The 52,342-nt window shown below is 58.3% G+C and carries 47 protein-coding genes, 1 tRNA gene and 2 rRNA genes (1 of these 50 running past the window's edge); 28 read left to right on the forward strand and 22 right to left on the reverse strand.

Annotated features, from left to right (window positions below):
• The 3 genes from SSARUM2_RS24115 to SSARUM2_RS24125 form a co-directional block, all read right to left on the reverse strand.
• Positions 1-1,514 (reverse strand): 23S ribosomal RNA (locus SSARUM2_RS24115) (it extends 1,394 nt beyond the left edge of the window).
• A 239-nt stretch (positions 1,515-1,753) separates the two neighbouring features.
• Positions 1,754-1,829, reverse strand: a tRNA-Glu gene (locus SSARUM2_RS24120).
• Positions 1,830-1,917: 88 nt separating this feature from the next.
• Positions 1,918-3,459, reverse strand: a 16S ribosomal RNA gene (locus SSARUM2_RS24125).
• Together the 16S and 23S rRNA genes with 1 tRNA gene alongside form the textbook arrangement of a ribosomal RNA operon.
• 475 nt (positions 3,460-3,934) lie before the next feature.
• Here SSARUM2_RS24125 and SSARUM2_RS24130 point away from each other — a divergent pair.
• Together SSARUM2_RS24130 and mdtD are read left to right on the forward strand one after the other, a co-directional pair.
• Complete coding sequence (locus SSARUM2_RS24130; protein WP_033653941.1) at positions 3,935-4,624, forward strand: FadR/GntR family transcriptional regulator; 690 nt, start codon at positions 3,935-3,937, stop codon at positions 4,622-4,624.
• Positions 4,625-4,691: 67 nt separating this feature from the next.
• Entirely contained in the window at positions 4,692-6,107 is a 1,416-nt protein-coding gene (gene mdtD, locus SSARUM2_RS24135) for a multidrug transporter subunit MdtD (RefSeq protein WP_025160302.1), read from the forward strand.
• On the opposite strand, the gene rbsR is transcribed toward mdtD, so the two are convergent.
• The 7 genes from rbsR to kup all read right to left on the reverse strand — a co-directional run bounded on the left by rbsR (position 6,104) and on the right by kup (position 13,956).
• Complete coding sequence (gene rbsR, locus SSARUM2_RS24140) at positions 6,104-7,105, reverse strand: ribose operon transcriptional repressor RbsR (RefSeq protein WP_025160301.1); 1,002 nt, start codon at positions 7,103-7,105, stop codon at positions 6,104-6,106. The genes mdtD and rbsR overlap by 4 nt on opposite strands.
• Positions 7,106-7,109: 4 nt before the next feature.
• Complete coding sequence (gene rbsK / locus SSARUM2_RS24145) at positions 7,110-8,036, reverse strand: ribokinase (protein ID WP_060452983.1); 927 nt, start codon at positions 8,034-8,036, stop codon at positions 7,110-7,112.
• Positions 8,037-8,097: 61 nt separating this feature from the next.
• Positions 8,098-8,985, reverse strand: coding sequence for a ribose ABC transporter substrate-binding protein RbsB (gene rbsB / locus SSARUM2_RS24150; RefSeq protein WP_060453010.1), 888 nt, complete (start codon positions 8,983-8,985; stop codon positions 8,098-8,100).
• A 24-nt stretch (positions 8,986-9,009) separates the two neighbouring features.
• Entirely contained in the window at positions 9,010-9,978 is a 969-nt protein-coding gene (rbsC, locus tag SSARUM2_RS24155) for a ribose ABC transporter permease (RefSeq protein WP_019455467.1), read from the reverse strand.
• Positions 9,979-9,984: 6 nt separating this feature from the next.
• Complete coding sequence (gene rbsA, locus SSARUM2_RS24160) at positions 9,985-11,490, reverse strand: ribose ABC transporter ATP-binding protein RbsA (RefSeq protein WP_060452984.1); 1,506 nt, start codon at positions 11,488-11,490, stop codon at positions 9,985-9,987.
• A gap of 7 nt (positions 11,491-11,497) precedes the next feature.
• Positions 11,498-11,917 carry a D-ribose pyranase gene (gene rbsD, locus SSARUM2_RS24165; protein WP_060431115.1) on the reverse strand — a complete coding sequence of 140 codons (420 nt, stop codon included), beginning with the start codon at positions 11,915-11,917 and terminating at the stop codon, positions 11,498-11,500.
• 170 nt (positions 11,918-12,087) lie between these two features.
• A complete protein-coding gene (gene kup / locus SSARUM2_RS24170; RefSeq protein ID WP_033636508.1) occupies positions 12,088-13,956 on the reverse strand; it encodes a low affinity potassium transporter Kup in 1,869 nt (622 codons plus the stop codon).
• Between the two features lie 283 nt (positions 13,957-14,239).
• Between kup and ravA the strand changes: the two genes are divergently transcribed.
• Together ravA and viaA are read left to right on the forward strand one after the other, a co-directional pair.
• Complete coding sequence (gene ravA / locus SSARUM2_RS24175) at positions 14,240-15,748, forward strand: ATPase RavA (protein WP_120150901.1); 1,509 nt, start codon at positions 14,240-14,242, stop codon at positions 15,746-15,748.
• Positions 15,749-15,750: 2 nt separating this feature from the next.
• Positions 15,751-17,214 (forward strand): ATPase RavA stimulator ViaA, encoded by a 1,464-nt coding sequence (gene viaA / locus SSARUM2_RS24180; RefSeq protein ID WP_033649569.1) that lies wholly within the window; start codon positions 15,751-15,753, stop codon positions 17,212-17,214.
• Positions 17,215-17,220: 6 nt separating this feature from the next.
• Here viaA and asnA read toward each other — a convergent pair whose 3' ends face one another.
• The gene (asnA, locus tag SSARUM2_RS24185; RefSeq protein WP_033636511.1) at positions 17,221-18,213 is read right to left on the reverse strand and encodes an aspartate--ammonia ligase; all 993 of its coding nucleotides are present in this window, start codon (positions 18,211-18,213) and stop codon (positions 17,221-17,223) included.
• Positions 18,214-18,368: 155 nt separating this feature from the next.
• Between asnA and asnC the strand changes: the two genes are divergently transcribed.
• The 23 genes from asnC (at position 18,369) to SSARUM2_RS24300 (ending at position 40,997) form a co-directional block, all read left to right on the forward strand.
• Positions 18,369-18,830: a transcriptional regulator AsnC gene (gene asnC, locus SSARUM2_RS24190; protein ID WP_004933786.1), complete on the forward strand. Its 462-nt coding sequence runs from the start codon at positions 18,369-18,371 to the stop codon at positions 18,828-18,830.
• A gap of 100 nt (positions 18,831-18,930) precedes the next feature.
• A complete protein-coding gene (mioC, locus tag SSARUM2_RS24195) occupies positions 18,931-19,371 on the forward strand; it encodes an FMN-binding protein MioC (RefSeq protein WP_033649568.1) in 441 nt (146 codons plus the stop codon).
• 380 nt (positions 19,372-19,751) lie between these two features.
• Entirely contained in the window at positions 19,752-21,641 is a 1,890-nt protein-coding gene (gene mnmG / locus SSARUM2_RS24200) for a tRNA uridine-5-carboxymethylaminomethyl(34) synthesis enzyme MnmG (RefSeq protein ID WP_282488514.1), read from the forward strand.
• 138 nt (positions 21,642-21,779) lie between these two features.
• Positions 21,780-22,400, forward strand: coding sequence for a 16S rRNA (guanine(527)-N(7))-methyltransferase RsmG (gene rsmG, locus SSARUM2_RS24205; RefSeq protein ID WP_033649566.1), 621 nt, complete (start codon positions 21,780-21,782; stop codon positions 22,398-22,400).
• Positions 22,401-23,039: 639 nt separating this feature from the next.
• Complete coding sequence (atpI, locus tag SSARUM2_RS24210) at positions 23,040-23,423, forward strand: F0F1 ATP synthase subunit I (protein ID WP_004933796.1); 384 nt, start codon at positions 23,040-23,042, stop codon at positions 23,421-23,423.
• Positions 23,424-23,445: 22 nt separating this feature from the next.
• Entirely contained in the window at positions 23,446-24,225 is a 780-nt protein-coding gene (gene atpB, locus SSARUM2_RS24215) for a F0F1 ATP synthase subunit A (RefSeq protein WP_025160299.1), read from the forward strand.
• Positions 24,226-24,274: 49 nt separating this feature from the next.
• On the forward strand, positions 24,275-24,514 hold the full coding sequence (atpE, locus tag SSARUM2_RS24220) for a F0F1 ATP synthase subunit C (RefSeq protein ID WP_004093904.1): 240 nt from the start codon (positions 24,275-24,277) through the stop codon (positions 24,512-24,514).
• 57 nt (positions 24,515-24,571) lie between these two features.
• Positions 24,572-25,042, forward strand: a complete 471-nt coding sequence (gene atpF, locus SSARUM2_RS24225) for a F0F1 ATP synthase subunit B (RefSeq protein ID WP_004933804.1) — start codon at positions 24,572-24,574, stop codon at positions 25,040-25,042.
• 14 nt (positions 25,043-25,056) lie between these two features.
• The gene (gene atpH, locus SSARUM2_RS24230; RefSeq protein WP_025160298.1) at positions 25,057-25,590 is read left to right on the forward strand and encodes a F0F1 ATP synthase subunit delta; all 534 of its coding nucleotides are present in this window, start codon (positions 25,057-25,059) and stop codon (positions 25,588-25,590) included.
• Positions 25,591-25,602: 12 nt separating this feature from the next.
• The gene (gene atpA, locus SSARUM2_RS24235; protein WP_033636516.1) at positions 25,603-27,144 is read left to right on the forward strand and encodes a F0F1 ATP synthase subunit alpha; all 1,542 of its coding nucleotides are present in this window, start codon (positions 25,603-25,605) and stop codon (positions 27,142-27,144) included.
• 59 nt (positions 27,145-27,203) lie between these two features.
• Positions 27,204-28,067, forward strand: coding sequence for a F0F1 ATP synthase subunit gamma (gene atpG, locus SSARUM2_RS24240; RefSeq protein WP_004933811.1), 864 nt, complete (start codon positions 27,204-27,206; stop codon positions 28,065-28,067).
• A gap of 32 nt (positions 28,068-28,099) precedes the next feature.
• Positions 28,100-29,482, forward strand: a complete 1,383-nt coding sequence (gene atpD / locus SSARUM2_RS24245) for a F0F1 ATP synthase subunit beta (RefSeq protein WP_004933813.1) — start codon at positions 28,100-28,102, stop codon at positions 29,480-29,482.
• A 20-nt stretch (positions 29,483-29,502) separates the two neighbouring features.
• On the forward strand, positions 29,503-29,922 hold the full coding sequence (locus tag SSARUM2_RS24250; RefSeq protein ID WP_004933814.1) for a F0F1 ATP synthase subunit epsilon: 420 nt from the start codon (positions 29,503-29,505) through the stop codon (positions 29,920-29,922).
• Positions 29,923-30,212: 290 nt separating this feature from the next.
• Positions 30,213-31,586, forward strand: coding sequence for a bifunctional UDP-N-acetylglucosamine diphosphorylase/glucosamine-1-phosphate N-acetyltransferase GlmU (glmU, locus tag SSARUM2_RS24255; protein WP_060452986.1), 1,374 nt, complete (start codon positions 30,213-30,215; stop codon positions 31,584-31,586).
• 149 nt (positions 31,587-31,735) lie between these two features.
• On the forward strand, positions 31,736-33,565 hold the full coding sequence (gene glmS, locus SSARUM2_RS24260) for a glutamine--fructose-6-phosphate transaminase (isomerizing) (RefSeq protein WP_060439337.1): 1,830 nt from the start codon (positions 31,736-31,738) through the stop codon (positions 33,563-33,565).
• A 335-nt stretch (positions 33,566-33,900) separates the two neighbouring features.
• On the forward strand, positions 33,901-34,941 hold the full coding sequence (pstS, locus tag SSARUM2_RS24265) for a phosphate ABC transporter substrate-binding protein PstS (protein ID WP_060439336.1): 1,041 nt from the start codon (positions 33,901-33,903) through the stop codon (positions 34,939-34,941).
• 91 nt (positions 34,942-35,032) lie between these two features.
• Positions 35,033-35,989, forward strand: coding sequence for a phosphate ABC transporter permease PstC (gene pstC / locus SSARUM2_RS24270; RefSeq protein ID WP_004933822.1), 957 nt, complete (start codon positions 35,033-35,035; stop codon positions 35,987-35,989).
• 1 nt (position 35,990) lies between these two features.
• Complete coding sequence (gene pstA / locus SSARUM2_RS24275) at positions 35,991-36,881, forward strand: phosphate ABC transporter permease PstA (RefSeq protein ID WP_033636520.1); 891 nt, start codon at positions 35,991-35,993, stop codon at positions 36,879-36,881.
• A gap of 48 nt (positions 36,882-36,929) precedes the next feature.
• Complete coding sequence (pstB, locus tag SSARUM2_RS24280) at positions 36,930-37,706, forward strand: phosphate ABC transporter ATP-binding protein PstB (RefSeq protein ID WP_004933831.1); 777 nt, start codon at positions 36,930-36,932, stop codon at positions 37,704-37,706.
• 11 nt (positions 37,707-37,717) lie between these two features.
• Positions 37,718-38,452, forward strand: a complete 735-nt coding sequence (gene phoU, locus SSARUM2_RS24285; RefSeq protein ID WP_033636521.1) for a phosphate signaling complex protein PhoU — start codon at positions 37,718-37,720, stop codon at positions 38,450-38,452.
• 168 nt (positions 38,453-38,620) lie between these two features.
• Positions 38,621-39,460, forward strand: coding sequence for an ABC transporter substrate-binding protein (locus SSARUM2_RS24290; RefSeq protein ID WP_019455482.1), 840 nt, complete (start codon positions 38,621-38,623; stop codon positions 39,458-39,460).
• Between the two features lie 81 nt (positions 39,461-39,541).
• On the forward strand, positions 39,542-40,255 hold the full coding sequence (locus SSARUM2_RS24295) for an amino acid ABC transporter permease (RefSeq protein WP_060439334.1): 714 nt from the start codon (positions 39,542-39,544) through the stop codon (positions 40,253-40,255).
• Position 40,256: 1 nt separating this feature from the next.
• A complete protein-coding gene (locus SSARUM2_RS24300) occupies positions 40,257-40,997 on the forward strand; it encodes an amino acid ABC transporter permease (protein ID WP_041037335.1) in 741 nt (246 codons plus the stop codon).
• Here SSARUM2_RS24300 and yieH read toward each other — a convergent pair.
• Entirely contained in the window at positions 40,994-41,662 is a 669-nt protein-coding gene (gene yieH / locus SSARUM2_RS24305) for a 6-phosphogluconate phosphatase (protein ID WP_060439332.1), read from the reverse strand. The two genes, SSARUM2_RS24300 and yieH, sit on opposite strands and share 4 nt — an antisense overlap.
• A 46-nt stretch (positions 41,663-41,708) precedes the next feature.
• Positions 41,709-42,113 (reverse strand): NUDIX domain-containing protein, encoded by a 405-nt coding sequence (locus SSARUM2_RS24310; RefSeq protein WP_033653947.1) that lies wholly within the window; start codon positions 42,111-42,113, stop codon positions 41,709-41,711.
• 234 nt (positions 42,114-42,347) lie between these two features.
• On the opposite strand from SSARUM2_RS24310, the gene SSARUM2_RS24315 reads away from it, so the two are divergent.
• Positions 42,348-43,685: an NCS2 family permease gene (locus SSARUM2_RS24315; protein ID WP_033636524.1), complete on the forward strand. Its 1,338-nt coding sequence runs from the start codon at positions 42,348-42,350 to the stop codon at positions 43,683-43,685.
• Positions 43,686-43,720: 35 nt separating this feature from the next.
• On the opposite strand, the gene SSARUM2_RS24320 is transcribed toward SSARUM2_RS24315, so the two are convergent.
• The 9 genes from SSARUM2_RS24320 to rpmH form a co-directional block, all read right to left on the reverse strand.
• On the reverse strand, positions 43,721-44,773 hold the full coding sequence (locus tag SSARUM2_RS24320) for a hypothetical protein (protein ID WP_060431121.1): 1,053 nt from the start codon (positions 44,771-44,773) through the stop codon (positions 43,721-43,723).
• Positions 44,774-44,850: 77 nt separating this feature from the next.
• Positions 44,851-45,417, reverse strand: coding sequence for an NADPH-dependent FMN reductase (locus SSARUM2_RS24325; RefSeq protein WP_025304752.1), 567 nt, complete (start codon positions 45,415-45,417; stop codon positions 44,851-44,853).
• 161 nt (positions 45,418-45,578) lie between these two features.
• Positions 45,579-46,304: a 4'-phosphopantetheinyl transferase superfamily protein gene (locus SSARUM2_RS24330; protein WP_039568288.1), complete on the reverse strand. Its 726-nt coding sequence runs from the start codon at positions 46,302-46,304 to the stop codon at positions 45,579-45,581.
• A 95-nt stretch (positions 46,305-46,399) separates the two neighbouring features.
• Complete coding sequence (locus SSARUM2_RS24335; RefSeq protein ID WP_049197095.1) at positions 46,400-47,713, reverse strand: SidA/IucD/PvdA family monooxygenase; 1,314 nt, start codon at positions 47,711-47,713, stop codon at positions 46,400-46,402.
• Positions 47,714-47,820: 107 nt separating this feature from the next.
• Positions 47,821-49,185: a tRNA uridine-5-carboxymethylaminomethyl(34) synthesis GTPase MnmE gene (gene mnmE / locus SSARUM2_RS24340; protein ID WP_016929602.1), complete on the reverse strand. Its 1,365-nt coding sequence runs from the start codon at positions 49,183-49,185 to the stop codon at positions 47,821-47,823.
• Between the two features lie 96 nt (positions 49,186-49,281).
• Complete coding sequence (gene yidC / locus SSARUM2_RS24345; protein WP_016929601.1) at positions 49,282-50,919, reverse strand: membrane protein insertase YidC; 1,638 nt, start codon at positions 50,917-50,919, stop codon at positions 49,282-49,284.
• A gap of 2 nt (positions 50,920-50,921) precedes the next feature.
• Entirely contained in the window at positions 50,922-51,179 is a 258-nt protein-coding gene (yidD, locus tag SSARUM2_RS24350; RefSeq protein WP_004933881.1) for a membrane protein insertion efficiency factor YidD, read from the reverse strand.
• Complete coding sequence (rnpA, locus tag SSARUM2_RS24355; RefSeq protein WP_004933883.1) at positions 51,143-51,502, reverse strand: ribonuclease P protein component; 360 nt, start codon at positions 51,500-51,502, stop codon at positions 51,143-51,145. The genes yidD and rnpA overlap by 37 nt, the downstream gene beginning before the upstream one ends.
• 17 nt (positions 51,503-51,519) lie before the next feature.
• Positions 51,520-51,660, reverse strand: coding sequence for a 50S ribosomal protein L34 (gene rpmH / locus SSARUM2_RS24360; protein ID WP_000831330.1), 141 nt, complete (start codon positions 51,658-51,660; stop codon positions 51,520-51,522).
• Positions 51,661-52,342 lie beyond the last annotated feature (682 nt).

Here is a 52,342-nt window from a genome sequence, read left to right on the forward strand (position 1 = left end):
GGGTTAGTATGCAACCGGATTTACCAGGTCACACCCCCTACACGCTTAAACCGGGACAACCGTCGCCCGGCCAGCCTAGCCTTCTCCGTCCCCCCTTCGCAGTAACACCAAGTACAGGAATATTAACCTGTTTCCCATCGACTACGCTTTTCAGCCTCGCCTTAGGGGTCGACTCACCCTGCCCCGATTAACGTTGGACAGGAACCCTTGGTCTTCCGGCGAGCGGGCTTTTCACCCGCTTTATCGTTACTTATGTCAGCATTCGCACTTCTGATACCTCCAGCAACCCTCACAGGCCACCTTCAACGGCTTACAGAACGCTCCCCTACCCAACAACGCCTAAGCGTCGCTGCCGCAGCTTCGGTGCATGGTTTAGCCCCGTTACATCTTCCGCGCAGGCCGACTCGACCAGTGAGCTATTACGCTTTCTTTAAATGATGGCTGCTTCTAAGCCAACATCCTGGCTGTCTGTGCCTTCCCACATCGTTTCCCACTTAACCATGACTTTGGGACCTTAGCTGGCGGTCTGGGTTGTTTCCCTCTTCACGACGGACGTTAGCACCCGCCGTGTGTCTCCCGTGATAACATTCTTCGGTATTCGGAGTTTGCATCGGTTTGGTAAGCCGGGATGGCCCCCTAGCCGAAACAGTGCTCTACCCCCGAAGATGAGTTCACGAGGCGCTACCTAAATAGCTTTCGGGGAGAACCAGCTATCTCCCGGTTTGATTGGCCTTTCACCCCCAGCCACAAGTCATCCGCTAATTTTTCAACATTAGTCGGTTCGGTCCTCCAGTTAGTGTTACCCAACCTTCAACCTGCCCATGGCTAGATCACCGGGTTTCGGGTCTATACCTTGCAACTAATCGCCCAGTTAAGACTCGGTTTCCCTACGGCTCCCCTATACGGTTAACCTTGCTACAAAATATAAGTCGCTGACCCATTATACAAAAGGTACGCAGTCACACCACGAAGGTGCTCCCACTGCTTGTACGTACACGGTTTCAGGTTCTATTTCACTCCCCTCGCCGGGGTTCTTTTCGCCTTTCCCTCACGGTACTGGTTCACTATCGGTCAGTCAGGAGTATTTAGCCTTGGAGGATGGTCCCCCCATATTCAGACAGGATGTCACGTGTCCCGCCCTACTCATCGAACTCACGACCTGTGCATTTTAGTGTACGGGGCTATCACCCTTTGCTGCGCGACTTTCCAGACGCTTCCACTAACACACAAGCCGATTCAGGTTCTGGGCTCCTCCCCGTTCGCTCGCCGCTACTGGGGGAATCTCGGTTGATTTCTTTTCCTCGGGGTACTTAGATGTTTCAGTTCCCCCGGTTCGCCTCATGCCACTATGTATTCATGACATGATAGTGTGTCGAAACACACTGGGTTTCCCCATTCGGGTATCGCCGGTTGTAACGGTTCATATCACCTTACCGACGCTTTTCGCAGATTAGCACGCCCTTCATCGCCTCTGACTGCCTAGGCATCCACCGTGTACGCTTAGTCACTTAACCTCACAACCCGAAGATGTTTCCATCGTTCAAGTTGCAAACATTTGAGAGACTCTATGACAGGTTACTCTTTATCCCAGCACTTCTACGGAGGGATAAATTTCAGCCGTCATGTTTCAATTTTCAGCTTGTTCCAGATTGTTAAAGAGCAATATCTTAAACATGACTCGAAAGTCATCTTTAAGATATGGTGTATCGTCAGATACTGAAGACCGCCGCTTTCACCGGGTGGGTCGGAAGCTTGGCGTCCCCTAGGGGATTCGAACCCCTGTTACCGCCGTGAAAGGGCGGTGTCCTAGGCCTCTAGACGAAGGGGACACGACACCGTACTTTTATGACGCTTTTGCTCGTTACTTTTTCATCAGACAATCTGTGTGAGCACGCCACTCGAAGCAATATCTTTAGGTAAGGAGGTGATCCAACCGCAGGTTCCCCTACGGTTACCTTGTTACGACTTCACCCCAGTCATGAATCACAAAGTGGTAAGCGCCCTCCCGAAGGTTAAGCTACCTACTTCTTTTGCAACCCACTCCCATGGTGTGACGGGCGGTGTGTACAAGGCCCGGGAACGTATTCACCGTAGCATTCTGATCTACGATTACTAGCGATTCCGACTTCATGGAGTCGAGTTGCAGACTCCAATCCGGACTACGACGTACTTTATGAGGTCCGCTTGCTCTCGCGAGGTCGCTTCTCTTTGTATACGCCATTGTAGCACGTGTGTAGCCCTACTCGTAAGGGCCATGATGACTTGACGTCATCCCCACCTTCCTCCAGTTTATCACTGGCAGTCTCCTTTGAGTTCCCGGCCGAACCGCTGGCAACAAAGGATAAGGGTTGCGCTCGTTGCGGGACTTAACCCAACATTTCACAACACGAGCTGACGACAGCCATGCAGCACCTGTCTCAGAGTTCCCGAAGGCACCAATCCATCTCTGGAAAGTTCTCTGGATGTCAAGAGTAGGTAAGGTTCTTCGCGTTGCATCGAATTAAACCACATGCTCCACCGCTTGTGCGGGCCCCCGTCAATTCATTTGAGTTTTAACCTTGCGGCCGTACTCCCCAGGCGGTCGATTTAACGCGTTAGCTCCGGAAGCCACGCCTCAAGGGCACAACCTCCAAATCGACATCGTTTACAGCGTGGACTACCAGGGTATCTAATCCTGTTTGCTCCCCACGCTTTCGCACCTGAGCGTCAGTCTTCGTCCAGGGGGCCGCCTTCGCCACCGGTATTCCTCCAGATCTCTACGCATTTCACCGCTACACCTGGAATTCTACCCCCCTCTACGAGACTCTAGCTTGCCAGTTTCAAATGCAGTTCCCAGGTTGAGCCCGGGGATTTCACATCTGACTTAACAAACCGCCTGCGTGCGCTTTACGCCCAGTAATTCCGATTAACGCTTGCACCCTCCGTATTACCGCGGCTGCTGGCACGGAGTTAGCCGGTGCTTCTTCTGCGAGTAACGTCAATTGATGAACGTATTAAGTTCACCACCTTCCTCCTCGCTGAAAGTGCTTTACAACCCGAAGGCCTTCTTCACACACGCGGCATGGCTGCATCAGGCTTGCGCCCATTGTGCAATATTCCCCACTGCTGCCTCCCGTAGGAGTCTGGACCGTGTCTCAGTTCCAGTGTGGCTGGTCATCCTCTCAGACCAGCTAGGGATCGTCGCCTAGGTGAGCCATTACCCCACCTACTAGCTAATCCCATCTGGGCACATCTGATGGCAAGAGGCCCGAAGGTCCCCCTCTTTGGTCTTGCGACGTTATGCGGTATTAGCTACCGTTTCCAGTAGTTATCCCCCTCCATCAGGCAGTTTCCCAGACATTACTCACCCGTCCGCCGCTCGTCACCCGGGGAGCAAGCTCCCCTGTGCTACCGCTCGACTTGCATGTGTTAAGCCTGCCGCCAGCGTTCAATCTGAGCCATGATCAAACTCTTCAATTAAAAGCTTGATGTGCTTCCACTCGAGAAGCGATGCTCAAAGATATACTGCATGAATTTTACTTCAGTTAGTCACTCTTCAAGACTTGATATTTTTTTGCATCCGAAGATGCTGGATATCGTCTTGTGGAGTGCCCACACAGATTGTCTGATAAATTGTTAAAGAGCAGTGCCGAGAAACTCATCGGCGCGGGCTGCGTATATTACGCTTTTAGCCCGGAGAGTCAAGCGTTTATTTTGCTTTCTTCTCGCTGACCCGGCGGCTTGTCAGTCGTTGTTCCCGGTCAGTGGAGGCGCATTATAGGGAGTTCTCGGCAGGCCGCAACCCCTAAATGCAAAAAACTTTTCAAGCGCGCTTTTTTTCAACAAAAGGGCGAAAAAGCGACGAATTTATGTCACTTTTTCAGGCAAACAGCCATAAAAGCTGGCGATCACTGGAGTAAAATAGAAATAACGATGTCAGTAAGGATCCGCAGCCATGCCGTTAAATGCACAACAACAGGCCGCCCAACGCAATCTTTCTTATCTGCTTGCAGAGAAACTTGGCCAACAAATTCTGGCTGGCGATTATCAGGCCGGCAGCATCCTGCCCGGTGAAATGGAACTGGGCGAGCAATTCGGCGTCAGCCGCACCGCAGTACGCGAAGCGGTAAAGATGTTAGCCGCCAAAGGCATGTTGCTACCGCGCCCGCGCATCGGCACCCGCGTGATGCCGCAGAGCCAATGGAATTTCCTCGATCAGGATTTACTGACCTGGTGGATGACGCGGGAAAACTTCGATCAGGTGATGCAACACTTCCTTATCCTGCGTACCTCGCTGGAGCCGCAGGCCTGCGCGTTGGCGGCAAACCACGCCAGCCCGCAGCAAACCAAGCTGCTGGCGGAGCTGATGGCGGAAATGCGCGCGCTGCATACCCAGTTTGATCGCGAGCGTTGGATCCAGGTCGATACCCAATTCCACCAGCTCATCTACGAGGCCAGCGGCAACCCGTTCCTGACCTCGTTCGCCAACCTGTTCAGTTCGGTGTACCAAAGCTACTTCCGCGCCATCACCGGCAATGAAGTGATCAAGCTGCGCCATCATCAGGCTATCGTCGATGCGATACTCGCCGGAGACAGCGCCGGCGCGCTCGTCGCCTGCCAGATACTGCTGAAAGAGAAAGACTAGACACGCTCCCCGCTTATATATAGAAGAAAGAGACGAGGGACAGACGACCATTTAACCAGGACCGACCATGACCCAATCCGCGCGCAGTATGGCAGGACTTCCGTGGATCGCCGCAATGGCGTTCTTTATGCAGGCGCTGGACGCCACTATCCTCAATACCGCGCTGCCGGCGATCGCCCAAAGTCTGGGGCGTTCGCCGCTGGCGATGCAATCGGCCGTCATCAGCTACACGCTGACGGTGGCGATGCTGATCCCGGTCAGCGGCTGGCTGGCGGACCGCTTCGGCACCCGGCGCGTGTTCATCTTCGCCGTCACGTTATTCACCCTCGGCTCGCTGCTGTGCGCTCTGTCCCCTACGCTGAGCGCGCTGGTCGCCTCTCGCGTGCTGCAGGGCATCGGCGGCGCGATGATGATGCCGGTCGCGCGATTGGCGCTACTGCGAGCCTACCCGCGCAGCGAACTGCTGCCGGTGCTGAACTTCGTCACCATGCCCGGCCTGGTCGGGCCGATTCTGGGGCCGCTGCTGGGCGGCTGGCTGGTCACCTACGCCACCTGGCACTGGATTTTCCTGATCAATATCCCTATCGGCCTGCTCGGCATCTTCTATGCGCGTAAATACATGCCGGACTTCACCACGCCCAAGCGCCGCTTCGACTTCCTTGGCTTTATGCTGTTCGGCCTGAGCCTGGTGCTGATCTCTACCGGGCTGGAACTGTTTGGCGAGCGGGTACTGGCGAGCTACGTTTCGCTGGGCATTCTGCTCAGCGGCTTCGTGATGCTGTTCGGCTACATCGCGCACGCCCGCCGTCATCCTCAGCCGCTGATCGGTCTCGACCTGTTCAAAACCCGCACTTTCTCGGTCGGCATCGCCGGCAACGTCGCCTCCAGGCTGGGCACCGGCTGCGTGCCGTTTTTAATGCCGCTCATGCTGCAGGTGGGATTCGGCTACACGGCGATCGTCGCCGGCTGCATGATGGCACCGACCGCCATCGGTTCGCTGATGGCGAAATCCACCGTCACTCAGGTGCTGCGCTGGTTCGGCTACCGTAAAACGCTGGTCGGCATCACCGTCATCATCGGGGTGCTGATCGCCCAGTTCGCCCTGCAAAGCCCGGGCATGCCGCTGTGGCTGATGATCCTGCCGCTGTTCGTGCTGGGCATGGCGATGTCCACCCAGTTCACCGCCATGAACACCATCAGCCTGGCGGATTTGAACGACGCCAACGCCAGCGCCGGCAACAGCGTCCTGGCGGTCACCCAGCAGCTGTCCATCAGCTTCGGCGTGGCGATCAGCGCGGCGGTGCTGCGTTTTTACGAATCCCTGTCGTTAGGCACCATGATCGACCACTTCCATTACACCTTTATCACCATGGGGATCGTCACCGTGGCATCGGCGCTGGTGTTTATGTTGCTGAGAAGGAAGGATGGCCGCAATTTGATCAGCGGCCAGGAAAGCAAGAAAGAAGCGAAGGCGGCGAGTTAACGGCGGCCCACCGAGGCGCGTTCCACCAGCTCGGGCGTCAGCACCAGCACCTGGGGGGCGCGCTCCGGGTTTTGCAGGCGATTGATCAACGCATCGATCGCCAGTTCGCCCAGCGAATCCTTCGGCTGATGAATGGTGCTCAGCGGCGGCGCCAGATAGCGCGCCAGCTCAATGTCATCGTAGCCCATCACCGCCATATCCTGTGGCACGGAGAGCCCGGCCTGATACAGCGCCTGATAAACGCCCACCGCCACCGCGTCGTTGCCGGCGAATACCGCATGCGGCGGCTCGTCCAGCGCCAGCAGTTGGCGCATGGCGTTCACGCCGCCCTCAAACTCAAAATCGCAATGCACTTCATACCCTGGCGGAACCGGCAATCCGGCGCGCCGCATCGCGTTGCGATAGCCTTCCAGTCGGTGACGAGCGGTGGTTTTATCCTGCGGGCCGGCGATGCAGGCGATTTTGCGGTAGCCACGGGCGATCAGATGATCGGTCGCCATCTCGCCGCCCAGCAGCGAGTTATCCTGAATAATGTCGTTGGCGCCCTCGAATGGCGCCCAGTCCATCATCACGATCGGCAATGACGGGTAGCGGCTCAGGGCATCTTGCGATGGCCGGTGGTTTTCGGTGCACATCAGCAGCAAACCGTCGACGCGCTTTTGCAGCAGCGTCTCCATGCTGCGGTTCATGCGCGCGGCGTCTTCTTCGGTATTGCACAGGATTAAACTGTAGCCGCGTTCATAGCAGCTGCGCTCCACGCCGCGCACCACTTCGGCATAAAACGGGTTGTTGCTGGCGGTCACCAGCATGCCGATGGTGCGCGTCTGGTTGAGCTTCAGGCTGCGCGCCAGCGCGGAAGGCGCATAGTTCAGCTGTTCTACGGCCGCCATGACCTTGTCGCGCACGCTGTCGCTGACAAAGCGATTGTTGTTGACCACATGCGAAACGGTAGAGGTTGAAACGCCCGCCAGGCGGGCGACATCTTTCATGGTGGCCAAAGGATCACCCCTGCTGCTGCAAGAAGGCGTCGATCTCTTCACGCCACGGCACCGAAGGCTGCGCGCCAGGGCGGGTCACGGCGATCGCCGCCGCCGCATGGGCGAAACGCACCGCGTCGGCCATGGCCTTGCCTTCCAACAGGGCTGTGACCAGCGCACCGTTAAAGGTATCGCCGGCGGCGATAGTATCCACCGCTTGCACCTTGAAGCCAGGCACCCGTTTGCCGTTGCCGTTTTCGCTCAGCCACACGCCGCGGCTGCCGAGGGTGATGATCACCGTCGCGATGCCCTTGTCGTGCAGCGCCTGCGCCGCGCGCGCCGCATCGGCGTCGTTGTCCACGGTGATGCCGGTCAGGCGCTGGGCTTCGGTTTCATTCGGGGTAATCATATCGATCATGCCCAGCAGCTCCTCCGGCAGCTCACGCGCCGGGGCCGGGTTGAGGATCACCTGCGTGTGATGCTGCTTCGCCAGGCGGGCGGCGGCGATCACCGTCTCCAGCGGCGACTCCAGCTGCATCAGCAGGGCATCGGCGTCGATCACTTTTTGTTGGTAGCGTGCCAGGTAATCCGGCGTCACCGCCGCGTTGGCGCCGGCATCGATGCCAATCACGTTCTCGCCTTCGGCGTTGACGAAGATCAGCGCCACGCCGGTGGTGCTGTCGGCGATGGCTTCAATCGGTTGAGTATCAATGCGATCACTCGCCAGCTGCCGGCGGACACGTTCACCGATGTCGTCGGCGCCCACGCAGGCGATAAAGGCGATCTCCGCCCCGCTGCGCCCGGCCGCCACCGCCTGATTCGCGCCCTTGCCGCCAAACGCCACCTTATACTGTTTCCCGATCACCGTTTCGCCCGGGTGGGGGAAGTGTTCAATATTGAGGATATGGTCGGCATTGATGCTGCCAAGAACCACCAGCTTACCTGTTTCCATCGCATTGATTCCTGAATTGCGCGCCATCGTAAACGCCCCGTTCCGATGGCGCTGGTATGACTTATTTAGTGACCAGTTTCAAATCGACCGGGATGGTCGCCGGCACTTTTTCGCCTTTCAGCACTTTATCGGCGGTTTCCACACCGATCACGCCGATCTGATCGGGACGCTGCGCCACGGTCGCCGCCAGCTTGCCGCCTTCAACCGCTTTCACGCCGTCGGCGGTGCCGTCGAAGCCTACCACGATCACGTCGGTTTTACCGGCGGTTTGCAGCGCGCGCAGCGCACCCAGCGCCATTTCATCGTTCTGGGCGAACACCGCCTGCACGTCCGGGTGCGCGGTCAGCAGGTTCTGCATCACGTTCAGGCCCTTGGTGCGATCGAAATCGGCCGGCTGGCTGGCCAACAGTTTGAATTTATTCTGATCCAGCGACTGCTTGAAGCCTTCACCGCGTTCACGCGCGGCGGAAGTGCCGGCGATGCCTTCCAGCTGAATCACCTTGGCATCGGCGCCCACCTTCTTGGCGATGAAGTCGCCGGCCATTTTGCCGCCCACGCGGTTATCCGAAGCGATGTGGCTCACCACGTCACCCTTGCTCGCCACGCGGTCCAGCGTGATGACCGGGATCTTAGCCTGGTTGGCCATCTTGATCGCGTTGCCCACCGCATCGGAGTCGGTCGGGTTGATCAGCAGCAGCTTGGGTGCGCGCACCATCAGATCCTGCACGTTGGCCAGCTCTTTCGCCGGGTTGTTCTGGGAATCCAGCACCACCAGGTTGTAGCCCAGCTTGTTGGCCTCTTGCTGCGCGCCATCCTTCATCGAGACGAAGAACGGGTTGTTGAGGGTGGACACCACCAGCGCGATGGTGTCTTTGGCCATGGCATTGGCGCTCAGGGTGGCGCTCAGCGCGATGGCGGAGGCTAAGGTTGCCAGTTTTTTCATTTTCATCATCGTGATTCCTGTAGGGGGAGGTTACTTGTTGCTTTTGTTATCTACCAGAACCGCCAGCAGTATCACCACTGCCTTCACGATCATTTGGTAGTAGGAAGAAACACCCAGTAAATTCAGGCCGTTGTTCAGGAAGCCGAGGATCAGCGCCCCGATCAACGTGCCGACGATGCGGCCCTTGCCGCCGGCCAGGCTGGTGCCGCCCAGCACCACGGCGGCGATGGCGTCCAGCTCATAGCCGGTGCCGGCGGTCGGCTGCGCCGACGACAGGCGCGCCACTTCGATCACCCCGGCCAGCGCCGCCAGCAGGCCGCACAGCGAGTAGACGATAATCTTCACCTTATCGACGCTGATGCCGGACAGGCGGGTTGCCGCTTCGTTGCCGCCCAGGGCATAAATATAGCGGCCCAGGCGCGTATGGTGCAGCATATACCAGGCGGCGATGAACACGATTGCCATGATCCAGATCGGCGTAGGCACGCCCAGCGGGCGGCCGATGCCGAACCAGCCGAAGGTGTCGGCCACGTCGGTGAAACCGGTGTTGACCGGGCTGCCGTTGGTGTACACCATGGTGACGCCGCGCAGCAGCAGCATCATCACCAGCGTGGCGATAAAGGCCTGCACTTTGCCTTTGGCGACGATCACCCCGGTGCAGGCGCCAACCGCGGCGCCCAGCGCCAATGCCGCCGCCACCGCCACCAGCGCGTTGACCTCAAAACCGACGATCGACGCCGCCACCGCGCCGGTCAGCGCCAGCAGCGATCCCACCGACAGATCGATGCCGGACGTAAGGATCACCAGCGTCATCCCCACCGCCATGATGGCGTTCACCGAGGTTTGCTGCAGAATATTGAACAGATTGTTCAGGGTGAAGAAGTTCGGGCTCATGGAAGAGACCACGGCGATCAGCACCAGCAGCGCAATCAACGACTTCTGCTCTAACAGCCACTCTTTACTGAACCAGCGCTTGGCTGCGATAGTCTGGGAACTCATATCTGATTACTCCTGCTTTACGCCGTATTGCTTGCCGACGGCTGCCGCCATCAACGCTTCCTGGGTGGCCTGTTCAATCGGGAACTCGCCGCTGAGATGCCCTTCGTGCATCACCAGAATGCGATCGCTCATGCCCATCACCTCCGGCATTTCCGAAGACACCAGAATGATGCTCAGCCCTTCCTGCTTGAACTGGTTGATTAACTGATAGATCTCTTTTTTGGCGCCGACGTCGACGCCGCGCGTCGGCTCATCGAGGATCAGCACCTTCGGCCGAGTCATCAGGCCGCGGGCGATCGCCACTTTTTGCTGATTGCCGCCGGAAAGCAGACCGATCGGCTGTTCCATCGACGGCGTTTTGATATTGAACAGCCGGATGAAATCCCCCACCGCCTGCCGCTCGTCGGCCTGTTTCAGGCTGCCGTCGACGCGGCTGAAGTAGCGCAGCGCGGTCAGCGACATGTTTTCCTTCACCGACATGCCCAGCACCAGGCCGTCGCGCTTGCGGTCTTCCGAGATATAGACGATGCCGTTCGCCAACCCGTCCTGCGGCGAATGGGTGACCACCTCGCGGCCATCCAGGCTGACGGTGCCGGCCTTGCGCGGCGCGGCGCCGTACAGGATCTTCATCAGTTCGGTGCGCCCGGCGCCCATCAGCCCGGCCACGCCGAGGATCTCGCCGCGATACAGCGTAAAACTGACGTCCTCAACGCCGGGGCCGGAAAGGTGGCTGACTTCCAACCGTTTTTCCCCGCGCGGCAAATCAAGGCGCGGGTATTGCTCTTCCAGCTTGCGGCCGACCATCATCTCAATCAGCGAATCTTCCTGCAGCTCGCTCACCGGCCGCTCGGCGATAAACTGCCCGTCGCGGAACACGGTCACGTCGTCGCAGATTTCAAAAATCTCTTTCAGGCGGTGCGAGATATAAACGATGCCGCGCCCTTCGGCCTTCAGCTCGTTGATCACTTTGAACAGCGAGGCGGTTTCGGTGTCGGTCAGCGCGTCGGTCGGTTCGTCCATGATGATCACTTTCGATTCGAAGCTCAGCACCTTGGCGATCTCCACCATCTGCTGATCGCCGATCGACAGCTCGCCCACCAGCCGGTGGCTGCTGTAGCGCAGGTTGAGGCGCGCCAGCAAGCGATCGGCCTCGGCGTACATACGCTTCCAGTCAATGCGGCCGAAACGGTTGACGAACTCGCGGCCGAGGAAGATGTTTTCCGCAATCGTCAGCTGCGGGATCAGATTCAGCTCCTGATGGATAATGCCGATGCCCGCTTCCTGCGAATCTTTAGGCCCGTTGAACGCCACCTCGTTACCGAGAAAATACTGGCTGCCGGCGTCTTTCTGGTAGATGCCGGTCAGCACTTTCATCATGGTGGACTTCCCGGCGCCGTTTTCCCCCACCAGCGCCATCACCTTGCCGGGATAAACGCTGAGGGCGGCGCCGGAAAGCGCCTTCACGCCGGGAAAGGCTTTATCAATCCCTTTCAGTTGCAGTAAAGGTTGCATAAACGCCTCAGAAAGTTACGCCGGCGCACAGGATCAGGTTCGCGTAAGGCGAACACTCCCCGCTGCGGATCACCGCCCGGCTGTGCTCGGTTTGCGCTTTAAATGCCTGATGGCTGATATAACGCACGCTGATGGTATTGCCCTGGCGTTGGCCCAGGGCGGTCAGTTCAGCCAACAGTGCCTCGTGGAGCGACGGATTCTGTTTCACGATCTCTTCCGCCAGGATGGCGCTTTCTACCTGCATCTCTTGCGTGACCGCCGCGAACACCTGTATGAAGGTCGGCACGCCCTGCGTCAGCGCCAGATCGATGCGCTGCGTCGCCGCCGGTATCGGCAGGCCCGCGTCGCACAGGGTGAGCTGGTCGGTATGCCCCAGCCGGGCAATCACGGCAGACACGTCGGAATTCAGTAATACGCCTTTTTTCATCTTCTCACTCCGCTAGCGAAACGTTTCGCTCTCTGGGGGAGTTTAAAAAAACGGCAGGGGAAGGCAACCGGGACAATGCAGAAGTGTGATCGCTATCGAAACGTTTCGTTCACGCACGGACAATGCGCAAACAAAAGGGGCTCAGCCATGCTGAGCCCCTGTCAGGCGGGTTAGATCTCGACCTGCGTGCCGAGCTCGATGACCCGATTCGGCGGGATCTCAAACTGATCCGGCGCGCGCAGCGCGTTGCGGCTCAGGGCGACGAACAGCTTGCCGCGCAGGTAGAGGTACCACGGCCGCTTGGTGAGGATCAGCGATTCATGGGACATGAAGAACGAGGTCTCCGACATGCGGCACGGCAACCCTTCCAGCCCGCAGCGGTGGAATACCTCCTCGACGTTCGGCGTTTCCCGCCAGCCGTAGCTGGCCACTACCCGCCAGAAGGTCGGCGACAGCTGTTCGATGGTCACCCGACGCACGTTGTGCACGTAAGGCGCATCCTCGGTGCGCAGCGTCAGCAGCACCACGCGCTCATGCAGCACCTTGTTGTGCTTCAGGTTGTGCAGCAGCGCAAAAGGAATGACGTTGGTGGCGCGCGACAGGAACACCGCGGTACCCGGCACCCGCACCGGCGGCGATTTCTCCAGCGAGGCGATCATCGCCTCCAGCGAGTTGCCGTGTTCATGCAGGCGGCGCAGCAGGCGGAAGCGCTCGCTCTTCCAGGTGGTCATAATGATAAACATCACCAGCGCCAAGGTCAGCGGCAACCAGCCGCCGGAGAACAGCTTCAGGGCGTTGGCGGAGAACATCGGCACGTCGATGATCAGCAAGATGGCAGCGATGCCGAGCGCCAGGAAGCGATTCCAGTGCCAGTTGTTGATCGCCACCGAGGTGACCAGAATGCTGGTCAGCACCATGGTGCCGGTGACGGCGATGCCGTACGCCGCCGCCAGGTTGCTGGAGTGTTCGAAACCGACAATCACCAGCACCACCGAGATGTACAGCGTCCAGTTGATCACTGGAATGTAGATCTGGCCGGATTCCATTTCCGAGGTGTGAATAATGCGCATCGGCGACAGATAGCCCAGGCGCACCGCCTGGCGGGTCAGCGAGAAGACGCCGGAAATCACCGCCTGCGAAGCGATAACCGTCGCTAGGGTCGCCAGAATCAGCAGCGGGATCAGCGCCCAGTCGGGTGCCAGCAGGAAGAACGGGTTTTTGATCGCCTCAGGGTTTTTCAGCAGCAGCGCGCCCTGGCCGAAGTAGTTGAGCACCAGCGAAGGCAGCACCACGGTGAACCAGGCCAGGCGGATCGGGAACTTGCCGAAGTGCCCCATATCGGCATACAGCGCCTCGACGCCGGTGATCGACAGCACCACCGCCCCCAGCGCAAAGAACGACACCTTCTTATATTCCATGAAGAAGTTGAGCGCCCATTTGGGGTTCAGCGCCTGCAGCACTTCCGGGTTCGAAATGATGCTGCGCGCGCCCAGCACCGCCAACACGATGAACCACAGCAGCATCACCGGGGCGAACAGCTTGCCGACGCTGCCGGTGCCGTGCTTTTGGATAACGAACAGCAGCGTCAGCACCAGAATGGAGAGCGGCACGATATAGGCATCGAGCGCAGGCGCGGCGATTTCCAGCCCCTCTATCGCCGACATCACCGAGATAGCCGGGGTGATCACCACCTCGCCATAGAAGAAGCTGCCGCCGATCAGGCCCAGTATCACCAGCACCGCGGTGGTGCGCGCCGAAGTGTTGCGCCCGGCCAGCGACATCAGCGTCAGAATACCGCCTTCTCCGGCGTTGTCCGCGCGCATCACGTAGGTGAGATATTTGAGGGAAACGATCACGATCAGCATCCAGAAAATCAGCGACAGGAAGCCGAAAACCACGTCTGGACGAACATCGAAGCCGTAATGGCCGGAGAAACACTCTCTCAACGTATAGAGAGGGCTGGTGCCGATATCACCGTAGACCACGCCGATGGCCGCCAGGGTTACCGCCGATAAGGACTGCTTATGCTCTGCGCTCATAATTCGTTTCTTTATCAGAACATCCGTTAGCGATGCATCCGCATCAGGCAAAATACGGGCTCAAAGATCCGTCACGCCCACCAGAAAGCCGCACAGTATGCACCATTTATACGGCTTGCCTACCCTTATATCAGAGCCGAAAAATAAACAAAATGTGAACCGGATATCCGGCTCAACTTAGAAAAATATTACTAATCAACAAGCTATACCACTAAAAATAATGGTGGTTTATCATCGGATTATCGACCAAGATTGGCTAACTCTCGGACAATGCGACAATTATATGACGCCATCATCCCTTCTGGCAGAACGAATTTCCCGCCTCAGCAGCGCGCTGGAGAGCGGTCTTTATGAGCGGCAAGAAGCGATTCGCCTGTGCCTGCTGGCGGCGCTGAGCGGCGAAAGCGTATTCCTGCTCGGCCCGCCCGGCATCGCCAAGAGCCTGATCGCGCGCCGGCTGAAGTTTGCCTTCCGCAACGCCCGCTCCTTTGAATACCTGATGACGCGCTTTTCCACGCCGGAAGAGGTCTTCGGCCCGCTCTCCATTCAGGCGCTGAAAGATGAGGGGCGCTATCAGCGTCTGACCGCCGGCTACCTGCCGGAAGCGGAGATCGTGTTTCTGGACGAGATCTGGAAGGCCGGCCCGGCGATCCTCAACACCCTGCTGACGGCGATCAACGAACGGCGCTTTCGCAACGGCAACAGCGAAGAACCGATCCCGCTGCGCCTGCTGGTCACCGCCTCCAACGAACTGCCCGAAGCGGACAACAGCCTCGAAGCCTTATATGACCGCATGCTGATCCGCCTGTGGCTGGATAAGGTGCAGGATAAGCAGAATTTCCGCTCGCTGCTGGTCAACCGCCAGAGCGAAAGCCAAAACCCGGTGCCGGCGGCGCTGAGCGTCAGCGACGAAGAGTTTCTGCAGTGGCAGCCGCAGATCGATAAGGTGGCGCTGCCGGAAGCCTGCTTTGAGCTGATTTTCCAGCTGCGCCAGCGGCTGGACGCGCTGGAACAGGCGCCGTACGTCTCTGACCGACGCTGGAAAAAAGCCCTGCGCCTGCTGCAGGCCTGCGCCTTCTTCAGCGGGCGCGACGCCATCGCCCCGCTCGACCTGATGCTGCTGAAAGACTGCCTGTGGCACGATCTCACCTCGCTGAAGCTGCTGCAACAGCAGATCGATCAGCTGCTGACCGAATCGGCCTACCAGCAACAGTCGATGCTGATCCAACTGCAACAAATCCACACCCGCTGGCTGCAGGATCAGCAGCAACAAAGCGACCGGCAGGCCATCAGCCTGGTGAAAAAGGGCGGCATGTTCAGCCGTAAACCGCAATACGCGCCGGCCACGCCGTTCGCCGGCGGCACCCTCACCCTGTTGCTGCAAAAGCCGCTGCAGCTGCATGACATTCAGGTCAACCATCTGAGCATCGAAAGCAGCGTGCTGGACAACTGGCTGCAAAAAGGCGGCGACGTGCGCGCCAAGCTGAACGGCATCGGCTTCGCGCAGCCGATCGATTTGGAGGTCGATGACCAACTGCACCTGACGGTGCTGGACGTCAGCCGCCAGCCGTCGCTGCTGGCGCTGCCGGGCAAACAGGCCACCGCCACGCCGCAGGCGCTGCTGGACGAAATGGACGTGTTGGCCCAACGCCTGGCGGAGCAGCGCCGCGCCTTCAGCCAACATCAGCCCTGTCTGTTCACGCCCGCCGCCGGCCTGGCCAAGATCGAAGCCAGTCTGCTGCAGGTGGCGGAGCAGGTTAAACAGCAACTGCAGCAAATGCGCGGCCAGTAACCATGCTCAGTCTGGAGACGCTCGATCTGCTGCTGGCGATCGCCGAAGGCGAAATGATCGAGGAGATGATCGTCGGCATGCTGGCGGCGCCGCAGCTGTCGGTGTTCTTTAAAAAGTTTCCGGCCCTTCGCCGGGCGCTGGATCGCGATCTGCCACGCTGGAAACTGCAGCTCAAGGAGCGTCTGCAGGAAGCCATGGTGCCGCCGGCGCTGGCGCAGGAATTTTACCGCTACCAACAGTGCCAGCTGGAGAACAACACCCAGTTCTATCACAACCTCAACGACACGATGGAGCTGCTGCGCCAGCTGGTCTCGCCGTTTTATGAACAGGCGCGCGCGCTGGTGGACGCCGCCGATCTGCCCAATCATCCGCTGGACGACAGCTTCCAAACCCTGTTCCTGCAGCGCTGGCGCATCAGCCTGACGCTGCAGGCCACCATGCTGCACCACCAACTGCTGGAACAGGAACGCGAGCAACTGATGGCGGAACTGCAGGAGCGACTGGCGCTGAGCGGCGCGCTGGAGCCGCTGCTATCGGAAAACGACACCGCCGCCGGCAGGCTGTGGGACATGAGCAAAGGCCAGCTACAGCGCGGCGATTACCAGCGGCTGGTGGAGTACGGCAACTTTTTGCAGCAGCAGCCGGAGCTGAAAAAGCTGGCGCAGCAGTTGGGCCGCAGCTATCAGGCCAAGGCGGTGCAGCAACAGGACGCGCAGCCGGAGCCGTTCAGGGTGATGGTGCAGGTGCCGGCCACGCTACCGGAAGAAGTGAGCGGCATTCATCAGAGCGACGACATCCTGCGCCTGCTGCCGCCGGAGCTGGCGACGCTGGGCATTGAAGAGCTGGAGTTCGAATTTTATCGCCGCCTGTTGGAAAAGCGGCTGCTGAGCTACCGCCTGCAGGGCGACGTCTGGCAGGAGCAGATCCTGATCCGCCAGGTCACCCATCAGCAGCAGGATCAACAGCCGCGCGGGCCGTTTATCGTCTGTGTGGACACCTCAGGATCGATGGGCGGCTTCAACGAACAGTGCGCCAAGGCGTTCTGCCTGGCGCTGCTGCGCATTGCGCTGGCGGACAACCGCCGTTGCTACATCATGCTGTTCGCCAACCAGATCGTGCATTATGAGCTCACCGCCGCCAGCGGCATCGAACAGGCGGTGCGCTTTCTCGGCCAGCAGTTTCGCGGCGGCACCGATCTGGCGGCCTGCCTGAACGCCACCGTCACCAAAATGGCGGAGAGCGGCTGGTTCGACGCCGATGCGGTGATCATTTCCGATTTTATCGCCCAGCGGTTGCCGGAGGAGGTAATAAAGAAGGTGAAACAGCAGCAGCAAAGCCACCAGCAGCGTTTCCATGCGGTGGCGATGTCCGCCTACGGCAAACCCGGCATCATGCGCATCTTCGATCATATCTGGCGCTTCGATACCGGGCTGAAAAGCCGTTTGATGCGCCGCTGGCGGCGCTAGGCGGGATCAGAGCAGGCCTTCGACCGCCCCGCGCACTTCCGGCGACCACACGCCGCACTGCACCTGGCCGATATGCGACAGTTGCAGCAGCAGCATCACCAAGCGCGACTGACCGATGCCGCCGCCGATGGTCTGCGGCATATCGCCGCGCAGCAGCGACTGGTGCCACTCCAGCTTCATGCGCTCTTCATCGCCGGTCAGCGCCAGCTGACGTTTCAGCGCGGCGGCGTCGACGCGGATACCCATAGAGGACAGCTCGAAAGCGTCCTGCAGCACCGGGTTCCACACCACGATATCGCCGTTCAGGCCCGCCAGGCCATCCGCCGCCGGGGTGGTCCAATCATCATAATCCGGTGCCCGCACATCGTGCGATTTGCCGTGCGACAGCTTGCCGCCGATGCCGATCAGGAACACTGCGCCCAGCTCTTTGGCGATCGCCCGCTCGCGCCCTTTGGCGTCCAGATCCGGGTAACGCTGCAGCAGGGTTTCGCTGTGCACAAAGTGGATCTGTTCCGGCAGGAACGGGGTCAGACCATGCTCGCGGCTGACTTCCGCCTCCGTCGCCTTGATGGCGGCGTAAATGCTGCGCACGGTGCTTTTCAGGTAGTCCAGGCTGCGCTCACCGTCGCCCATCACCCGCTCCCAGTCCCACTGATCGACGTACACCGAGTGGATAGGCGTCAGGCGATCTTCATCCGGGCGCAGCGCCTTCATATGGGTGTACAGGCCTTCGCCGGCGCCGAAATCGTAGCTGCCCAGGGTTTTGCGTTTCCATTTCGCCAATGAATGCACCACTTCGAAGGTGGCGTCCGGCAGGGTTTTCACCTTAACCTGCACCGCTTTCTCGCTGCCGGAGAGGTTATCCTGCGTGCCGTCGCCCAGACGGCTGAGGATCGGCGCCTGCACTTCGATCAGGCCAAGCTGTTGCTCCAGCTGGCGGGAGAAGAAGGATTTGACCTGGCTGATTTGTTGTTGTTTTTGGATAAACTGTTTTTTCATTGCCGTATCTCTTGTAAACCTGTCTCTGTTACCATCGATTAAGCAACAAAACGACACGTCAATTCAATATCCATTAATCAATATTGCCTTTTCACTTTTAATCGTTCATTTTTATCCGGACAGAATTCAACAATCGTTAATTAATGGGGGATTAAATGGCGGAAATTTATCAGATCGATAATCTCGATCGCGGCATCCTCAACGCTCTGATGGACAACGCGCGCACGCCGTACGCCGAACTGGCGAAAAACTTTGCCGTCAGCCCCGGTACCATTCATGTGCGGGTAGAGAAGATGAAACAGGCCGGGATCATCACCGGCGCGCGCATCGACGTCAGCCCCAAACAGCTGGGCTACGATGTGTGCTGCTTTATCGGCATCATATTAAAGAGCGCCAAGGACTACCCTTCGGCGCTGAAAAAGCTGGAAAGCCTGGAGGAAGTGGTGGAAGCCTATTACACCACCGGCCACTACAGCGTCTTTATCAAGGTGATGTGCCGATCGATCGACGCACTGCAGCAGGTACTTATCAACAAGATCCAGACCATCGACGAGATCCAGTCTACCGAAACGCTGATCTCGCTGCAGAACCCCATTATGCGCACCATCGTGCCGTAACCCGCCAAATTGCATACCCACATTATCCACAGGTAGATCCCAGCCGATTCACAGCGTACAATGCAGCCACTTTGAGTGAGAAGGTTGGGATCGTTGGTTCATGGCAGACATTACTCTGATCAGTGGCAGTACGCTTGGCAGCGCCGAATACGTGGCTGAACATTTGGCTGAAAAGCTGGAAGACGCGGGTTTCTCTACCGAGATGCTGCACGGCCCTGAACTGGATGAACTGCCGTTGACCGGCCGCTGGCTGGTGGTCTCTTCCACGCACGGCGCCGGCGAACTGCCGGATAACCTTCAGCCGCTGCTGGAGCAGATCGCCGAACAACAGCCGGATCTTTCCGAGGTGCAGTTCGGCGCCGTCGGTTTGGGCAGTTCGGAATACGACATCTTCTGCGGCGCGATCAAACAGATCGACGATCTGCTGATCGCCAGAGGCGCGAAAAGGATCGGCGATCGTCTCGAGATCGACGTGACCGAGCATGAAATTCCCGAGGATCCGGCCGAGGAATGGGTAAAAAACTGGATTAATTTACTCTAGTTTGTCTAAAGATCGCGCGAACGATTGTGGATAACTAAGCTTAAAAGCAGGGTAAAAGCCGTAGTTATCCAAATAACAACCGCAGGTCGCTTTTTGTCCTGTGCATAACAAGCCTTTTAGATCCCAGCTTATCTGCGTCGGGATCACCGATCATTCACAGCAAACGATCCTCCTTAATCTGCTGATCTTCTTCGTGAATAGTTACTTATCCACAGAGGATCGCGATCCTAATAAGAGATCTAATAAAGAGATCTTTAAATAAAAAAGATCTTCTTTTAATTACCGACGATCCTGACCGCTTGGTCGATCGTCTAAACTTGAGTAGAATCCCCCACCCCAGGGCAAATACGATCGTTCGCAATACGGCGAGGTGCAGTTCCATGTTTTATCCAGATCAATTTGACGTCATCATCATCGGTGGTGGCCATGCAGGTACCGAGGCCGCCATGGCCGCGGCGCGCATGGGACGTCAGACTTTATTATTGACACACAATATCGATACGCTGGGACAGATGTCCTGTAACCCGGCGATTGGCGGTATTGGTAAAGGGCATCTGGTTAAGGAAATTGATGCACTCGGCGGCCTGATGGCCACGGCGATCGATCATGCCGGCATCCAGTTTAGGATACTAAACGCCAGCAAAGGCCCTGCCGTCCGCGCCACTCGCGCGCAGGCGGATCGCGTACTGTATCGCCAGGCGATCCGCACCGCGTTGGAGAACCAGCCCAACCTGATGATCTTCCAACAGCCGGTTGAGGATCTGATCGTCGAAAACGATCGCGTAGTGGGCGCCGTCACCCAAATGGGCCTGAAATTCCGCGCCAAAGCGGTAGTATTGACCGTCGGCACCTTCCTGGACGGCAAGATCCATATCGGCCTGGAGAATTACAGCGGCGGCCGCGCGGGGGATCCTGCTTCGATCTCGCTGTCGCAGCGTTTGCGTGAACTGCCGCTGCGCGTCAACCGCTTGAAAACCGGTACGCCGCCGCGCATCGACGCCCGCACTATCGATTTCAGCGTACTGGCGCCACAACACGGCGATACGCCGGTGCCGGTATTCTCGTTCCTGGGCGATGCCAGCCAGCACCCGGAACAAATGGCGTGCTACATCACCCACACCAATGAAAAAACCCATGACGTGATCCGCAATAACCTCGATCGCAGCCCGATGTATGCCGGGATCATCGAAGGGATCGGCCCACGTTACTGCCCGTCGATCGAAGACAAGGTCATGCGCTTTGCCGATCGCAACGCGCACCAGATCTTCCTCGAACCGGAAGGCCTGACCAGCAACGAAATTTACCCTAACGGCATTTCCACCAGCCTGCCGTTCGACGTGCAGATGCAGATCGTCCGTTCGATGGAAGGGATGCAGAACGCGCGTATTATTCGCCCTGGTTATGCCATCGAGTACGATTTCTTCGATCCGCGCGATTTGAAGCCGACGCTGGAAAGCAAATTCATTCAGGGGCTGTTCTTCGCCGGCCAGATCAACGGCACCACCGGGTATGAAGAAGCCGCTGCGCAGGGCCTGTTGGCCGGCCTGAACGCCGGGCGCTTCGCCGACGAACAGGAAGGCTGGGCGCCACGTCGCGATCAGGCCTACCTGGGCGTGCTGGTGGACGATCTCAGCACCCTCGGCACCAAAGAACCGTACCGCATGTTTACCTCGCGCGCCGAGTATCGTCTGATGCTGCGTGAAGACAACGCCGATCTCCGCCTGACGGAAAAAGGCCGTGAACTCGGCCTGGTGGACGACGTGCGTTGGGCGCGTTACAGCGAGAAGCTGGAGCGAATCGAACGCGAACGTCAGCGCCTGCGCGACATCTGGATGCACCCGCACGCCGAGAACGTCGAACAGGTCAATGCGCTGCTGAAGGCGCCGCTGTCGCGCGAAGCGAACGGCGAAGAGCTGCTGCGCCGCCCGGAGATGGATTACGCGCAGTTGACCGGCACCGAGGCCTTCGCGCCGCCGCTGGACGACGTACAAGCCGCCGAACAGGTCGAGATCCAGGTCAAATACGAAGGCTACATCGCTCGTCAGCAGGAAGAGATCGAAAAACAACAGCGCAACGAGAACACCGTGCTGCCGTTGGATCTCGACTACCGTCAGGTTTCTGGGCTGTCGAACGAGGTGATCGCCAAGCTGAACGATCACAAACCGAACTCCATCGGCCAGGCTTCGCGCATCTCCGGCATTACGCCAGCGGCGATCTCGATTTTGCTGATCTGGCTGAAAAAGCAGGGACTGCTGCGCCGCAGCGCATAAATCCCGCATCCAGGCGGCCGTTTGCTCATCCCGTAGCCAAACGGCCGCTGACATCACTTGCGCCCTGAATTATCATAGGCGCCTCATTGCGCCAGCTAACCATCCGCTGGTCGTTCAGCGCCTGCCAAAGGATCCGTTGTGCAAAAAAAATTAGACTCGCTGCTCGCGGCAGCAGGCATTGAGCTGCCCGATCAGCAGAAACAGCAGCTGCTGGGCTATGTCGGCATGCTGGATAAGTGGAACAAGGCTTATAACCTCACGTCGGTGCGCGATCCGCAGCAAATGCTGGTGCGCCACATCCTCGACAGCATCGTGGTCAACCCGCATCTGCAGGGCTCGCGTTTTATCGATGTCGGCACCGGCCCCGGCTTGCCGGGCATTCCGCTGGCGATCGTGCGCCCGGACGCGCATTTCACGCTGCTGGACAGCCTGGGCAAGCGCGTGCGTTTCCTGCGTCAGGTGCAACATGAGCTGGGCCTGAACAATATCGAGCCGGTGCAGAGCCGCGTTGAGGAGTTTCCGGCCGAGCCGCCGTTCGACGGCGTGATCAGCCGCGCGTTCGCTTCGCTGCAGGATATGCTGTCCTGGTGCCATCACCTGCCGGCGAAAGGGCAGGGGCGTTTTTACGCGTTGAAAGGCGTGCGCCCGGATGAAGAGCTGGCGCAGCTGCCGGCGGGCGTTAGCCTGGAATCCATCGTGCGGCTGCAGGTGCCTGAATTGGAAGGCGAACGCCATCTGGTGATTCTTAAGGCAAACTGAGTTTGCTTTTGATCAAACAAGCGTGAATTAAAGGCAGTACTAAGCAGAAAGATAAGCAGGCTAATTAGTTGGTCGCTTTTTTTAGTTAATTTACTTTCTATTAACACAAAAAACGCGGCTAATTAGCGACAATAGAGTAATTGCATTTGGAAATAGTCACGTTAGCAATCATGTGCGAAAGATTGGCGTTTGCTGCTAATGTTAATTGGCTGTTGGAATATTGCCCTGCGGCTTGTCAATAAAAGGTTTTCGTCGGGTATACGGATTGTTTTTGAACAGTTAACTTATAATGTTTTGATTTATATAATCTTTTGATCGCTCAAATTGCTAAAGACGGTTTGGTTGACCATCGGCTATAAATCAGGAAGGGACATTACTGTGATCGGCTTCGCGTTTCTAAACGCAACGCTGGAATAATCAGACAATTAAATGCGCCCTATTATTCCGACCGTTTTCTTGTGAAAATAGGCTGGAATAGGGAAATTTAAATAATTGTTCACCTTTTCGCTACTTATCGATTGAATTCGTTGGTATGCCCCGTATAATTTGCTCGTTTTTTGCTGCTTGACTCTGGACAGCAAAAACAGTTGTATACGTCACTCAGCATACCCCCTCTGGGGTACGGAGAGAACAAACGTCATGTCTGTGTCCCTTTACAGCGGGAAAGTCGCACGCAAACTGCTGTTTTTGCAGTTAATGACTTTTGTTCTGATCAGCGTTGCTTTCTGGCTGAAAAGCCCGGAATGGAGCGCTTCGGCGCTGGCAGGCGGTCTCGCCGCCTGGTTGCCGAGTGCAATGTTTATGCTGTTTGCCTTGCGCCATCAGGCGCAAACGCCGGCGCCCGGTAGGGTTGCCTGGTCGTTCGCCATCGGCGAGGGGCTAAAGGTCGTGATCACCATCGTTTTGCTGATCGTGGCGCTGGGGGTGTTCAAGGCGGAGTTTATACCGCTTGGCCTGACCTATTTAGCGGTGTTAGTGGTGCAGATAGTGGCACCGGCCGTGATTAACAGTTACCGAACTTAACTAAATAAGGGTAAGAGGCATCATGTCTGCAGGAGAAGTCTTGACTCCACAGGAGTATATCGGTCACCACCTGACGCAGCTTCAGGTCGGGACTGGGTTTTGGTCGATTAACCTCGACTCGATGTTTTTCTCCGTCGTCCTCGGGGCGCTCTTCCTGGTGATCTTCCGCAAAGTGGCCAAAAACGCCACCAGCGGCGTGCCGGGTAAACTGCAAACCGCCGTGGAGCTGGTGGTCGGTTTCGTCGACAGCAGCGTGCGCGACATGTACCACGGCAAGAGCAAGGTCATTGCGCCGTTGGCGCTGACCGTGTTCGTCTGGGTGTTCCTGATGAACCTGATGGACCTCATCCCGGTTGACTTCCTGCCTTATCTCGGCACCCACGTTCTCGGTCTGCCTGCGCTGCGCGTCGTGCCTACCGCCGACGTGAACGTCACGCTGTCTATGGCGCTGGGCGTGTTTATCTTGATTCTGTTCTATAGCATCAAAATGAAAGGCGTTGGCGGGTTCGTTAAAGAGTTGACCATGCAGCCGTTCAACCACCCTGTATTCATTCCTATCAACCTGATTCTTGAAGGTGTCAGCCTGCTGTCCAAACCTGTTTCACTGGGTCTGCGACTGTTCGGCAACATGTATGCGGGTGAGTTGATCTTCATCCTGATTGCCGGCCTGTTGCCGTGGTGGTCACAGTGGGTCCTGAGCTTGCCTTGGGCTATCTTCCACATCCTGATCATTACGCTTCAAGCCTTTATTTTCATGGTTCTGACGATCGTCTATCTGTCGATGGCGTCTGAAGAGCACTGATTTTCTTAAAACACTTGCACTTTTAAACTGAAACAAACTGGAGACTGTCATGGAAAACCTGAGTATGGATCTGCTGTACATGGCTGCCGCTGTGATGATGGGTTTAGCGGCAATCGGTGCTGCGATCGGTATCGGCATCCTGGGTGGTAAATTCTTGGAAGGCGCTGCTCGTCAGCCTGACCTGATTCCTCTGCTGCGTACACAGTTCTTTATCGTTATGGGTCTGGTCGACGCCATCCCGATGATCGCTGTAGGTCTGGGTCTGTACGTGATGTTCGCCGTCGCGTAAGTAGAGCAACCCTCTACGACGTAACCAAACTATTAACTTTTAAAGAGGCATTGTGCTGTGAATCTTAACGCAACAATCCTCGGCCAGGCCATCGCGTTCGTTCTGTTTGTCTGGTTCTGCATGAAGTACGTATGGCCGCCGATCATGGCTGCCATCGAGAAACGTCAGAAAGAAATCGCTGACGGCCTCGCTTCTGCAGAGCGTGCCAAAAAAGATCTGGACTTAGCGCAAGCCAATGCGACCGACCAGCTGAAAACTGCTAAAGCAGAAGCTCAGGTGATCATCGAGCAAGCGAACAAACGCAAAGCTCAGATCATGGATGAAGCGAAAGCCGAAGCCGAGCAGGAACGTAACAAAATCGTGGCGCAGGCTCAGGCTGAGATCGAAGCCGAACGTAAGCGCGCTCGTGAAGAGTTGCGTAAGCAAGTCGCGATGCTGGCAATTGCCGGCGCCGAGAAGATCATCGAACGTTCCGTGGATGAAGCTGCTAACAGCGACATCGTTGATAAACTGGTCGCTGAACTGTAAGGAGGGAGGGGCTGATGTCTGAATTTGTCACTGTAGCTCGCCCCTACGCCAAAGCAGCTTTTGACTTTGCCGTTGAGCACCAAAGCGTAGAGCGCTGGCAGGACATGCTGGCGTTTGCGGCTGAAGTCACTCGCAATGAACAGATTTCTGAACTGCTGTCTGGCGCGGTCGCGCCAGAAACGCTGTCCAAGACGTTCATCGCGGTTTGTGGCGATCGGCTCGACGAACATGGCCAGAACTTTATCCGCGTAATGGCCGAAAATGGACGTTTACTGGTTCTTCCTGCCGTGCTGCAGCAGTTCATCGAACTGCGCGCCTCGCTGGAATCCACCGTCGAAGTCGAAGTGCTCTCTGCGAGCGCGCTGAGCGACGAACAGCAGGCGAAAATCGCCGCTGCGATGGAAAAACGTCTGTCACGCAAAGTTAAGCTGAATTGCAAAATTGACAAGTCTGTACTGGCCGGCATCGTTGTTCGCGCCGGCGATATGGTGATTGATGGCAGCGTTCGCGGTCGTCTTGAACGCCTGACAGACGTCTTGCAGTCTTAAGGGGACTGGAGCATGCAACTGAATTCCACCGAAATCAGCGAACTGATCAAGCAGCGCATTGCTCAGTTCAATGTAGTGAGCGAAGCTCACAATGAAGGTACTATCGTTTCCGTCAGCGACGGGATCATCCGCGTACACGGCCTGGCCGACGTTATGCAGGGCGAAATGATCGCGCTGCCTGGCAACCGTTACGCAATCGCATTGAACCTGGAGCGCGACTCCGTCGGTGCCGTGGTCATGGGTCCGTACGCGGATCTGGCCGAAGGCATGAAGGTTAAATGCACCGGCCGTATCCTGGAAGTTCCAGTCGGTCGTGGTCTGCTGGGCCGCGTAGTTAACACCCTGGGCGCGCCAATCGACGGCAAAGGCCCGATTGAGAACGACGGTTTCTCTCCGGTAGAAGCTATCGCGCCAGGCGTTATCGAGCGTCAATCCGTTGATCAGCCGGTTCAGACTGGCTACAAATCCGTTGACGCCATGATTCCAATCGGCCGTGGCCAGCGTGAGCTGGTGATCGGTGACCGTCAGACCGGTAAAACCGCGCTGGCGATCGATGCGATCATCAACCAACGCGACTCCGGCATCAAATGCGTTTACGTGGCTATCGGCCAGAAAGCGTCCACCATCGCTAACGTGGTGCGCAAACTGGAAGAGCACGGCGCACTGGCCAACACCATCGTGGTTGTGGCGACCGCTTCCGAATCCGCTGCACTGCAATACCTGGCGCCATACGCCGGTTGCGCAATGGGCGAATATTTCCGTGACCGCGGTGAAGATGCGCTGATCGTGTACGATGACCTGTCCAAACAGGCCGTTGCTTACCGCCAGATTTCCCTGCTGCTTCGTCGTCCGCCAGGTCGTGAAGCTTACCCAGGCGACGTATTCTACCTGCACTCCCGCTTGCTGGAGCGTGCAGCGCGCGTTAACGCCGAATACGTTGAAGCCTTCACCAAAGGTGAAGTTAAAGGCCAAACCGGTTCACTGACCGCTCTGCCGATCATTGAAACCCAGGCGGGTGACGTTTCCGCGTTCGTTCCGACCAACGTAATCTCGATTACCGATGGTCAGATCTTCCTGGAATCCAACCTGTTCAACTCCGGTATTCGTCCGGCAGTTAACCCGGGTATCTCCGTATCCCGTGTTGGTGGCGCCGCGCAGACCAAGATCATGAAGAAACTGTCCGGCGGTATCCGTACCGCGCTGGCGCAGTATCGTGAACTGGCTGCGTTCTCCCAGTTCGCATCCGATCTGGACGACGCGACCCGCAAACAGCTGAGCCACGGTCAGAAAGTGACCGAGCTGCTGAAACAGAAACAGTATGCGCCGATGTCGGTCGCACAACAGTCTCTGGTGCTGTTTGCCGCAGAACGCGGTTACCTGAACGACGTCGAAGTCGCCAAAGTGGTGAGCTTCGAAGCCGCGCTGGTCGCCTATGCGGACCGCGAGCACGCCGAGCTGCTGAACCACATCAACCAAACTGGCAACTTCAATGATGAGATCGAGGGCAAGTTGAAAGACATCCTCGAGACCTTCAAGAAAACCCAGTCCTGGTAACGCCGAACGGTCCTGCTGTTGAAAGACAGCAGGCCGTCTGGCACTGAGGAGAAGCAGAGATGGCCGGCGCAAAAGAGATACGTAGTAAGATCGCTAGCGTGCAAAACACGCAAAAGATCACTAAAGCGATGGAAATGGTCGCCGCCTCCAAAATGCGTAAATCGCAGGATCGCATGGCGGCCAGCCGTCCTTATGCAGAGACCATGCGCAAAGTGATTGGTCACCTTGCGTTAGGGAATCTGGAGTACAAGCACCCGTACCTGGATGAGCGTGACGTTAAGCGCGTCGGGTATCTGGTGGTGTCTACTGACCGTGGTCTCTGCGGCGGCTTGAACATCAACCTGTTCAAAAAGCTGCTGGCGGAGATGAAAGCCTGGTCCGAAAAAGGCGTCGAAACCGATTTGGCGCTGATTGGCTCTAAAGCGGCCTCTTTCTTTGGTTCCGTGGGCGGCAACGTGGTTGCCCAGGTGACCGGCATGGGGGACAAACCTTCCCTGTCGGATCTGATCGGGCCGGTGAAAGTGATGCTGCAGGCCTACGACGAAGGTCGTTTGGACAAGCTGTACATTGTCAGCAACAAATTTGTTAATACGATGTCCCAAGAGCCGCAGGTGCTTCAGCTGCTGCCGTTACCGCCAGCCGATGACGAAGAGCTGAAGAAAACGCCTTGGGATTACCTGTATGAACCCGATCCAAAAGTGCTGCTTGATACCTTGCTGCGCCGCTATGTGGAGTCGCAGGTTTATCAGGGCGTCGTGGAAAACCTGGCCAGCGAGCAGGCCGCACGAATGGTCGCGATGAAAGCCGCAACCGATAACGGCGGTAGCCTGATCAAAGAGCTGCAGTTGGTATACAACAAGGCGCGTCAGGCCAGCATCACTCAGGAACTCACCGAGATCGTTTCGGGAGCCTCCGCGGTTTAAGCTAGGTTTACGAATTACGTAGAGGATTCAAGATGGCTACTGGAAAGATTATCCAGGTAATCGGCGCCGTGGTGGACGTCGAGTTCCCTCAGGATGCCGTACCGAAAGTGTACGACGCCCTTGAGGTAGAAAACGGCACCGAAAAACTGGTGTTGGAAGTTCAGCAACAGCTGGGCGGTGGCGTGGTTCGCTGTATCGCAATGGGGACCTCCGATGGTCTGCGTCGCGGTCTGAAAGTGAACAACCTGGACCACCCGATTGAAGTGCCGGTGGGTAAAGCTACCCTGGGCCGTATCATGAACGTATTGGGTCAACCGATCGACATGAAAGGCGACATCGGCGAAGAAGAGCGTTGGGCGATTCACCGCGCGGCGCCAAGCTACGAAGAGCTGTCCAGCTCCCAGGAACTGCTGGAAACCGGTATCAAGGTAATGGACCTGATTTGTCCGTTCGCCAAGGGCGGTAAAGTCGGTCTGTTCGGCGGTGCGGGCGTGGGTAAAACCGTAAACATGATGGAGCTGATCCGTAACATCGCGATCGAGCACTCCGGTTATTCCGTGTTTGCGGGCGTGGGCGAGCGTACTCGTGAGGGTAACGACTTCTACCACGAAATGACCGACTCCAACGTTCTGGACAAAGTATCCCTGGTTTACGGCCAGATGAACGAGCCACCAGGTAACCGTCTGCGCGTTGCGCTGACCGGCCTGACCATGGCGGAGAAATTCCGTGACGAAGGCCGTGACGTTCTGCTGTTCGTTGACAACATCTACCGTTACACCCTGGCCGGTACCGAAGTGTCCGCACTTCTGGGCCGTATGCCATCCGCAGTAGGTTATCAGCCAACGCTGGCGGAAGAGATGGGCGTTCTGCAAGAACGTATCACCTCGACCAAGACCGGTTCCATCACTTCCGTACAGGCCGTTTACGTTCCTGCGGATGACTTGACTGACCCGTCACCAGCCACCACCTTTGCGCACTTGGACGCAACCGTGGTACTGAGCCGTAACATCGCTTCTCTGGGTATCTACCCGGCCGTTGACCCGCTGGATTCCACTAGCCGTCAGCTGGATCCGCTGGTTGTTGGCCAGGAGCACTACGACGTAGCGCGTGGCGTGCAGTCCATTCTGCAACGCTACCAGGAACTGAAAGATATCATCGCGATCCTGGGTATGGACGAGCTGTCTGAAGAAGACAAACTGGTCGTATCCCGTGCGCGTAAGATCCAACGCTTCCTGTCTCAGCCGTTCTTCGTGGCAGAAGTCTTCACCGGTTCTCCGGGCAAGTTCGTATCGCTGAAAGACACCATCCGTGGTTTCAAAGGCATTATGGACGGCGACTATGACCACCTGCCGGAGCAGGCGTTCTACATGGTTGGCACCATTGAAGAAGCAGTGGAAAAAGCCAAGAAACTGTAACGCCTTGAGAGGAGGGTGATATGGCTATGACTTACCATCTGGATGTAGTCAGCGCGGAAAAACAGATGTTTTCCGGCCTGGTGCAGAAGATCCAGGTGACAGGCAGCGAAGGTGAACTGGGGATCTTCCCTGGCCATGCGCCGCTGCTGACTGCCATCAAGCCTGGCATGGTGCGTATTGTTAAGCAGCACGGTGAAGAAGAGTTCATCTACCTGTCCGGCGGCATCCTCGAGGTGCAGCCGAGCGTGGTTACCGTGCTGGCGGACACTGCTATCCGTGGTACTGACCTCGACGAAGCGAGAGCGTTGGAAGCTAAGCGTAAAGCTGAAGAACACATTCGCAGCTCTCATGGCGATGTCGACTATGCTCAGGCATCCGCTGAACTGGCGAAAGCGATCGCGAAACTGCGCGTTATCGAGCTCACCAGAAAAGCGATGTAATGTTTGGGTGCAAAGCACCCAACTTTAAGAAAGCGGCCTATAGGGTCGCTTTTTTTTTACTTTAAAATAAGCATTTCAGCCCGGCGGGCGGTGTGGTGTATAACCCCTGATATCGGGAAATAAACGTCGCCGATCGCCGACAGTTTTTTCGCCCCGGCGCCGAATTGGCCACGATAGCGGCAGGCCAAGGCCCACGCGGCCTGAGCCGGGTTCGTGCAGAGAAATATGTAGTAATATTGTCGCTAAACGGTTTTACTTTCGTCTATCAAAATGGAGTTATCAGGTTGCTTATGTCGAACAGCGCAATGAGCGTGGTTATCCTCGCCGCGGGCAAGGGAACACGCATGTATTCCGATCTTCCCAAGGTTTTACATCCGTTGGCCGGTAAGCCGATGGTGCAACACGTCATTGATGCCGCGATGAAACTGGGCGCGCAACATGTTCACCTGGTATACGGCCACGGCGGCGATCTGCTGAAAAGCACGTTGACTGACGGCGCGCTGAACTGGGTGCTGCAGGCCGAGCAATTGGGTACCGGCCATGCAATGCAGCAGGCCGCGCCGCACTTTGCCGACGATGAAGACGTGCTGATGCTGTACGGCGACGTGCCGTTGATCTCCGTGGATACGTTGCAACGCCTGCTGGCGGCCAAACCGCAGGGCGGTATCGGTCTGCTGACGGTCAAGCTGGACGATCCGAGCGGCTACGGCCGCATCGTGCGCGAGCAGGGCAACGTGGTGGGCATCGTCGAACACAAGGATGCCAGCGAGGCGCTGCGCCAGATCAACGAGATCAATACCGGCATCCTGGTGGCGAACGGGCGCGATCTGAAGCGCTGGCTGGGGATGCTGAATAACGACAACGCACAGGGCGAGTTTTACATTACCGATATCATTGCGTTGGCCCATGCCGACGGCAAGAAAATCGAAACCGTGCACCCGTCGCGCCTGAGTGAAGTGGAAGGCGTGAACAACCGCCTGCAGCTGGCGACCCTGGAGCGCGTCTTCCAGTCGGAACAGTCTGAAAAGCTGCTGTTGGCCGGCGTGATGCTGCTGGATCCGGCGCGTTTTGACCTGCGCGGGGAACTTGTTCACGGCCGCGACATCACTATTGATGCGAATGTGATTATCGAAGGTCACGTCAAGCTGGGCGACCGGGTGAAAATCGGCGCCGGCTGCGTGCTGAAAAACTGTGTGATCGGCGATGACTGCGAGATCAGCCCTTACAGCGTGCTGGAAGACAGCGTGCTGGAAGCCGACTGCACCGTGGGGCCGTTCGCCCGCCTGCGCCCTGGCGCGGAGCTGGCGGCAGGGGCCCACGTCGGCAACTTCGTGGAAATGAAAAAGGCGCGTTTGGGCAAAGGCTCCAAGGCCGGCCACCTCAGCTACCTGGGCGATGCCGAAATCGGCGATGACGTGAATATCGGCGCTGGCACCATCACCTGCAACTACGATGGCGCCAACAAGCACAAGACGCTGATCGGCGACGGCGTGTTCGTCGGTTCCGATACTCAGCTGGTGGCGCCGGTGTCGGTCGGCAAAGGCTCCACCATCGCCGCTGGCACCACGGTGACGCGCGATATCGCCGAGAACGAACTGGTGCTGAGCCGCGTCAAGCAGGTGCACATTCAGGGCTGGCAACGTCCGGTGAAGAAGAAGTCATAGTGTGTTTTGCGTTGGGCTCCGTTCAGAGCCCAATACAAAACATAATAACCCCCACCATCTACAGGCTCGGGGACGCACGGTAAAACCGGCAAAAATCAGGTCAAGACATCGAAAGCGCCCATGAAGGGCGTTCATTAGGAATACAACTGATGTGTGGAATTGTAGGCGCAGTAGCGCAACGTGATATCGCAGAAATCCTATTGGAAGGTTTACGCCGTCTCGAGTACCGCGGTTACGACTCCGCCGGTCTGGCGGTGGTCGACGAAAAAGGCAACGTCAGTCGCCTGCGTCGCGTAGGCAAGGTGCAAAAACTGGCCGAAGCGGCGGAGCAGACCGATCTGCACGGCGGTACCGGCATCGCTCACACCCGCTGGGCAACGCACGGTGAACCGACCGAAGCGAACGCGCACCCACATGTTTCCGACTACATTACCGTGGTGCATAACGGCATCATCGAAAACCATGAACCGCTGCGCGAACTGCTGATCGAACGCGGTTACCGCTTCAGCTCCGAAACCGACACCGAAGTGATCGCGCACCTGGTGCACTGGGAACAACAACAGGGCGGCACGTTGCTGGAAGTGGTTCAGCGCGTGATCCCACAGCTGCGCGGCGCTTACGGCACCGTGGTGATGGACAGCCGCGATCCGAGCGTATTGGTCGCGGCGCGCTCCGGCAGCCCGCTGGTTATCGGCCGCGGCGTCGGGGAAAACTTTATTGCTTCCGATCAGCTGGCGCTGCTGCCGGTCACCCGCCGCTTCATCTTCCTGGAAGAAGGCGACGTGGTGGAAGTGACTCGCCGCACCGTCAACATCTTCGACAAGCAGGGCAACTCCATCGAGCGCCCTGAAATCGAATCCCAGGTGCAGTATGACGCCGGCGACAAGGGCGCTTACCGTCACTACATGCAAAAAGAGATCTACGAACAGCCGCTGGCGCTGAAAAACACCCTGGAAGGGCGTTTCAGCCATGGCCAAATCAACCTGAGCGAGCTGGGCCCGCGCGCCGACGAGCTGCTGGCCAAGGTGCAGCACGTGCAGATCATCGCCTGCGGGACTTCTTACCACTCCGGTATGGTGGCGCGCTACTGGTTCGAAGCGCTGGCCGGCGTGCCGTGCGACGTCGAGATCGCGTCCGAATTCCGTTACCGCAAATCGGCGGTGCGTCCGGGCAGCCTGATCATCACCCTGTCGCAGTCCGGCGAAACCGCCGATACGTTAGCGGCGCTGCGTCTGTCCAAAGAGCTGGGTTATCTCGGTTCGCTGGCCGTTTGTAACGTGGCCGGCTCTTCGCTGGTGCGCGAATCGGATCTGGCGTTGATGACCAAAGCGGGCACGGAAATCGGCGTGGCCTCGACCAAGGCCTTCACCACGCAGCTCACCGTGCTGTTGATGCTGGTGGCGCGTCTGGGCCGCCTGAAAGGCATGGCGGAAAGCGTGGAGCAAGAGATCGTGCATGGCCTGCAGGCGCTGCCGGCGCGTATCGAGCAGATGCTGTCGATGGATAAAGAGATCGAAGCGCTGGCGGAAGGGTTCTCCGACAAGCACCATGCGCTGTTCCTCGGCCGCGGCGATCAGTATCCAATCGCCATGGAAGGGGCGCTGAAGCTGAAAGAGATCTCCTATATTCACGCCGAAGCCTATGCGGCGGGTGAGCTGAAACACGGCCCGCTGGCGCTGATCGACGCCGATATGCCGGTGATCGTGGTGGCACCGAACAATGAACTGCTGGAAAAGCTGAAGTCCAACATTGAAGAAGTGCGCGCGCGCGGCGGCCAGCTGTACGTGTTCGCCGATCAGGACGCCGGCTTCGTCAGCAGCGAAGGCATGACCATCATTCCTCTGCCGCACGTCGAGGAAATCGTGGCGCCGATCTTCTACACCGTGCCGTTGCAGCTGCTGTCTTACCACGTGGCGCTGATCAAAGGCACCGACGTTGACCAGCCGCGCAACCTGGCGAAGTCTGTCACCGTAGAGTAATCTGCCGCAGGTAAACTGCAAAAGCCGGCCTTTGCGCCGGCTTTTTTCATGAGCGGCCTTAAAGATGACAGCGCGACCGATTCGGCGATAAACATTGTCATATTCAAGCGGATAGGCCGCGCCAAACCGTTTTTTTATTGCACGTCAATTGCGCTGTTTTTTGACTAATTAATTGATTTTTAAAGAAACAAACGCCTCTCTGGCGCGCTGTAATATAACTGTCATATTGCGTACATTTTTCTGTCACCAAACTGTCCTATTTTCCCTCCTGCAGCAATACTTACTCTGATTAAAACGACTCGAAGTCGATTTTAAATATCCCATTAGGAGGGATTATGAAACTGATGCGTACCACCGTCGCCAGTATTGTGGCAGCGACCTTCTCCCTGACCACCGTGTCCGCGTTCGCTGCTGCCAGCCTGACCGGTGCAGGTGCGACATTCCCCGCTCCGGTTTACGCCAAGTGGGCAGATTCTTATCAGAAAGAAACCGGCAACAAAGTTAACTATCAGGGCATCGGCTCCTCTGGCGGCGTGAAGCAAATCGTGGCCAACACCGTTGACTTTGGCGCTTCCGACGCCCCGCTGTCTGACGACAAACTGGCGGTCGATGGCCTGTTCCAGTTCCCGACCGTGATCGGCGGCGTGGTGCTGGCCGTGAATATCCCGGGCATCAAATCCGGCGAACTGACGCTGGACGGCAAAACCCTGGGCGATATCTACCTGGGCAACGTCAAAAAATGGAACGATCCGGCTATCACCAAGCTAAACCCAGGCGTGAAACTGCCTGACCAGAACATCGCCGTGGTGCGCCGCGCCGACGGTTCCGGCACCTCGTTCGTGTTCACCAGCTACCTGTCCAAGGCCAATGCGCAGTGGAAAGAGAAGATCGGCGCCGGTTCTACCGTTAACTGGCCGACCGGTCTGGGCGGTAAAGGCAACGACGGCATCGCCGCCTTCGTTCAGCGTCTGCCTGGCTCTATCGGCTACGTAGAATACGCTTACGCCAAGCAGAACAACCTGGCTTACACCAAGCTGGTATCCGCCGACGGTAAACCGGTCAGCCCGACCGAAGAGAGCTTCAGCAACGCGGCCAAGGGCGTGGATTGGAGCAAGACCTTCGCTCAGGATCTGACTGACCAGAAAGGCGACAACGTGTGGCCAATTACATCCACCACCTTCATCCTGGTGCACAAAGAGCAGAAAAACCCTGCTCAGGGCGCCGAAGTGCTGAAGTTCTTCGACTGGGCTTACAAAACCGGTGCCAAGCAGGCTAACGAGCTGGATTACGCCACCCTGCCGGCAGAAGTGGTTGAGCAGGTGCGCGCGGCTTGGAAAACCAACGTAAAAGACAGTTCAGGCAAAGCGCTGTACTAACAACGCAGGGGCGCGGGTTCGCCGCGCCCCACACAGTTCTTCAGGCTCCGATCCCGGTTGGGGCTGCCAGGGTTCAAACAGAGAGTAATCTATGGCTGAGTACAAGCCGACCATCAAAGCACCGGGCAAAAACGGTGACATCATTTTCAGCGCGCTGGTGAGACTGGCTGCGCTGATTACCCTATTGTTGCTGGGCGGCATCATTGTTTCGCTGATCTTCGCCTCCTGGCCAAGCATGCAGAAATTCGGCTTCGCCTTCCTGTGGACCAAAGAGTGGGACGCGCCGGCGGAGCAGTTCGGCGCGCTGGTGCCGATCTACGGCACCGTGGTCACCTCGCTTATCGCGCTGATCATCGCCGTGCCGGTGAGCTTCGGCATCGCGCTGTTCCTGACCGAGCTGGCGCCGAACTGGCTGAAGCGGCCGCTGGGCATCGCCATTGAGCTGTTGGCGGCCATCCCCAGCATCGTTTACGGCATGTGGGGCCTGTTCGTGTTCGCGCCGCTGTTCGCCGAATACTTCCAGACGCCGGTCGGCGAAGTGCTGTCGGGCATTCCGATCGTCGGCGAGCTGTTCTCCGGCCCGGCCTTCGGCATCGGCATTCTGGCCGCCGGGGTGATCCTGGCGATCATGATCATTCCTTACATCGCGGCAGTCATGCGCGACGTGTTCGAACAGACCCCGGTGATGATGAAAGAGTCGGCCTACGGCATCGGCTGCACCACCTGGGAAGTCATCTGGCGCATCGTGCTGCCGTTCACCAAAAACGGCGTCATCGGCGGCGTGATGTTGGGCCTGGGCCGTGCGCTGGGGGAAACCATGGCGGTGACCTTTATCATCGGCAACACCTACCAGCTCGACAGCGCTTCGCTGTACATGCCGGGCAACAGCATCACCTCGGCGCTGGCCAACGAATTCGCCGAAGCCGAGTCCGGCGTGCACACCGCCGCGTTGATGGAGCTGGGCCTGATTCTGTTTGTTATCACCTTTATCGTGCTGGCGCTGTCGAAACTGATGATCATGCGTCTGGCCAAGAATGAGGGGCGTTAACATGGCGACGATGGATATGCAAAACGCAGTCGTTCTGGCGGAAAGCCGCCGCAAAATGCAGGCCTGGCGCCGGCAGAAAAACCGTCTCGCGCTGTTCCTGTCGATGGCGACCATGGTGTTCGGGCTGTTCTGGCTGATCTGGATCCTGATCGCCACCGTGACCAAAGGCTTCGACGGCATGTCGCTGGCGCTGTTCACTGAAATGACCCCGCCGCCGAACACCGCAGGCGGCGGTCTGGCCAACGCCATCGCCGGCAGCGGCCTGTTGATCCTGTGGGCGACCATCTTCGGCACGCCGCTGGGCATCATGGCCGGCATCTACCTGGCAGAATACGGCCGTAAATCCTGGCTGGCGGAAGTGATCCGCTTTATCAACGACATCCTGCTGTCCGCACCGTCGATCGTGGTGGGCCTGTTCGTTTACACCATCGTGGTGGCGAAGATGGAACACTTTTCCGGCTGGGCCGGCATCGTCGCGCTGGCGCTGCTGCAGGTGCCGATCGTCATTCGCACCACCGAGAACATGCTGAAGCTGGTGCCGGATACGCTGCGCGAGGCCGCTTATGCGCTGGGCACGCCGAAATGGCGCATGATTTCCGCCATCACGCTGAAGGCGTCGGTGTCCGGCATCATCACCGGCGTGCTGCTGGCGATTGCGCGCATCGCGGGGGAAACGGCGCCGCTGCTGTTCACCTCGCTGTCGAACCAGTTCTGGAGCACCGACCTGATGCAGCCGATCGCCAACCTGCCGGTGACCATCTTCAAATTCGCCATGAGCCCGTTCGCCGAATGGCAACAGCTGGCCTGGGCCGGGGTGCTGTTGATCACCCTGTGCGTACTGTTACTGAATATCCTGGCGCGCGTGATTTTCGCCAAGAAAAAGCATTCATAAAATTTTGAGCGCCGCTTTGGCGGCGCTGATGAAAAGAGAGAAGTCTTGATGAGTATGGTTACTGACGCTTCCAGCAGCAAAATTCAGGTACGCGATCTGAACTTCTACTACGGCAAATTCCATGCGCTGAAGAACATCACGCTGGATATCGCCAAGAACAAGGTCACCGCGTTTATCGGCCCGTCCGGCTGCGGCAAATCCACCCTGCTGCGCACCTTCAACAAGATGTACCAGCTGTACCCGGAACAGCGTGCGGAAGGCGGCATCCTGCTGGACGGCCAGAACATCCTGACCGACAACTCGGATATCGCGCTGCTGCGCGCCAAGGTCGGCATGGTGTTCCAGAAGCCGACGCCGTTCCCGATGTCGATTTACGACAACATCGCCTTCGGCGTTCGCCTGTTTGAAAAGCTGTCGCGCGCCGATATGGACGAGCGCGTGCAGTGGGCGCTGACCAAGGCGGCGCTGTGGAACGAAACCAAGGACAAGCTGCACCAGAGCGGCTACAGCCTTTCCGGCGGCCAGCAGCAGCGCCTGTGCATCGCCCGCGGCATCGCCATTCGTCCGGAAGTGCTGTTGCTGGATGAGCCTTGCTCGGCGCTGGATCCGATCTCCACCGGCAAGATTGAAGAGCTGATCAGCGAGCTGAAGGCCGATTACACCGTGGTGATCGTAACCCACAATATGCAGCAGGCGGCGCGCTGCTCCGACTCCACCGCATTTATGTATCTGGGCGAGCTGATCGAGTTCAGTGATACTGATAACCTGTTCACTGCGCCGCAGAAAAAGCAGACTGAAGACTACATCACTGGCCGTTATGGTTGATAGGAAGCATCATGGATAACCTGAATTTAAACAAACACATTTCCGGCCAGTTCAACGCAGAGCTTGAGCATATCCGCACCCAGGTGCTGACCATGGGCGGGCTGGTGGAGCAGCAGCTGACCGACGCCATCACCGCGATGCACAATCAGGATGGCGAGCTGGCCAAGCGAGTTATCGAAGGCGACGCCAAGGTCAACATGATGGAAGTGGCGATCGACGAAGCCTGCGTGCGCATCATCGCCAAGCGCCAGCCGACCGCCAGCGATCTGCGCCTGGTGATGGCGATCATCAAAACCATTTCCGAGCTGGAACGCATCGGCGACGTGGCGGACAAAATCTGCCGCACCGCGCTGGAGAAGTTCTCGCACCAGCACCAGCCGCTGCTGGTCAGCCTGGAATCGCTGGGGCGCCACACCGTGCAAATGCTGCACGACGTGCTGGACGCCTTCGCGCGCATGGATCTGGACGAGGCGATCCGTATTTACCGCGAAGATAAAAAGGTCGACCAGGAATACGAAGGCATCGTGCGTCAGCTGATGACCTATATGATGGAAGACTCACGCACCATTCCGAGCGTGCTGACCGCGCTGTTCTGCGCCCGTTCTATCGAGCGTATCGGCGACCGCTGCCAGAACATCTGCGAATTTATCTTCTATTTCGTCAAAGGACAGGATTTCCGTCATTTGGGCGGCGACGCCCTGGAAAAGCTGCTCTCTCCGGGCGGTAAAGACGACAAAGCCGACTGACCCTTTCCGGGTAATATCCTTCAAAGGCGCGGTTTCCCGCGCCTTTATTCCATCTTAAGTTCTTAAAGATAAAAAGGTTATAAATATAGCTTTTTATATTATTTCCTGACCTATGTGGCGCTTGCTAGCTTATCCGCCAGCAGGACATCAACCACTTAGGAGCTCTCTATGAAACATCGCGCTTTGGCCTTAACGTTGTTAGCCAGTCTGACCGGCCTCGCCGCCGGCGCCGCGCACGCGGACAAACTTGACGATATCAAGCAAGCCGGCGTGGTGCGTATCGCGGTGTTCGACAGCAACCCGCCGTTCGGCTACATCGATCCGCAGAGCAAGAAGCTGGTGGGCTACGATGTGGACGTCGCCGATGCGATCGGCAAAGCGCTGGGGGTAAAAGTGGAGCTGCGCGCCACCAACCCGGCCAACCGCATTCCGCTGCTGGTGTCGAAGAAGGTTGACCTGATTGCCGCCAACTTCACCATTACCGACGAGCGCGCCAAGGAAGTGAACTTCAGCGTGCCGTACTTCGCCACCGGTCAGAAATTCATCGCCCGCAAAGGCGTGCTGAAAACCCCGGAAGACATCAAAAAGCTGCGCATTGGCGCGGATAAGGGCACGGTGCAGGAAATCACCCTGCGCGAGCGTTTCCCGACGGCGAAAGTGATCTCCTACGATGACACCCCGCTGGCGTTCGTGGCGCTGCGCAACGGCAACGTGCAGGCGATCACCCAGGACGACGCCAAGCTGGTCGGCCTGCTTGGCAACCTGCCGGCGGCGCAGAAGGCGGAATTTGAAATTTCGCCGTTCAGTCTGACCAAAGAATACCAGGGCGTCGGCATTCCCAAGGGCGAAGATCGCCTGACCGCCGCGGTGAACGAGACGCTGATCAAGCTGGAAAAAGACGGCGAAGCGGTTAAGATTTACGATCGCTGGTTCGGGCCGGAAACCCAATCCGCCCAACCGCGCGGCGATTTCAAAATCGCGCCTTTGGATCAGCAACCGAAAGCCTGATTTAACCGCTCGCGGTGAGATCGGCACGGAGGGGCGCAGCTTGCTGCGCCCCTGATGCATTCTGCAAGACAAGGATTGAACATGAACCTGGACTGGCTGCTGGCGCCGCAATACCTGAGCTGGCTGTGGCACGGCTTTCTGCTGACTCTGTGGCTTTCCGCCTGCGCGGGCCTGGCGGCCACGCTGCTGGGCTTCGTACTGGCGGCGATGCGCGACAGCAGCCTGCGGCCGTTGAGTTGGCTGGCGATGGGCTACAGCTCGCTGTTTCGCAATACGCCGCTGCTGGTGCAGCTGTTCTTCTGGTACTTCGCCGCCGGGCAGATCCTGCCGTCCGCCGCCATGCAGTGGCTGAACAGCTCACATCAGGTCGGTCCGCTGGAATGGCCGTCGTTCGAGTTTCTCGCCGGTTTCTTCGGCCTGACGCTCTACTCCACCGCCTTTATCGCCGAAGAGATCCGTTCCGGCATTCGCGGCGTCGCCGGCGGGCAGAAATATGCCGCGCAGGCGCTGGGGCTGACCGGCTGGCAGGCGATGCGCTACGTGGTGCTGCCGCAGGCGCTGAAAATCGCGCTGCCGCCGCTGCTGGGGCAATACATGAACGTGATCAAAAACTCGTCGCTGACCATGGCGATCGGCGTGGCCGAACTCTCTTACGCCTCGCGTCAGGTCGAAACCGAAACCCTGCGCACCTTCCAGGCGTTCGGCGTGGCGACGGTGCTGTATATCGCCATCATCGCGCTGCTGGAAGGCTGGGGCATGTGGCGCCAACAGCGTAAACCGCTGGGAGGGCATTGAGATGGATTTCAGCGTGATTCACGACAACCTGGGCTACCTGCTGTGGGGTACCTGGCCGGATGGTCCATTAGGCGGCGCGGCGCTGACGTTGGCGATCAGCCTGATGGCCGGCGTCGCCTCGGCGGCGCTAGGCACCTTGCTCGGCGTGGCGCTGGCGATGTCGCGCGGCGTCGCTGCCGGATTGCTGGCGGCGGTGCTGGGCTTTTTCCGCGCCATACCGGTCATCATGCTGATCTTCTGGACCTATTTCCTGCTGCCGATGGTGTTTGGCGTAGAGATCCCGGAAATCACCACCGTGGTGTGCGCGCTGGCGCTGATCGCTTCGGCCTATCTGGCCCATGCGGTGAAGGCCGGCATCGCCGCGATCGGCCCCGGCCAGTGGCAGGCCGGACTTTCCCTGGGGCTGACCCGCTGGCAGACGCTGCGCATGATCGTGCTGCCGCAGGCGCTGCGCATGATGGTGCCGTCGTTCATCAACCAGTGGATATCCCTGATCAAAGACACCTCGCTGGCTTATATCGTCGGCGTTGGCGAACTGACCTTCCTGGCGACCCAGGTCAACAACCGCAGCATGGTCTATCCGATGGAAGTGTTCCTGTTCGTGGCGCTGGTCTATTTCGTGTTCTGCCTGGCGCTCGATCTGCTGGCCAACGCGGTCAACCGCCGCTTCGGCGCGCAAACTCGCGCGTTGAAACGGTCGTGGCGCTGGTGGCGCAACAAGCCGCCGTTGCCGGCCAGTTAATCGGCCGTCAGCCGCCAGCCGCGTTCGCGCCACAGCGTGGGCAGCTGGGCCAGGTCGTTAAACGTCGTCACCAGCGGGTGGTCGATCGGCGGGTTATGCGGATCGGCGCAGAAGTAAAAGACCGGGATGCCGGCATTGATACCAGCCTGCGCGCCGGCAGGCGAGTCATCGACCAGGATGCAGCGCGTTACCGGCACCTGCATCTGTTCGGCGGCGTGGAATACGATCGCCGGATCCGGCTTCCAGCGCTGAATGTCATAGCCGCTGAACAACCGGTCATCAAAATAAGGCAGCATGCCGGTCAGGCCGAGCGAGTGCTGCATCTTGCTGACCGGTCCGTTGGAGACGGTGCAGACAGGCACCGTCACCTGCGCCAGCAGCTCGCGGGCGCCGGCAATCTGCTGTAGTTCGCTGTCGAACAGCCGCGCCACTTCCTGCCGATACAGCGGCTCCAGCGCCTCTTTTGCCAGGTCAGTGCCCTGCTCGGCGTTGACCCGATCGATGATCTCGTACAGCTTCACCCCTTTGTATTTCTTGAACACCTCTTCCAGCGACAGATGAATGCCGTAGCGGGCGAACATGTGCACATAGGCTTTGCTGCACAGCACTTCGCTGTCCACCAGCGTGCCGTCGCAGTCGAACAAAATACAGTCAATCTGATTCATGCGGGACAGGTTCCTTCGGGTTAACGGCGCTGAGGCCGCTCAGCGATCACTTGATCAGGTTACGCGCCTTGAGATCGTGCAAAATCAGCGCGGCGACGTGTGAGCAGTGCGGCAAATCGCGGCTGTCGCACCACCTCAGCTCGGCGATTTCGGCGGCCGGCTGCAACTGCCCGGTAACGTCGGCCTGATAGCAGCGAATACGCACCTGGGTGCCGTCCTGCTTGCCGTCCGCCGGGCCGGCGAACTCGCCGTAAAACGCGATGGAGCTCGGCTGCAGCGCGACGGTCAGCTCTTCGTCGATTTCGCGGCACAGCGCCTGTTCGTCGGTTTCGCCCGCTTCGCGCTTTCCGCCCGGCATATAAAACAGCGTCTTATTGTGTGAACGCACCAGCGCCACTTTGTCATCTTTCAGCGCGATCAACGCGAGCTTATCGATAAAGGTTGAAGACATGCGGATTCCTGTTTTTTCGCGGGTAGGGTAAGAGATGCGATAGGTCATTTTATCGGCCGTGTCGGCAAACGGCAACGCAGCGGACGGAAACGCGGGATGAAAGCCTGTAAATACAAGCCGTTGACGCGTTTAGCCGTAAAGATGGCGAAAAAAACCTGTGACCGGCGTCAAAAGCCCCACTTTTTGTTATAGGATAGCCGGCGACTGTCCATTCCCATTTTCGGAATTCTGATAATGACCAAACCAGTATCTGGCCTTGACGCTGAGCAAGGCTTGCTTGGGCGCGTGTTTAAACTCAAGCAACATGGCACGACGGCGCGTACGGAAACGATTGCCGGTATCACCACCTTCCTTACCATGGTGTATATCGTGTTCGTTAACCCGCAAATCTTGGGCGCGGCGGGCATGGATACCCAGGCGGTATTTGTCACCACCTGTTTGATCGCCGCTTTCGGCAGCATCTTTATGGGCCTGCTGGCGAACCTGCCGGTGGCGCTGGCGCCGGCGATGGGCCTGAACGCCTTCTTCGCCTTCGTGGTGGTCGGGGCGATGGGCATCTCCTGGCAGGTGGGCATGGGCGCCATCTTCTGGGGAGCGGTCGGCCTGCTGCTGCTGACCATTTTCCGCATCCGCTACTGGATGATCGCCAACATTCCGGTCAGCCTGCGGGTCGGCATCACCAGCGGCATCGGCCTGTTCATCGGCATGATGGGGCTGAAAAACGCCGGCATCGTGGTGGCCAACCCGGACACGCTGGTGACCATCGGCAGCCTGACCTCGCACAACGTGCTGCTGGGCGCGCTCGGCTTCTTCATCATCGCCGTGCTCTCTTCGCGCAACTTCCACGCGGCGGTGCTGGTGTCGATCGTGGTCACCACCCTGATCGGCTGGATGCTGGGCGACGTGAAATACGGCGGCCTGTTCTCCCTGCCGCCGAGCATCACCTCGGTGGTGGGCCAGGTCGACGTGGCTGGCGCGCTGAACATCGGGCTGGCCGGGATCATCTTCTCGTTTATGCTGGTGAACCTGTTTGACTCTTCGGGCACCTTGATCGGCGTCACCGATAAAGCCGGCCTGACCGACAACCAGGGCAAGTTCCCGCGCATGAAGCAGGCGCTGTACGTCGACAGCATCAGCTCGGTGGCCGGTTCGCTGGCGGGCACCTCTTCCGTGACCGCTTACATCGAAAGTTCGTCCGGCGTCGCCGTCGGCGGCCGCACCGGTTTGACGGCGGTGGTCACCGGCCTGCTGTTCCTGCTGGTGATCTTCCTGTCGCCGCTGGCGGGCATGGTGCCGGCTTACGCCGCCGCCGGCGCGCTGATCTACGTCGGCGTGCTGATGACCTCCAGCCTGGCGCGGGTGAAGTGGGACGATCTGACCGAAGCGGTACCGGCGTTTGTCACCGCGGTGATGATGCCGTTCAGCTTCTCGATCACCGAAGGCATCGCGCTCGGCTTTATCTCCTACTGCGTGATGAAGCTCGGCACCGGCCGCTGGCGTGAAATCAGCCCGTGCGTGGTGGTGGTGGCGCTGCTGTTCGTGCTGAAGATCGTCTTCGTCGACGGCCATTGACCGCCAAAGGGCCGACGCCTGTCGGCCCTGAACCCCTAGGCGCCCGGCGTCGCATCCGGCACCTTACCCAACACCCACTGCAACGGCCGCTTGAAGCGCGCCTGCCAACTGCCGGCGGCATCCTCTCCCTGGGCGAAGTGCAGCGTTTCTACCTGATTATCCTCTCCGAACAGATTGGCGAAGTGCAACGCCAGCGCCTGCTCGCTGAAATTCTGCCGATCGTAATACGCCATCACGATTTTCTTTTGCGCCGCCAGCGACTGCTGGGCCGGCTTGATCTCGCCGTTGGGGGCGATCAGCAGCGCGCCGGCGTAAAACTGCGGGTACTTCGCGATCAGGTTGGCGGCGTGCAGCGCGCCCTGGCCGCGGGCGCTGAGGTAAATCCGCCGGGGATTCAGCTTTAGCTGCGGAGCCAGCTGTTGCAGCGTACGCTGAATGGCGGTTTGGGTGCTTTCGTCGCTGTAATTCGACCAGCGGAAACTGTTTTCCGACAGCATCTGCGTGCCGTTGAGCTCGATGTAGGCCACGCCCATTTCGCCGAACAGCAGCCGTTCTTCGGGGCTGATGGCGGCGGCTTTGCCGTAGGTATGCAGGAAGATCACCGTTGGCCAGCCTTCGGGCGGCGCTTCGCCGTCCGGCATCGCGTAGCTGGCCTTGCCTTCATAGTGGCGCGCGTGCTGCAGATAGCGCGCTTTGGTGGCGGCCAGGATCGATTGGTAGGTGGCGGAGTGCTGGATGCTGTTGAAGGCGTCGTCCTCCAGCAGGTTGTAGTAGTACCACAGGCCGCGGTCGGCGCTCAGCTGCAGGTAGCGCTCCGCCAGCTCGGTTTGCCCTTTCTCCGCCGATGACACCGCCAGCTGGTAGGGCGCCCAGACGTTGCGGCCGTCTTCGCGCATCAGCGTCAGGTACAGCGACATGGCGCCCAGCTTTTTATCTTCCTGGTTTTGCGCGGATCGCGACAGCTGGGCGTTGAGCGCGCTGTGTGCCGGCAGCTCCAGCGGCTCTTCGCCGGCGGGATAACGCATCTCTGCCGCGAAAGCGGGACTGGTGATGGAAACAAAAAATAACGCTAAAATGAAAAAATACATGATGCTATGGCTTTAATTTTCAATGAATTGATGGACTTCATGTCCTGTTGCGGCGCCTAAGGGGCGCCGCGAGACCTTCACTCCACGCGGCGAATAAAATCGCTGAACGCAGACAGCTGGCCGGTCAGAAAATCCAGCGTTCCCTGATCGCTCAGTTCACCGGCCTGTTCGTCGACCTTGCTCTGGATCACGCCGCCCATAAACTCAGGCTTGTTCATTACCATCGCATCGAGGAACACCAGGATCTGGCGCAGGTGGTATTGGCAGCGCGCGCCGCCGATCGGCCCCATCGAGCTGGTCTGAATGGCGACCGGCTTGCCGGCCAGCGGCTGATTCGGCAAGCGAGACAGCCAGTCGATGGCGTTCTTCAACCCGCCGGGCACGGAATAGTTATATTCAGGGGTGACGATGATCACGCCGTCGGCCTGGCGGATCTGTTCGGCGATCGCCTCGACCGCGGCAGGGAAGCCTTCACCCTGTTGCATGTCGGCGTCGTACAGCGGGATATCGCGGATGGAGGGCAGCGCTTCAATGGTGACGCCCTGTGGAGCCAGGCCTGGCAGGGCGCGGGCCACCATGGCGTTGTAGGAGCCTTTGCGCAGGCTGCCGAGCAGAGTGACGATTTTTAAGGCTTGGTCTGACATGGTGATTCTCCCTTTCGAATGAGCAGATTCAGCGTACAACATGGGCGAATAGTAGGCTAAAGCGCTGGTCGAGAATAGGCGATTGCTCAACATTTAGCTGTCTTTACAATTTAATCCAGCAACTCGTGCGGTAAAGACAGCGTTATCCGCTTTGCGCCGCGTTAACCGGGCGTCTTCAGGCCCGTCAGTTTAACGAAGCGTGAGGACGCCGCCGGGCTGCGCGGCGAGATTTCCCCGTCTTTCTGCAGGCCGCCGCGCTCTTCGTAGCGCCAGCACAGCAGGCGATCCAGGCCGGGGCTGCCGGCGCAGGCCCAGCTCAGGTATTCGTCGGCGTCGCTCATCACCTGAACGTCCGGCGTGGCGCTGGAGCGCAGGTGGCCGGAGAAGGGATGCAGACGCAGCGTAGACTGGCCGCTGTTGCCGAGGCCGGAAATTTTCAGCACGCTTTGCCGAATGCTCCACAGCTGAGTCTCCGCCTCCAGCCGATCGTCCTGCGCGCCGATCCAGGCACTTTCCGCCGGCGTCTGATGCGCGTGTTGCAGCGCGCTTTGCCGGGTGCCGCGCGCCCGCATCACTTCGATATCCAACCCGACTTTGCCCTCGTCGCTGAGCAGCACGCCCACGGTGTTGCTGGCGTAAGCGAGGCTGAAATCGGGCAGTTGATGATCGGCGAAACAGGGGCGGCCGGTCGGCGTGGTGGCGATGGGGGGCAACGTCGGCAGGCCGTACAGGTAGAACATCATTTCGGCGAGCAGAATGCGCCCTTGCAGGAAGCGCGTGCGGCGTTTAACGGAAAAGGTGCGGGTGGCGGCTATCACTTCGTCGGCGAGTCTCTGGGTATCCAGGACGGCGGAGGCCGGGGTCCATCGGGCAAAATGACACGCCATTGTTCGCTCCATGACAGAGGGTCGCTAAGAACGCAGGGGTGTTAGATTAAGACTAAGTTGAGGATTTATCATCAAAAAACGCTATGCGGATTATCCTATTTATCAGCGGTGGTAGAGATATCGCCCGGCGCGGCATCGCTCCACCATTGGATCATTGATGCGTTCGGTGCCAAATCAAAGCACGGCTTACCCAGCAAGTGATTGAGGATGCGGGCTGAACGCCAGGCCATCAGGCTCAGTCCGCCTTCTGCGCTGCCGTGGCTGTGTATTCCGGCATTAACCGCATAAATTCGATTTTGCTCCGGCCCGAGCCAGTCCAGATTAAAATTCGGCAGTAGCGGCAGATGCTGTTCCGCATCGAGAGGAATGCGCGGCAGCAAGGGTTTCAGGTAAGCGGGCAGCGAAGCGCGATAGCCGGTGGCCAGAATGACGATATCGGCCCTGAAACTTTCCTGGCGATTTTCCAGGCCGTGAAGCGTGCGCAGATGAAAAGCTTCACCCATTGATTCGATGGCCAGTAGGGTGCGATGAGGCAGTAAACGCACATTGCGCGTCTGGCGCATCACGTCAAAACGCATATATAGCTCACGGTACAGGGTTCGCAGCGTATGATTGCTGATGCCGTCTGCCGGCAATTTCTGTGTTTTGATTTCACGCTCGCGGATTTCTGACGGCAGTGTATAGAAATAGTCGACGTATTCGGGAGTGAAATATTCGTTGGTGAAGGGGGACTCGTCCAGCGGCTGAAAATTGGGACGGCGCGAGAGCCAGTCCAGCTGCGCCGGTTCGCCCCAGTGCCCCTGCAATGCGTTCAAAAACACATCGGCGCCGCTTTGGCCGCCGCCCACCACCATAACTCGCTTGCCGCTGAAGTCCGGATTGCGCAGGGCTATTTCGGCGGCATGCATGCAGTTTTCGCCCAGCGCCGGGTAAAACGCTTTCGGTAACCAAGGGTTATGGCCGGTGCCCAGACAGATATTTTTCGCCCACAGCGTCTGATCATGGGTGGTTACCTTGAACAAACTCTTTTCATCGTCAAAATCAATGCGCTCTACGGACTGTGAAAACTGTAGCCCGTCTAATCTTTCGCAGGCCCAGCGTAGATAGTCGGAAAATTCTTCTCGGCTGATAATTTGCTGCTCGGTGATTAAAAACCGATAAATTTTTTTCTGTTCTACCAAGTAATTAATAAATGAAAATTGGCTGCGTGGGCTGACGGCGGTAACCAAATCCTGCAGCACATATGTCTGCATATAAGCGGAAGGCAGCAGCATGCCGGGGTGCCAGCGGAAGCTCGCGTTACGATCGAGAAAGGTATAGTTGACGGCGCCGCTTTCGGCGGCCAGAGCGGCCAGACTGAGATTGAAAGGCCCCAATCCCACGCCAATCAAGTCTAAAGGTTCGTTCATTTAAGCTTATCTCTCACGCGGAAAAATTGATGAGATAAGCTTAGGTGAGTTTTGGTGCCGGAGACGTAAAATGCGGGCGCCGAAGAGGATATGGCGCCCGCAGGCGATTATTTGCCGATGCAGAAGCTGGAGAAGATGCGGCCCAGCAGATCGTCTGAGGTGAATTCGCCGGTGATTTCGCTCAAGGCCAGCTGCGCCTGGCGCAGTTCCTCGGCCAGCAGCTCGCCCGCGTAAGCGCTCACTAACTGTTCTTTGCCTTGCACCAGGTGCTGTGCCGCCAGCTCCAGCGCCTGCAGGTGGCGACGGCGCGCCAGGAAGCCGCCTTCCATGTTGCTGGTGAAGCCCATGCTCTGTTTCAGATGATCGCGCAGCACATCGACGCCTTCACCGGTGCGGGCCGACAGGCGAATAAGTGAGTGGTTGTTCACTTCCGTCAGACCCAGCGTTTCACCGGTGATGTCGGCCTTGTTGCGCACCACGGTGATCGGCAGCGTGCCCGGCAGGCGCGCCATAAACTCCGGCCAGATCTCCGCCGGCTCGGTGGCGGCGGTGGTGGTGCCGTCAACCATAAACAGCACTCTGTCGGCCTGTTCGATCTCGTTCCATGCACGTTCGATGCCGATGCGCTCCACTTCGTCGCTGGCGTCGCGCAGGCCGGCGGTGTCGATGATGTGTAGCGGCATGCCGTCGATATGGATATGTTCGCGCAGGACGTCGCGGGTGGTGCCGGCGATATCGGTGACGATCGCCGCCTCGCGCCCGGCCAACGCATTGAGCAGGCTGGATTTACCGGCGTTGGGGCGCCCGGCGATTACTACCTTCATCCCTTCGCGCAGCAGGCTGCCCTGGCGCGCTTCGCCGCGTACGCTATCCAGATCCGCCATCACGTCGTTGAGTTGTGCTTCGATTTTACCGTCGGACAGGAAGTCGATTTCCTCGTCCGGGAAGTCGATCGCCGCTTCCACGTAGATTCGCAGGTGAGTGAGCGCTTCCACGAGCTGGTGGATGCGGGTGGAAAATGCCCCCTGCAGCGAGTTCATCGCCGAGCGCGCCGCCTGCTCGGAGCTGGCGTCGATCAGATCGGCGATCGCTTCGGCCTGCGCCAAATCGAGCTTGTCGTTGAGAAACGCGCGTTCGGAGAATTCGCCGGGCCGGGCGATGCGCACGTCGGGCAGCGCCAGCACGCGCTTGAGCAACAGATCGAGGATCACCGGCCCGCCGTGGCCCTGCAGTTCCAGCACGTCTTCGCCGGTAAAGGAGTTCGGCCCCGGGAACCACAGCGCGATGCCCTGATCGAGGGTGGCACCCGTGGCGTCGCGGAACGGCAGATAGTCAGCGTAGCGCGGCTTCGGCAGCTTGCCGAGCAACGCCTGGGCGACGTCTTTGGCCTTGCTTCCGGAAATGCGCAGAATGCCGACGCCGCCGCGTCCCGGCGGGGTGGCTTGGGCTACGATGGTATCGGTGGTGCTCATAACGGTTCTCTCTGACGATTAAGATGCAAAAAGGCGGTCTAATGACCGCCTTTGGGGTGACTGCAAGGGTCGGCGCGCCGAACCCCTACAATACGCTTAGCTTTTTTTCTTGTCGCGGCTGTGCAGGCCGCGTTTTTCCAGACCACGGTAAATCAGCTGCTGCTGCAGGATGGTCACCAGGTTACTGACGATGTAGTACAGCACCAGACCGGACGGGAACCACAGGAAGAACACTGTGAAGATCACCGGCATGAAGGTCATGATTTTCTGCTGCATCGGGTCAGTCACGGTGGTCGGCGACATCTTCTGAATGAAGAACATCGTCACGCCCATCAGGATTGGCAGGATGTAGTACGGGTCTTGCGCCGACAGGTCATGGATCCACAGGGCGAACGGCGCGTGGCGCAGCTCGACCGAACCCATCAGCATATAGTACAGCGCCAGGAAGATCGGCATCTGAATGATCAGCGGCAGGCAGCCGCCGAGCGGGTTCACTTTCTCCGCCTTGTACAGCGCCATCATCTCTTGGCTCATGCGCTGTTTGTCATCGCCGATGCGCTCACGCATCGCCTGCAGCTTCGGCTGCAGCATGCGCATTTTCGCCATCGAGGTGTACTGCGCCTTGGTCAGCGGGTACATGATGCCGCGCACGATGAAGGTGATGATGATGATGGAGAAGCCCCAGTTACCGATAAAGCCGTGGATGAACTTCAGCAGTTTGAACAGCGGCTGGGAGATGAACCACAGCCAGCCGTAATCCACGGTCAGATCCAGGTGCGGCGCCAGCTGGGCCATCTGGTCCTGCAGCTCCGGGCCGACCCACAGGGTCGCGTTCAGCTGCTGCTGAGCGCCCGGCTGCACCACGACCGGCGTAGATTTGAAGCCGATGGTGGACAGGTTGTCGCCCGGTTTGGCGGTATAGAAGGTGTTGTCACCTTTGGTCGCCGGTACCCACGCGGTGGCGAAGTACTGTTGCAGCATGGCGACCCAACCGTCTTTGGTGGTGACGCTCAGGTTTTCATCTTTGTCGAACGCGTATTTTTGGTACTTGTCCTCGCTGGACGAGTACGCCGCGCCGCGGAAGGTGTGCAGCGCGAAGTTGCTGCTGCCGGTGTCGCGGTGTTTAGGCAATTCGGTGGTTTGCTTCAGCTGGCCGAACAGGGTCAGCTCCAGCGGCGTCGCGCCTTTGTTGTCGATGCTGTAATCCACGCCGACCGCATAGTGGTTGCGTTTGAGCACGAAGGTCTTGGTGTAGACTGCGCCGTCTTTATCGGTGTAGGTCAGCGGGATGCGCAGCTCGTCCTGGCCTTCCGGCAGGGTGTAGCTGTCTTGCGCCGCCTGATACAGCGGGCGTTCGCCGTTGGCCGGGTTGTCCGGGCCGTTTTTACCGGTCAGGCCGCTTTGCGCCTGATAGACGAACGACGGAGTGGTTTCCAGCAGTTGGAACGGAGTCGATGAACCCAGAGTATCCGGGTAGGCCAACAGTTTAGCCTGCTCGATATCGCCACCACGGGTGTTGATGGTCAGTGACAGCACGTCGGTGTTCACGGTAATCAGCTTACCCTGACCACTGGCTGGCACGGCCTGGCTGGCGGCATCACCGGCTACTGCGTTCGAAGTCTGTTGCGTGGTCTGTGCGGCCGGCTGCGGAGCGTTGTCCGTTTGCCATGCCTGCCAGATCATGAAAGACACGAACAGCAGAGCGATGAGGAGAAGATTGCGTTGCGAATCCATCGTTAGTGTTCTCTGTTATCGTCGGTTTTTGGCGGCACCGGATCATCGCCACCTGGGTTCAAAGGGTGGCATTTTAATACGCGTTTCAATGCTAACCAACTGCCTTTTATCATGCCAAACCTGCTTAATGCCTCAATTGCGTAATGAGAGCATGTCGGCTGGAAGCGACAACGAGGCCCTAGCAGCGGACTGATGACGAGCTGATAGGCCCGCACCAGCCCGATCAGGATGCGGGAGCCTGGCGACAGTGGCGACGCCATAATTTATCCAAAGCTTCCGTCAGCGCGCGGTTATCCAAATCCGCTATCCCCTTTTTGGCTACCACGACAAAATCCATCGCCGGTAATTCGTGCTGGCGCAGGCGGAAGCTTTCGCGGGTTAGGCGTTTGATCCGATTACGCTCGTGCGCGCGTTTGACGTGTTTTTTGGCGACGGTAAGACCGATGCGGGGATGCCCCAGCTGGTTCAGGCGGCCGAGGATGGTAATTTGCGGCGTGCCAGCCCGTTGTGGCTGCTGGAAGACGAAAGTGAAATGAGTGGGAGTTAACAAACGTAACTCCCTGGGAAAAGCGAGCTTAACCACTCAGCGGGTTAGCTTTATTACTTAGAAACAGTCAGACGAGCACGGCCTTTCGCACGACGGCGGGCCAGAACTTGACGACCATTTTTGGTGGCCATACGAGCACGGAAACCGTGGCTACGGTTGCGCTTCAATACGGACGGTTGGAAAGTGCGTTTCATAGCGATTTCTACCTAAACTTAAAATAATTACTGATCAGTAAACGCGTTTGGCTACTCGGCGTGAAGATGACCGACGCCTCAATCGCAATACATAAAGAAGCGGGATTGTAATAATTGTACAGTCCTGAGTCAATTCGCATCGCGCCAGCCTACCTGGTTGTCTGCCAATAACGGAACAAAACCCGGTCTTGGCCCGTGGTCACCGCAGAATCCTGTCTGGCTAATGACGCACCATAAGGAACCAGGTATCACACGTAGGGCGAAGATTATACGGACTCGGGGTGAAATCGCAAGGATCCCCGAGAGATCCTTTGCGCGCGATCGCAGGATCCGGCGTGGATAACAGGGTATAACCGGTTGACAATGTAAAAAATGCGGCGCAGCGGCCGGGATCTGCGCGGTCATCCGGCGCCGACGGTGAAAAGATCGCCGCCGGCCGCGGCCTGTGGATAAAATGGATCTAATCTGTGAGGAAGGGGAGGATCTCTTGCGCGGATTGCGCTATGATCCGTCATTCCGATCGCGATCCCTCATGCCGGGATCGTGAGGGACACAAACCGTGAAAGGCGGTTCGCATCCCCCACAGGCAAACCGCCGATGCCGGGTATGTGTCAAAAATCATGAGTTATAAAAAAGTTGCCCGTTTCTTTTCTTTATTGATCTTGTTCGAGTGGAGTCCGCC

It is taken from the genome of Serratia sp. K-E0102 (assembly GCF_029962625.1).
In the GTDB taxonomy this organism is placed as follows: Bacteria; Pseudomonadota; Gammaproteobacteria; order Enterobacterales; family Enterobacteriaceae; genus Serratia; species Serratia sarumanii.

Bases quoted from the DNA above. Each gene is read 5' to 3' on its own strand.
- SSARUM2_RS24130 (WP_033653941.1), top strand. From the start codon at position 3,935: ATGCCGTTAAATGCACAACAACAGGCCGCCCAACGCAATCTTTCTTAT.
- mdtD (WP_025160302.1), top strand. From the start codon at position 4,692: ATGACCCAATCCGCGCGCAGTATGGCAGGACTTCCGTGGATCGCCGCA.
- rbsK (WP_060452983.1), bottom strand. From the start codon at position 8,036: ATGGAAACAGGTAAGCTGGTGGTTCTTGGCAGCATCAATGCCGACCAT.
- rbsB (WP_060453010.1), bottom strand. From the start codon at position 8,985: ATGAAAATGAAAAAACTGGCAACCTTAGCCTCCGCCATCGCGCTGAGC.
- rbsC (WP_019455467.1), bottom strand. From the start codon at position 9,978: ATGAGTTCCCAGACTATCGCAGCCAAGCGCTGGTTCAGTAAAGAGTGG.
- rbsA (WP_060452984.1), bottom strand. From the start codon at position 11,490: ATGCAACCTTTACTGCAACTGAAAGGGATTGATAAAGCCTTTCCCGGC.
- rbsD (WP_060431115.1), bottom strand. From the start codon at position 11,917: ATGAAAAAAGGCGTATTACTGAATTCCGACGTGTCTGCCGTGATTGCC.
- kup (WP_033636508.1), bottom strand. From the start codon at position 13,956: ATGAGCGCAGAGCATAAGCAGTCCTTATCGGCGGTAACCCTGGCGGCC.
- ravA (WP_120150901.1), top strand. From the start codon at position 14,240: ATGACGCCATCATCCCTTCTGGCAGAACGAATTTCCCGCCTCAGCAGC.
- viaA (WP_033649569.1), top strand. From the start codon at position 15,751: ATGCTCAGTCTGGAGACGCTCGATCTGCTGCTGGCGATCGCCGAAGGC.
- asnA (WP_033636511.1), bottom strand. From the start codon at position 18,213: ATGAAAAAACAGTTTATCCAAAAACAACAACAAATCAGCCAGGTCAAA.
- asnC (WP_004933786.1), top strand. From the start codon at position 18,369: ATGGCGGAAATTTATCAGATCGATAATCTCGATCGCGGCATCCTCAAC.
- mioC (WP_033649568.1), top strand. From the start codon at position 18,931: ATGGCAGACATTACTCTGATCAGTGGCAGTACGCTTGGCAGCGCCGAA.
- mnmG (WP_282488514.1), top strand. From the start codon at position 19,752: ATGTTTTATCCAGATCAATTTGACGTCATCATCATCGGTGGTGGCCAT.
- atpI (WP_004933796.1), top strand. From the start codon at position 23,040: ATGTCTGTGTCCCTTTACAGCGGGAAAGTCGCACGCAAACTGCTGTTT.
- atpB (WP_025160299.1), top strand. From the start codon at position 23,446: ATGTCTGCAGGAGAAGTCTTGACTCCACAGGAGTATATCGGTCACCAC.
- atpE (WP_004093904.1), top strand. From the start codon at position 24,275: ATGGAAAACCTGAGTATGGATCTGCTGTACATGGCTGCCGCTGTGATG.
- atpH (WP_025160298.1), top strand. From the start codon at position 25,057: ATGTCTGAATTTGTCACTGTAGCTCGCCCCTACGCCAAAGCAGCTTTT.
- atpA (WP_033636516.1), top strand. From the start codon at position 25,603: ATGCAACTGAATTCCACCGAAATCAGCGAACTGATCAAGCAGCGCATT.
- atpG (WP_004933811.1), top strand. From the start codon at position 27,204: ATGGCCGGCGCAAAAGAGATACGTAGTAAGATCGCTAGCGTGCAAAAC.
- atpD (WP_004933813.1), top strand. From the start codon at position 28,100: ATGGCTACTGGAAAGATTATCCAGGTAATCGGCGCCGTGGTGGACGTC.
- SSARUM2_RS24250 (WP_004933814.1), top strand. From the start codon at position 29,503: ATGGCTATGACTTACCATCTGGATGTAGTCAGCGCGGAAAAACAGATG.
- glmU (WP_060452986.1), top strand. From the start codon at position 30,213: ATGTCGAACAGCGCAATGAGCGTGGTTATCCTCGCCGCGGGCAAGGGA.
- glmS (WP_060439337.1), top strand. From the start codon at position 31,736: ATGTGTGGAATTGTAGGCGCAGTAGCGCAACGTGATATCGCAGAAATC.
- pstS (WP_060439336.1), top strand. From the start codon at position 33,901: ATGAAACTGATGCGTACCACCGTCGCCAGTATTGTGGCAGCGACCTTC.
- pstC (WP_004933822.1), top strand. From the start codon at position 35,033: ATGGCTGAGTACAAGCCGACCATCAAAGCACCGGGCAAAAACGGTGAC.
- pstA (WP_033636520.1), top strand. From the start codon at position 35,991: ATGGCGACGATGGATATGCAAAACGCAGTCGTTCTGGCGGAAAGCCGC.
- pstB (WP_004933831.1), top strand. From the start codon at position 36,930: ATGAGTATGGTTACTGACGCTTCCAGCAGCAAAATTCAGGTACGCGAT.
- phoU (WP_033636521.1), top strand. From the start codon at position 37,718: ATGGATAACCTGAATTTAAACAAACACATTTCCGGCCAGTTCAACGCA.
- SSARUM2_RS24290 (WP_019455482.1), top strand. From the start codon at position 38,621: ATGAAACATCGCGCTTTGGCCTTAACGTTGTTAGCCAGTCTGACCGGC.
- SSARUM2_RS24295 (WP_060439334.1), top strand. From the start codon at position 39,542: ATGAACCTGGACTGGCTGCTGGCGCCGCAATACCTGAGCTGGCTGTGG.
- SSARUM2_RS24300 (WP_041037335.1), top strand. From the start codon at position 40,257: ATGGATTTCAGCGTGATTCACGACAACCTGGGCTACCTGCTGTGGGGT.
- yieH (WP_060439332.1), bottom strand. From the start codon at position 41,662: ATGAATCAGATTGACTGTATTTTGTTCGACTGCGACGGCACGCTGGTG.
- SSARUM2_RS24310 (WP_033653947.1), bottom strand. From the start codon at position 42,113: ATGTCTTCAACCTTTATCGATAAGCTCGCGTTGATCGCGCTGAAAGAT.
- SSARUM2_RS24315 (WP_033636524.1), top strand. From the start codon at position 42,348: ATGACCAAACCAGTATCTGGCCTTGACGCTGAGCAAGGCTTGCTTGGG.
- SSARUM2_RS24320 (WP_060431121.1), bottom strand. From the start codon at position 44,773: ATGTATTTTTTCATTTTAGCGTTATTTTTTGTTTCCATCACCAGTCCC.
- SSARUM2_RS24325 (WP_025304752.1), bottom strand. From the start codon at position 45,417: ATGTCAGACCAAGCCTTAAAAATCGTCACTCTGCTCGGCAGCCTGCGC.
- SSARUM2_RS24330 (WP_039568288.1), bottom strand. From the start codon at position 46,304: ATGGCGTGTCATTTTGCCCGATGGACCCCGGCCTCCGCCGTCCTGGAT.
- SSARUM2_RS24335 (WP_049197095.1), bottom strand. From the start codon at position 47,713: ATGAACGAACCTTTAGACTTGATTGGCGTGGGATTGGGGCCTTTCAAT.
- mnmE (WP_016929602.1), bottom strand. From the start codon at position 49,185: ATGAGCACCACCGATACCATCGTAGCCCAAGCCACCCCGCCGGGACGC.
- yidC (WP_016929601.1), bottom strand. From the start codon at position 50,919: ATGGATTCGCAACGCAATCTTCTCCTCATCGCTCTGCTGTTCGTGTCT.
- yidD (WP_004933881.1), bottom strand. From the start codon at position 51,179: ATGGCGTCGCCACTGTCGCCAGGCTCCCGCATCCTGATCGGGCTGGTG.
- rpmH (WP_000831330.1), bottom strand. From the start codon at position 51,660: ATGAAACGCACTTTCCAACCGTCCGTATTGAAGCGCAACCGTAGCCAC.